Below are 54,546 nucleotides of genomic sequence, written 5' to 3'. Positions count from 1 at the left end.
GCCACGCCCTCGGCCGTGAGTGTCATGGCCTTTCTGTCGCGCTGGAACAGCGGCACGCCGATCTCGGCCTCGAGCTGCTGAATGCGCGTGGTGACATTCGAAGGCACCCGCCCGAGAAGATGAGCCGTGCGGGTGATGCTCCCTTCCCTGGCCACGGTGCGGAAGATGGCGAGCGATGCCAGATCCAAGAAAATTCTCCAATGCGAAATATAGTGGCCAGTTTGTTCATATATTAAGAATAAGAGTCAACGGCTTTTTCCGTCCGAAGAACATTTCCGGCCCGTGCCGGGTATGTGAGACGGTCTGCTAGGGTGTCAGGAAAGATAAGGACGCCGCAGGAACGGAATGGATCATCTCGACAGGATCAGCATGGCCGAGGCGCGCCGGATCGCGCTCGCGGCACAGGGATTTGGTGTCGCTCGTTCGGCCAATCCGACCTCTGCCAGTTTGCGTCGGGTCCTCGACCGGGTTCAGCTTCACCAGATCGACAGCGTCAACGTTCTGGCGCGGGCGCATTATCTTCCGGCCTTTTCCCGACTCGGCGCCTATGACCGCGAGCTTCTGGACAGGCTCGCCTGGGGAGCGAAGCGGCAGCGCAAATTGTTCGAATACTGGGCGCACGAAGCCTCGCTCGTGCCGTTCGAGGTGCAGCCTTTGCTGCGCTGGCGCATGGCGCTGGCCGATCGCGGCGAGGCGGGCTGGACCTCGATGCGCCGATTTGCGCGCGAGCATCGGGCGGAAGCGATGGCGGTGCTTCAGCGGATCCGCGAGGAGGGGCCGCTTTCCGTCTCCGATTTCGAGGCGCATAAGGGCCGTCCGGGCTGGTGGGAATGGAGCGGCACCAAGCGGGCGCTCGAATGGCTGTTCTGGGCAGGTCACCTGACGACGGCGACGCGGCGGGGAAATTTCCAGCGGGTCTACGACCTTCCCGAGCGCGTTTTACCCGCCTCTGTCCTCGATCAGCCGACGCCTTCGGAGGCGGATGCCCATCGCGCCTTGATCGAGCGTGCCGCACGGGCGCACGGCATCGCGACGGATCGCGAATTGCGGGATTATTTCCGGCAACCGCCGGGTCCGGCACAAGAGGCGATATCTGCGCTTGCCGAGGACGGGGTCCTGTTGCCCGTGAGCGTGCCGGGCTGGCGTCACGCCTGGCTCCATCGCGAGGCCCGCCGCCCGCGCCGGATCAACGCGACGGCGCTGCTTGCCCCGTTCGATCCGCTCGTTTGGGAAAGAGACCGCGCCGAGCGGCTCTTCGGCTTCCGCTACCGCATCGAGATCTATGTCCCGGCGGACAAGCGCCAGTACGGCTATTATGTGCTGCCGTTCCTGTTCGGCGACAATCTGGTGGCCCGCGTCGATCTCAAGGCGGACCGACCGAACGCACGGCTTCTCGTGCAGGCGGTGCATTTCGAGGAGGATGCGCCGGACGAAAGCCGTGACGCGCTCTCCGGCGAACTCGAAAAGATGGCGGCGTGGCTCGGGCTCGACGAGGTGTCTTTTGAGCCCGGAAGGGCGTGACGGCGTGGCGCCGGAGCGCGGCCCGGGACTGTCTGCGGCGTGTCAGAGCTCGGCCCTGCTCTCCCATTCCTTGCGCAGGATCGCGTATTGCATGGTGTTTTCGAAGATCGGATTGCCGGCCTCGTCCTTCATGAACGAGACGTATTCGATGAAGAGGCCTTCGCGGCGCATGCCGAGCCGTTCGCAGAGGTGCTGCGAGGGATAATTGGTGTCCTCGACATAGGCATAGAGACGGCGCGCGCCTTTTTTCGTGAAGAGATGCGCGAAGAGGGCGCGGGCGGCCTCCGTCGCATATCCCGCGCCGGAGAAAGCCTTGTTGAAGTTCCAGCCAAGCGCATAGGTGTCGTCGCCTTCCAAAACGGCGAAGAGATCGCCGATCATCTCGCCCGTGTCGCGCAGGCAGACGGCGACATTGCTGTCGCTTTCGGCGCGCTTTTTCACCTCGTCTTCCGCCGCGGCGAGATCGGCGAGCCGCATGGAGAAAAAGCAGCTGACCGCCGGCTCCTGCAAATAGGCGAAGAGGCCGGGTGCGTCGCGCTTCTCGAAACGCCTGAGGATCAGCCGGTCCGTCTCGATAGGCTGCATTTGTCCCTCTCTACGCGGTTGGCGCTGTGTCTCGATGAAAGCGAGGCCTGGCGCGCGATCGTGTCAGCGGTGCGGCAGCGCCTCAGATGCCGATGCGGGTCAGGTCCGTATCGAGGGCGAGGATTTCGCCGACGGGGCGGCCGGGCTCGAGGGTCGGAGGGACGAGCCGCATCGCCGCGTTCGGGATGTCGGTCGCCATGGCGACGGCCTCTTCGAGGGGGAGGCCGACATGGAAGACGGCGTTCCTGAGGCAGGTGAGAAGGTCGACATGGGCGCCGGCAAGAGCGCCCGCCGCATTGACGAGGGCCCCGTCGCGGACGCGAATTTCCTCGCCATAGAGCTCGAAATGGTCGGGCCCGCCGACCGTCGCCATGGCGTCGGAGACGAGGAAGGTGCGGTTTCTGAGCGGGCGGGCGCGGCAGGCGATCGCGACCATCGGCCAGGAGACATGATGGCCGTCGACGATGATGCCGGCATAGGCGTCGCTCGCGAGCGCCGTGCCGAGGATTCCGGGCGCGCGCGAGGTCATGGGCGGCATGGCGTTGTAGAGATGCGTGAAGCAGGCAATGCCCGCGGCAAGGCCAGCCTCCGTCTCCGCGGCATCGGCGGCGCTGTGGCCGGCGGAGACGACGACGCCCATCGCCGCGATTTCACGGATGAGGTCCGGGGGGACGGTTTCCGGCGCGAGCGTCAGCATGACCGGGATATCCGCGGCGCGAAGACGTTCCAAGATCGCCAAGGTGGCGCGATCCATCGGCCGCATATGGGTGGCGTCGTGGGTGCCCTTGCGCTCCGGGTTGAGGTGCGGGCCTTCCAGATGCAGGCCGAGGAGACCCGGCATGCCCCAGGCCTCGATCACCGCCTCGGCGGTCGCGCGCATGCGTTCGGCCGTCGTGGTGATGAGGGTCGGCATCAGGAAGCCAGTGCCGAGGCGGCGCTGGGCGGCGATGATCGTCTCGATCGCGGCGGGGCTCGCATCGGAATTGAGCATGACGCCGCCGCTGCCGTTGACCTGAAGGTCGGTGAGGGCGGGGATGAGGAGATGCGGGGTGAGATCGGGCGTCTCACGCGGGCCAAGCGGCCGGATGCGGTCGATCGCGCCCGCCTCGATCTCCACGGCAAGGCCGGTCTCAAAGCGGCCATCCTTCCAAAGACGGGTCGGAGCGATAAGGCGGGTCACGAGACGAGATCCTCTGAAAGGCCGGGGCGAAGCCGATGTGCAGCCGGCGCGGAGGCTGCGAAATGCCGAGGGTTCGGGCGCTCTGTCCGGCCGGCGCGCGAATGGACCGGAGATACGCGCGCCGGCGGGTGCCGGCAAGAGAAGCGGCGGCTTCAAATGCCTCGCTCATGCAAGCTTCGGCGGCAGGGAATGCGATTGCGGTTGCCAATTGCCGCAAGGCGTGGTTCAAGGGCGTGATGACCCCGCGCGTAGAGGCGTTCGTCGCCGTCGGTGGTCACAAGCAACTTTCCGTATCGATCGTTGCCCCGAAGGCGCCCGTTGAGGCGTAAGCTCCCGGCAGCTGATCTACGCAGGCTTCCAAAACCAAGTGACACAGCTCGCGCCGGCCGTCTCAGGCTGGCCGCGACGAGAAAGCTCATATTGACACTTTTCAATGAACTCGGCCTCGCCGAGCCGATCCTTCGTGCCGTTGCCGCCGAAGGCTATACCAATCCGACTCCGATTCAGGAGCAGGTCATCCCGACCATGCTTGCCGGCCGCGATCTTCTCGGCACGGCGCAGACGGGAACCGGCAAGACGGCGTCCTTCGTGCTGCCGCTGCTCGACAAGCTCAGCCGCACCATGGTGCCGGCCGCACCGCGCACATGCCATGCCCTCATCGTCGTGCCGACGCGCGAGCTTGCCCAGCAGGTCGCCGACAGCGTGCGCAATTATGGGCGCTTCGTGAACATGTCGTCGGCGGTCGTCATCGGCGGCGCCCGGCCCGGGCCGCAGGTGAAGGCGCTGTCGCGCGGTGTCGATTTCATCATCGCGACGCCTGGCCGTCTTCTCGACCATATGCAGACTGGCGCCGTCCGTCTCGACCAGACCAACGTCGTCGTGCTCGACGAGGCCGATCAGATGCTCGACCTCGGCTTCATGCCGGCGATCCGCAAGATCCTGGCGAAGATGCCGCGGGAGCGCCAGACGGTTCTCCTCTCGGCGACGATGCCGCCGGCGATCCGCAAGCTCGCGGGTGATTTTCTCCACCAGCCGGCGGAAATCTCCGTCGCCCCGGTGTCGCGCCCGATCGAGCAGATTGCACAAAGCGTCATCAACGTTGCGAGTGCCGGCAAGCGCGACATGCTCGTCGATCTCCTCGGCGCTGCCGATATGGAGCGGGCGATCGTCTTCACGCGCACCAAGCGCGGTGCCGACAAGGTGAGCCAGCATCTCGACAAGGCTGGGCTGCGCTCAGCGGCGATCCACGGCAATAAGAGCCAGAATCAGCGTGAAAAGGCGCTCGGTGCCTTCCGCAACGGCCGTGTCGCCGTTCTGGTCGCGACCGATATCGCAGCGCGCGGCATCGACATCGACGACGTTTCGCATGTCGTCAATTTCGAGCTGCCGAACGTGCCGGAGGCCTATGTGCACCGCATCGGGCGGACCGCGCGCGCCGGCAAGAGCGGCATCGCGATCTCGCTGTGCGATCATTCCGAGCGGGGTCTTCTGCGCGACATCGAAAAGCTGATCGGCAAGAGGATCGATGCGCATGGGGCCGCACCTCGGCGCGAGGCGTTTGCGGACCAGGGCGGGGCCGAGGTGGTCGATGAAACAGATGAGGCGCCGTCTGCAGACGTGCGCCAGCAGGCGGGCGAGCGGCGCGACGAAAGATCACGCCAGCCTGGCAAGCGCAATTCTCCCTCACGCAACCGCCGGCGTTCGGGCAACAAACCCGCGGCCTTCGAAGCTCGCTCCGAGGGGCGCAACGAAGGGCGGAGCGACGGGCGGAATGAAGGCCGCAACGGCGACGCCCCGAAAGGCGGCCGCAACCGCAGGCCGGAAGGTGCCGAAGGAGGCCGTTCGGCCAAGCGGGCCGAGGGCGGCGCGCCCAAGAGCCGCAAAGGTGGCTCGGATGGCCGGCGTGACGGGGCCCGCCGCGACGGCGGCCGCGGCAACGAGGGCGCCCAGGCCGGTCTGGAACGGATGCTGCGCAAGAGCAGCAAGCCAAAAACCGGGGCGGGCGACAAGCAGGTCGCCGCGCGCTGAAGACAGCGACGCCACGCAAGTTTGAGAGGGCCGGCCGCCATGTGCGGTCGGCCTTTTTTGTGCCCTCGGGCACCCTTCGGCGTGGTCCGTTGCCGGCAAAGGAAAGCCGTGCCGGGCATGGCTGCTCAACGTGCACGGCATTGACAATTATGGCCATTCGCCGGCAGATGGGGGTGTCAACGGTTTCCGGACGCAAAGCGACCGGATTAAAAGGGAACACGGTGAGGCGTACCCAGCAGGGACCAAAACCGTGGCTGCCCCCGCAACTGTGAGCGGCGAGCAGGGCTTCAACATGTCACTGGCGCATTGGCGCTGGGAAGACGAAGCCATGCTGTGACCCGCAAGCCAGGAGACCTGCCGCTGACGCGCGACGCCGGGCGACCGGTGCCGCACCGCAACGGACGCCGGGGTGAGCGTCTGGCGGTGGAACGGCGCCAGGAATCCGATTTGCGCCCAATCCTCGCCAAAACCCCGATCGTCCTTTCCGCATCACTGTCGCGGTTCGTCCGCTGCAGTCATTGGAGAGACGATACGAATGAACCTTCGTAAGTTTGCCTGTGCCGCCCTCACATCGGCGGCGTTTCTTCTTCCCGCCGCAGCCGAAGCGCATTTTCAGCTGATCTATACGCCCGAGGTGAATCTCGCCGAGCCGGGCGACGTGCCGCTGAAGCTCATCTTCTGGCATCCCTTCGAGAACGGCCATGTCATGGATATGGGCGCGCCGGAAGAGTTCTACGCCGTCTTCCGCGGCAAGAAGATCGATCTCAAGGACAGCCTGAAGCCGATCTCCTTCGAGGGGCTGGAAAACAGCGCGCAAGCCTTCGATGCCACGCTGCCGGCGAAGCGCGCCGGCGATTACACGCTCGTCGTCGTGCCTCAGCCCTATTACGAGGAGAGCGAGGACATCTACATCCAGCAGATCGCCAAGGCCTATCTGAACCGGGCGCAATTGCCGACCGATTGGGCCGAGCCCAAAGGGCTTGCGACGGAAATCGTGCCGCTCGATCGCCCGACCAACATTCTGGCCGGCTCCACCTTCACGGGCCGTGTCCTGTCGGAAGGCAAGCCGGTCGCGGGTGCCGAGATCGAAGTCGAATACATGGCGGCCGAGCCCTCCATGGACGAGAACAAGCCCACCGAACCCAAAGCCTCGCCGATGCCGGGCGGTGCCGTCATCGCGATGAGCGACGAGAACGGCTACTTCACCTTCGGCGTCCCCAAGGCCGGGTTCTGGGGCTTTGCCGCGCTCGGTACGGGTCCGAAGACGGAGTTCGAGGGCAAAGAGCTCTCGCAGGACGCCGTCATCTGGGTGCGCGCCTACGACGTCGAATGACGGCAGGAGGGATCGATGCATATTGTCGACGGAGCTCTCGCCAATGACGTCGTCATCGGGGGAGCGGTGTTGGCGGCCGGGGGCATTGCGCTCGGCCTCAAATCGCTGACGGCGGAAAAGATGCCGGCCGCCGGGGTGTTGAGCGCGACGTTCTTCGTCGCCTCGCTCATCCATGTTCCGATCGGTCCCTCCAGCGTGCATCTCATCATGAACGGTCTGGCCGGGCTGGTGCTCGGCTGGGCCGCCTTTCCGGCGCTGTTCGTCGGGCTTCTTCTGCAAGCGGTGTTCTTCGGCTTCGGAGGGCTCACCGTGCTCGGGGTGAATACGCTCAACATCGCGCTGCCGGCAGTGATCGTCTATTATCTGTGCCGACGCGGGATCGCCTCCAATTCGCTGACGGTCGCCGCGATTTCAGGCGCCATCGGCGGGGGGCTCGCGATCGCGCTGACGACGGCGTTCGTCGCGATCGCTCTGGCGCTGTCCGGCGACGAATTCATCCCGGCCGCCAAGCTCGTCTTCTTCGCCCATATCCCGATCATGATCATCGAAGCTCTGGTGACGGGGGCGGCCGTGGTTCTGGCCCGCCGCGTCAAGCCGGAGCTCTTCGCCACTTTCAATCGATCCGCTGCCGAGGAGGTCGCGCTATGAGAAAGCTCTGCGCAGCCCTCGTTTTCCTGGCTCTTCTGCCCGCATCGCAGGCTCTCGCCCACAAGGTCATCGCGTCCGTCTATGCGTCCGGCGACGTCGTGGAAGGCGAGGTCGGCTTTTCCAACGGCGATATGGCGAAAGATGCGACGGTCGAGGTGTTCGACGACAACGGCAACAAGCTCGGCGAGGCGGTAACCGACGAGACCGGCGCCTTCACCTACAAGCCCGAAAAGGCGGTGCCGCTCGTCTTCAAGGCCAATCTCGGCGCGGGCCATGTGGCGCAGGTGCGGATGTCGGCCGAGGAGTTGCCGGAGATCGGCGGTGCGGAGGCCTCATCGCCGGCGCTGGTCGCTGCCGAAGCTGCGGCCGGTGCCGAGCCGGCGTCTTCCGGGACTATGGGGGCGACCGCCCAAAGCTCCGGCGTCGACCTCGCCGCGCTTCTTGAAGCACAGCACGAGATGATCACCGAAGCGGTGCAGAAGCAGGTGATCCCGCTCCGGCGCGATATCGACGCCTATAAGGAGAAGCACGACATGCAGAGCATCCTCGGTGGGATCGGCTATATCTTCGGCATCTTCGGCGTCGCGTTCTATATCGCGGCCCGGCGCAAGATGACGGCGGCCTGACGATGAGCCACGTTCTCTCAGCCGGACGGCGCGCGCTCACCGATACGGGCGAAGCCAAGGGCACGCTGATCGATGGCATCGACGTGCGCACCCGCATCGTCGTTGCTGTCGCCTTCGCCATCGTGATGGTGAGCCTGCAGGATCTCGCCGTTTTGGCGACCGGGCTTCTGGCGGCGTTCTTCCTGATGCTGTCGGCGCGGCTGCCGGTCGGTCGGACGCTCAAGCGCATGGCGATGATGGACAGCTTCATCATCTTCCTGATCGCCATGCTGCCCTTCACCGTGCCGGGCGATGCGATGTTCACCGTCTTCGGGTTTGCGGCGAGCTGGCAGGGGCTGCGGCAGGCGGCGGAGATCGCGCTGACGGCGAATGCCGTGATCCTCGCCTTGATGGCGCTCGTCGGCTCCACCGAGCCGGTGACGCTCGGCCATGCGTTGCGGCGTTTGATGGTGCCGGAAAAGCTCATCTACCTGCTGATGTTCACCGTGCGCTATGTCGACGTCCTGCAGCAGGAATATCAGCGTCTGCGCATGGCGATGAAGGCACGCGGATTTCGCCCCTCGAACAACCGGCACACCTATCGCTCCGTCGGCTATCTCGTCGGGATGATGCTGGTGCGGGCGATCGAGCGCTCGGAGCGCATTCTCGGCGCGATGAAATGCCGGGGCTTTACCGGCCGGATGCCGCTTTTCGACACGCTCGCCTTCACCTATCGCGATGCGGTGTTTGCAGCGGGGGTGACGCTTTTCCTCGCCTCGCTCATCGGCGCGCAGGCGATCCGCTGAGGCCATGACGCATGTCTGAACTCATCGCCCTTTCAGATATCCATTTCGCCTATCCTTCGGGGCCGCCGGTCCTCAAGGGCGTCGATATGTGTCTGATGCCGGGCGAGAGGCTGTGCATCGGCGGCCATAACGGTGCGGGCAAGTCGACGCTTCTGCACATCATCGTCGGGCTGTTGCGGCCGTCGCGTGGCCGCATCACCGCCTTCGGAGCTCCGCGGCGCGAGGAGAAGGATTTTCACGAGGTGCGCTGCCGGGCGGGCTTCGTCTTTCAGGATCCCGACGATCAGCTCTTCTGCCCGACGGTCGCGGAAGACATCGCCTTCGGGCCGCTCAATCTCGGCAAGAGCCGCGACGAGGCGATGGCGATCGTCGATGAGGTTCTGGAGCGGCTCGACCTCGTCAGTTTCCGCGACCGCATCACCCACAAGCTCTCGGGCGGCGAGAAGCGGCTCGTCACGCTCGCCGCCGTTCTGGCGATGGAGCCGGAGGTTCTGCTTCTCGATGAGCCGACCAACGCGCTCGACGTCGACAACAAGGCGCGGCTGAAAGAGATTCTCCTGTCGTTGCCGCAAGCGATGATCCTCGTCTCGCACGACCACCGTTTCCGCGGCGATGTCTCGACCCGCACCGTCGTCATGTCGCATGGCCGGCTGGTGGAGCGGGACATGCATTGCACGGCAACGGACGAGGCCGGGTAGGCTTCAGGATCGGATGGCCGGACCGTGCGTTGGCCGGCGTCCAAAACTCCTCACGCTTTCAGCCGTTTCGGCGGCAATTACAGGCCATTTATCGGCTCATGAGCGCGGCGAACGTCAGTGAGCTATTTTGATTGTCGTATCCCCTCCCGGGGGATAGGATCATTTGCATGCAGCACGGTTCACACGGCGACGTCGTCAAGCGGCTGAAACGGGCCGAGGGACATCTCAGGCATACGATCGAGATGATCGAGGAGGGGCGTCCCTGCCCGGACGTCGCGCAGCAGCTCCACGCCGTCTCCAAGGCGATCGAGCAGGCGAAGCGCCTCTATATCCACGACCACATCGACCACTGCCTCGACGGCAGCATCGAAGACGGGGCGGACCGCGCGAGCCTGGTCGAAGAGTTCAAGGAAATCTCGAAGTACCTGTGAGGGGATCGCCATGGATATGAGCGGGATGATCGCCGCGGGCGGCAGCAATCCGGTCCTGCTTGCGGCCATGGCGCTCGTTCTCGGCGCGCTGCACGGGCTGGAGCCCGGGCATTCGAAGACGATGATCGCCGCTTATATCGTCGCGATCCGCGGCACGGTGGGGCAGGCGGCCCTTCTCGGGGTTGCGGCGGCGCTGTCGCATTCGCTCATCGTCTGGGTTCTGGCGATCCTCGGCATGCGCTTCGGGTCCGAGTTGATCGGCGAGAAGACAGAACCCTTCTTCGTGATGATTTCGGGCGCGATCATTCTGGCGATCGCGATGTGGATGCTGTGGCAGACGCAACGATCTGCCGGGACGGGAAGAACACATCCGCATGGGGCGCATGATCACGGGCATGACCACGTGCATGGACACGACCACAATCATGGGCACGATCACGGGCATGAACATGGGCACGATCACCCGCATCCGCACGATCACTCGCACGCTCATCATCACCCGCATCCGCACGACCACCTGCACGCTCATGATCACCCGCATGAGCACGATCATGGGGGGCTCGATGCGCATGCCGCCGCGCATGCGCGCGATCTCGAAGTGCGGATCGGGGCGGGTAAGACCTCGACCTGGCAGACGATCCTGTTCGGGCTTTCCGGCGGGCTCATTCCCTGCGCCGCGGCGATCACCGTGCTGCTTTTGTGCCTCCAGATCGGAAAATTCTGGCTCGGCATCACGCTGGTGGCCGCTTTCAGCACCGGTCTCGCCTTGATGCTCGTCGCCGTCGGGGCCGTCGCCGCGCTCGGCATCGGCTTCATCTCCGCGCGCTCGTCGCGCTTCGACGCGGTGATGGCGAAGGCGCCTTATCTCTCTGCGATGCTGGTGGCGGCGATCGGCCTCTTCATGATCGTCTCCGGTTGGAGCCATGCCGACATGCACCTCCTTTGAGGGTGTCTCCGGCGCTGGCAAGCCTCGCTTGCGACGATTTCTCCGAGAAAATTTTCCGTCTTCGTCATCCGCGATCTCAATCGCGCACGATCTTGTGCTACGCGGCTGGCGTGGGAGGGCGCCTTCGGATCAATCCGCCTCGTGGCGGACACAGGAGACGAAATGACGGACAGAAACGATCCGGTCGTGATGCGCCACAGAAATTTGGAAAAGATCGCCATGACGGCGTTGGCTGTCGGGCGGACGCTCGTCGAAACCGGGGCGAAGACCGATGTCGTGCGCCAGGGGATGACGATGGTTGCCGAAGGGCTCGGCGCGGATCAGATCCACGCCCGCATCGGCTTTGCCTCGCTGTCGCTGACGGTGACGAGCGGCGACAACACCATCACCCGCATGCGCACGGTCGGGGCCCATGGCGTCAATCTGCGCCTGAACCACGGTGTGCGCCGGTTGTGTACGCGGGTGAAGCATCATGACATGACGGTCGCCTCGACCATCGAGGCGCTGACGCATCTCATCACCAAGACGCCCCGCCATCCCTGGTATCTGGTGGCGCTCGCCGTCGGGCTCGCCTGCGCTTCCTTCGGCCGGCTTTTGGGCATCGACTGGTCGGCCTTCATGCCGGTCCTCATCGGCGGCGCGCTGGGCCAGGCGGTGCGGCACTTCCTGCTCAAGGCGCACACCAACCCCTTCGTGGTGGCGGCGATCGTCGCCTGCGTCGCGGCCACCACCGCCGGCTTCGGCTCTGAGCTTGCGGCAAGCCCGATGCTGCAGACGGCGATGTTTTCCTCGGTGCTTCTCCTCGTGCCGGGCGTGCCCGTGCTCAACGCGCAGACGGACATCATGGAGGGCTATCCGACGATGGGCAGTGCCCGCGCCATGACGGTTCTGATGATCCTCGTCTTCATCACCGTCGGCGTGTGGGCCGCGCAGATGGCGCTCGGCGTCGGCGGACCCAAGGCGGCGCCGATCGTGCACGGGGTTCTGCATCAGGCCTTTTTCGGAGCGACGGCCGCCTTCGGCTTCGGCATTCTCTTCAATTTCGGCTGGCGCACCCTGTTCTGGGCGGCGCTTGCTGGCGGGCTGGCGCTCAGCGTGCGCACGGTCGGCCTCGAACTCGGCTGGAGCCTTGCCGCCGCCTCGTTCATGGCGGCGGCCGCCGTCGGCGTCGCCGTGCGCCTCCTCAACCTTCTGCCGGATCGCTTCGGGCCTGCGGGAAACGTTCTGGCCGTCGCCGGCTGCATCCCGATGGTGCCGGGAAGTGCCGCATCGCAGGGGATCATGGGGCTGATGGAATTGACCGCGCAGGCGCCGATCGACGCCCATGCGACGCTGCTTTTCACCGTGGAATACACCTTGCGCGCCATCTTCACGATGGGCGCGATCGGCGCCGGGCTCACGATCGTGACCTCGGTGCTGCGACGGCCGGATTTTCCGGCCTGGAGCGAGAAAGTCGGCCTCCGCGCGCAGCGGGAGGAATGAAACAAGGCGGCGCCGGGGGTGGCCGGGGGTTGGCTGCGGAGGAAATTGGTTTAGGTCGTTGAGTGGCGGTGGCCGGAAGCGGTCGCCGCCCGCTTAGCCTCATACCCTTCTCCTGGTATTTCCCGGTGCCCCGGGCCGCCCTCTCTTTCCGGACCTCATGCTTTCCAGACATCTGCAATTGTTTCGCGCCGAGCCGCGCATCCTCGCTTTCGGGGCCTCCTCGGCCTTTCTGTCGAGCCCTGGGCAGACCTTCTTTATCGCGCTCTTCGTGGCACCGATCGCGGCGAGCCTCGGCTATTCGAGCGCCGAAATGGGCGGCATCTATCTCGCTGCGACGCTGACCTCTGCGAGCCTGTTGCCGGCGGTCGGGCATTGGATCGACCGGGTCGATCTCCGGCTTTACGTGACGATCGTGCTCGCCGGTCTCGCCGCCGCCTGCCTGTCCGCGTCGATGGTCGAAAACGGCCTCATGCTCTTCGGCTCGTTCCTGTTTTTGCGGATGTGCGGGCAGGGGCTGATGACGCATATCCAGGCGACCTCGGTGGCGCGCTATTTCGTCAATCGCCGCGGATTGGCGCTGTCGATCACGGCGATGGGCCTGCCGCTCGCGATCGCCGTCACGCCCAATCTCGCCGCCTTCCTGATCGGCGAGATCGGCTGGCGCGCCGCCTATGCGAGCGTCGGCGTCTTCCTGATCGCCGTCGCCCTGCCATGGCTTTTGTGGCTGACGCGCCAGCAATCGCGCTTCACGACGCCGCTCGCGCGTGCGGCGGGCGCGCCGGCGCCGCGGGTTCTCGACGGGCTCAAGATCGTCGCCACGACGCGCTATTTCTGGCTGGCGCTGCCGATCCTCGTCTACATGCCGTTCACGGCGACGGCGCTCACCTTCCACATCGTGCCGATCGGCGAGGCGCAGGGATGGCCGGGCGGATTGATCGCAACCGGTTTCACGCTGATGGCCGTGGGCGATCTCTGCGGGCTCATCGTCTCCGGTTTCATCGTCGACCGGCTGACGGCGCGGCGCATGGTGCCGCTGATGAATCTGCCGCTGTTCGTCGGGATCGCGGTGATGGGATCGTCGTCGAGCACGCTTGCGCTCATCACCTTCTTTGTCTGTCTCGGCTTGTCGTCAGGCCTCGTGCAGACGACCTTCGGCTCCGTCTGGGCGGAGGTCTATGGCATTGCCCGGCTCGGGACGGTGCGGAGTTTTGCGGCCATGCTGATGGTGGCGGGGACGGCCGCGGGGCCCGCCGTGCTCGGCCTTGCGCTCGACAGCGGCCTGTCGATTGCGACGATCGCGACGGGCTTCGTCGCACTCGGCCTTGCCGCGGCCGTGCTGGCGGCTTTCGGTGTGTCGCAGAAAGTGGCGCTGCCGGCCGAAGACATCGTCTGAGGCGGGGTCGCAACACACGATCCAAAAACCGGGGGGAAACATGGACGATTTCGATCCCACACAGATCGCCGAATTGCGTCGGCGCATCGAAGACGAACTCGCCGAGCTTGAGGCGCTGTCGGAGGCGGGGTCGGAGGGAAGCCGGCCTGTCGAACTCGACCAGCAGAGCGTCGGACGGATTTCGCGCATGGATGCGATGCAGGTGCAGGCGATGGCGCTCGCCTCCCAGAAACGCAGGACGGCCCGCATCGACGGGCTGAAGGCGGCGCTCAGGCGGCTGTCTGACGGGGAATACGGCTATTGCGCGAGCTGCGAGGAGCCGATCGCCTTCGGCCGTCTGAAGGCCGATCCGATGGCGCGGCTCTGTCTTGCCTGTGCGCGGCTTGGCGAAACCTGAACACGGCGAGAGACATGAAAACGGCGCCCCGGCGAGGCCGGGGCGCCGCAACGCTCGTCAAGCGATGTCGGCGGGGCGGGGGGCACGTTTGCTGCCGCCGGTCATAGCTTTGACGAGGTTCTCCTTGTGGCGGTAGCTCTCGAAGAGCACGCCGACGACATGTGCGAGCACCATGACGAGCATGATGTTGGCGAGGGCTTCATGGGTCTCTTCCACCCAGTCCACGCCCCAATAGGCATCGAGCGTCATCATCCAGCCGGTGACGGCCGTCGCGGCCATGGCGAGGATGAGAGCGAGGACCATCAAGGCGCCGAGCGGGTTGTGGCCGATGTAGCGGGGCTCATCGCCTCGCACCGCCGCCTTGATGTAGCGGGTGACATCGCCGGGCGAGCGGACGAACTGGCCGAAGCGGGCATATCTGGGGCCGACGAGACCCCAAAGGACGCGGAAGGCGACGAGGGCGCCGGCCGCATATCCCGCCCATTCATGCACCGACATCACTTCGTCGCCGGTGAGCCAGGCGACGGTGAAGCTCGCCACCAGGCTCCAGTGAAAGAGCCTGACGAGGGGGTCCCAGACCTTGATCGTCGGTGCGTCCATCTCAGTCGCGGTCCCCGCGGCCCTGGCGCACCATCTCGAGGGTCTTCGGGTCGAAATAGGCTTCGACGCGCTTGCCCTGATCGTCGATCGCATAGGCTTCGTAGCAGCCGTCTTCGGTCTTGATCTGGCGGACTTCCCAGCCCTTGCTCTCAAGCTGCTGCTGCAACGCTTCGCGCGGCTGCCACTCGGCCATCGGGGCGTTGCAGCGCGCGTCGTCGCTTGCGAAAGCGGTGCCGGCGGTCATTGCGCCGAGCGTCAGAACGGTTGCGGTGATAAGCTTCTTCATCTTGCTCTCCAGTCGGATCGGCCTTTGCGCATCGGCCATGGGAGCAAGATGGGAGTGGTGCCTGAAGCCAGCCTGAAGCACGATTTTGCGGGCTTCAGGCTGGCTTCAGGTTCCCCCCGTATCGGGGGAAGTTTCGCGCATAAAGTTCGGGGGCGACGATGCGGGTTCTGCTCGTGGAAGACGATCGGCTTCTCGGCGATGCCGTGCATGAACACATCGCCGATGAGGGACATGCGATCGACTGGGTGGAGACAATTGCCGATGCGGAAGCGGCGATCCATTCCACGCCTTACGATCTCTTGCTTCTCGACTTGATGCTGCCGGACGGGCCGGGGCTCGGCCTGCTGCGCCGGCTGCGCAGCGGCGGAGACGTGACGCCCGTCATCATCCTGACGGCGCGCGACCAGATCTCCGACCGGATCGCCGGGCTCAATTCCGGAGCCGACGATTATCTCGTCAAACCGTTCAATCTGTCGGAGCTGTCGGCGCGGCTTGCTGCCGTGTCACGACGCTATGCCGGTAATCCCAATCCGCTCGTCACGCTCGGCGACATCGAATTCGATCTCGCCGGCCGCTCCGTCTATCGCAGCGGGCGTCCGGTGGAGGTGACGGCGCGCGAATGGGCGCTGCTCGAAGGCCTTCTCCAGCATCCCGGGACGCTCCTGTCGAAGACGCAGCTCGAAGAGCGGCTTTATCCCTTCGGGGCGGAGGTGGAGAGCAACACGATCGAGGTGCATATCAGCCGCCTGCGCAAAAAGCTCGGGCATGAGGCGATCGAGACCGTGCGCGGCATGGGCTACCGGCTGAAACGATGATGTGGCGGATCTGGACGGGTGCGCCGAGCCTGCAGCGCCGCCTGAGCCTCGGGCTGGCGGTCGGGGTCACGGCGATGTGGCTGGCGGCAGCGGTCGCGGCCGGCCTCGTGATCCGCGAAGAGCTGGACGAGGCCTATGACAGCGCGCTGCAGGAGACCGCGCAACGTCTGTTGCCTCTCGCCGTCCTCGATATCGTGGAAAGGAGCGCGGGGGCGGGCGGCCGCCGGGTCACGCCGATCGGCGAGCACAAAGAGTTTCTGACCTATCTCGTGCGCGATTCGAAGGGCCGGATTCTGATGCAATCGCACGATGCCGTCCCGGCGGACTTCCCCGACACGCCGGCGCACGGTTTCCGCACGACGAAGACGCATCGCATCTATGGCGAGAAGGCGGTGAGCGGCACGATCATCATGGAGGTCGCCGAAACGCTCGCCCATCGCCGCGAGGCGGCGATCGAGGCCGCGGGAACGCTGTTTCTGCCGCTCCTCGGGCTCGTCCCGGCAAGCCTCTTCGGCGTGTGGTGGTTCGTGCGGGTCAGCATTCGGCCGATCCGGTCTTTCCGCGGTGCCATCGAAGCGCGCGGCGAGGGCGATCTGTCGCCGATCGCGGACGGTGGACTGCCGGCGGAGATCGAACCGATCGCCGATGCCGTCAACCGGCTGATGGAGCGGCTGCGGCGGGCGCTCGAAGCGGAGCGGAGTTTCACGGCGAACAGCGCCCATGAGCTGCGCACCCCGATCGCGGCGGCACTCGCCCACACGCAGCGGCTCATCGCCGTCAGCAAGGACGAGGCGGTGCGCGAGCGTGGGCGCCACATCGAGGCGGGGCTGACGCGGCTGTCGTCGCTGTCGGAAAAGCTGATGCAGCTCGCACGCGCCGAAGGCGCCGGGCTGATCGCCGAGGCCGAGCAGGATCTGACGACGGTTCTTGAGCATCTCGTCGAAGAATTCCGCCGCGCCGAACCGGAAAACGCGCGTCTTCGGCTCGTCACAAACGGCCGCCTCGTCTCGCATATGGATGCCGACGCGTTTGCGATCCTTCTGCGCAATCTCATCGAGAACGCGCTGAAGCACGGCGAGCCGAAGGGGATGATCGAGATCGAGGTGCCGAGCGACAATGTCGTGCGGGTCGTCAATGGTGGGGTCGTCGTCGGGCCGGACGAGCTGAAACGCCTGCGCGGGCGCTTTGAACGCGGGGCGACGCGCGCCAAGGGCGCCGGGCTCGGTCTCGCCATCGCGCAGGCGATCGCGGCGGGCTCGGGCGCGGAGCTCACGCTGGCCTCGCCGGCCGCGGGGCGCGAAGACGGGTTCGAGGCCGTGCTCCGGCTGCCGGAGTAGAGAGCCGCTTCGCTCTCAGCCGGTCTTGCGCAGGGAGCGGATCTGATCGAGCCCCGAGAGGCCGAGTTTCGGCCACATCTCATCGACGCGGGCCTTCACCTCCGGCGACATGTCGAGAACCGTGCCCCATTCGCGGTGCGTCTCCGCGCCGATCTTGTTGGTCGCATCGATGCCGAGCTTGCCGCCGAGGCCGAATTCCGGCGAGGCGAAGTCGAGATAGTCGATGGGGGTCGATTCCAGCTGCACGAGATCGCGCGAAGGGTCCATGCGCGTCGACAGGGCCCAGAGGACGTCGGCGCCGTTGTGGACGTCGATGTCGTCGTCGACGACGACGATGCCCTTGGTGTAGCTGAACTGCGGCAGCATCCCCCACATGCCCATCATGACGCGGCGCGCCTGGCCCGGATAGCGCTTCTTGATGGAGACGATGGCGAGCCGGTAGGAGCAGGCGTCCGGCGGCAGCCAGACATCGGAGATTTCCGGCATCTGCTGAATGATGAGCGGCTTGGCGAGATAGTTGAGCGCCTCGCCCATGACGGAAGGCTCGTCCGGCGGGCGGCCGGTGAAGGTCGAAAGATACAAGGGATCGCGGCGATGGGTGATCGCCGTCACGCGCATCACCGGGAAGGGCTCGACGGCGTTGTAATAGCCGGTGTGGTCGCCGTAAGGCCCTTCGGGCGCCGTCTCTTCCGCAGAGACATAGCCTTCGATGACGATCTCCGCTTCCGACGGCACGGGGAGGGGAACGGTCAGCCCCTGCACCACCTTCGGTCGTTCGCCGCGGATGAGACCGGCGAAATCGAGCTCCGACAGGGTTTCGGGGATCGGCATCACGGCCGACAGGATGGTGGCGGGATCGGCGCCGATAACGATCGCCACCGGCATGTCCTTGCCCTGTTTCGCCCAGGCGCGGTGATGGGCGGCGGCACCGCGATGCGCGAGCCAGCGGGTGATGAGATGCGTATCGTCGAGGACCTGCAATCGGTAGACGCCGACATTGAGCGAGCCGTTGTCCGGCGGTCGGGTGACGACGAGCGGCCATGAAATGAGCGGTGCCGGTTCGCCGGGCCAGCAGGTCTGGATCGGCAGGCGGGAGAGTTTTGCGTCCGCCCCGCGCAGCACCTCCGCCTGGCAGGGGGCGTTGCGCACGCTGTCGGGTCGCGTGTTGAGCGCCGCCTTCAGCATGGGCAGATGCGCGATCGCATCGCGCAGGCCGCTCGGCGGCTGCGGCGAGCGCAGCGAGGCCATCATCTCGCCGAGCTCTCCGAGGCGCTCCTTCTTCACGCCGAAGCCGGCGGCGACGCGCTCGACCGTGCCGAAGAGATTGACGACGACCGGCATTTCCGCCGGCTTGCCGGCGGCGTCGAGGGGATGGTCGAGCTGCAGCGCCGGTCCGCCCGCCTTTAAGACGCGGCGGTGGATCTCCGTGACTTCGTGCACCATGGAAACCGGCGCCGAAATGTGCCGGAAGTCCCCCGCACCTTCGAGATGCCTCAGGAAGTCACGCAGATTGCGGAAATGTGGCAGGTCTCGAAAGGTCACCGGCGCCTCCTCTGTGGCTCGATGCGGCAGGGGCAGGGCGGCTGCTTTGAGCTAGATCAAGGACGTTCCCGTTTGTTTGTCGCTGGATTGGACGGTGATGCAAACTTCCCCCAATATCGTCGCAGTGCCGGCGCCCGTGCGCCTGCTCATGCGTCCTTTGCCGCTTCTGCCGTTGCGGCTCATGCTGGAGAGGCTGGTTTCCGGGCTGATTCGCCGTCGCCCGGGGCTGTTTCTGCGGCTCGATCATCATGCCGAGAAGGTGTTTTTGATCGATCCGACGGATCTGCCTTTCGTCTTTCGTCTGAAGCCCGATCCGGAGCATCCGACCGTGGAGCCGCTGCGGCGTGAGCGGGCAGGCGCGTGGGACGGCCGAATCGCCGGTCCGCTCGGCGCGCTGATGGGCATGATCCACGGCACCTTCGACGGCGATGCGCTGTTCTTCTCGCGCGATATCATCATCGAGGGCGACACGGAGGCGGTGCTGGCGCTGCGCAACGCGCTCGACGACGCCGAGATCGATTTGATGGAGGAGGCGGCGATCGCCTTCGGGCCGTTCCGGCCGGCGATCGAGCCGTTTCTGCGCAACGTCACACCCGTTGCCGCCCGCATCACCGGACTTCCCCTTTCCCGCAGCGATGAGACCGAGGTCTTTCCGTGAAACCGCTCGAACTCGTCTGCCCGGCCGGTACCCCGGCCGCGCTTCGCGCCGCCGTCGAGGCGGGCGCCGATACCGTCTATTGCGGCTTCCGCGACGAAACCAATGCGCGCAACTTTCCCGGCCTGAATTTCTCGCGGGCCGAGATGGAAGAATCGATCGACTACGCGCATCGGCGCGGCTCGAAGGTTCTCGTCGCCATCAACACCTTTCCCCGCGCCGGCGCGCCCGAACTCTGGCGGGCGGCCGTTGACGATGCGGCCCGGTTCGGCGCCGACGCGGTGATCCTTGCCGATGTCGGGCTGCTCGATTACGCGGCCAACCATCAGCCGGGGCTGCGCCGGCATCTTTCGGTGCAGGCGGCCGCCGCCAATCCCGACGCGATCAATTTCTATGCCGAGACTTTCGGCGTGCGGCGCGTGGTGCTGCCGCGCGTTTTGACCGTGCAGGAGATCGCCGCGATCAACCGCGAGATCGAATGCGAGACGGAGGTGTTCGTCTTCGGCGGGCTGTGCGTGATGGCGGAGGGGCGCTGCGCGCTTTCCGCTTACGCGACCGGGCGCTCGCCCAACATGAACGGCGCCTGTTCGCCGGCAAGCCACGTGCACTACAAGGAAGAGGGCAGCGAGCTCGTCTGCGGGCTTGGCGATTTCACCATCAACCGGGTGAAGAAGGACGCGCCGGCGCCTTATCCGACATTGTGCAAGGGCTGCTTCCAGGCCGGCGATTATCAGGGGCATGTGTTTGAGGATCCGGCAAGCCTCGATGCGGCGACGCTGATCACCGAATTCGCCTCCGCCGGCGTGACGGCGCTCAAGATCGAGGGCCGGCAGCGCAGCCGCTCCTATACGAAGACCGTGGTGCACACCTTCCGCAAAGCGGTGGAAGCGCAGGCCAAGGGCCTGCCGATCATGGCGAACGAACTCCAGCGGCTGACGGAGGGACAGACGACGACCTCCGGCGCTTACAGCAAGACCTGGCGCTGAGCGCCGGTCTCACAAAACGATAAGAGGTGTAACTGTGGCCGGACAAGCATTGCTCACGCTCGGACCCGTCCTGTTCAACTGGCCGGTGGAGAAATGGGCGGATTTTTACGCCCGCATCGCCGACGAGGCGCCGGTCGACCGCGTCTGTCTCGGCGAAGTCGTCTGCTCCAAACGGCTGCCGTTCTACAACGACGTCATCAGCGAAGCGGTGGAGCGGCTGGAGGCGGCCGGCAAGGAGGTCGTGCTGTCGTCGCTGGCGCTCATCACGCTGCCGCGCGAGCGCAAGGCGGGCGCCGGGCTCGCCAAAGACGAGGAGCATGTGATCGAGGTCAACGACCTCACCATGCTGCGCTATCTGGAACCGGGGCGGAAGATCGCCGTCGGTCCGCTGGTCAACGTCTACAATGAGGGCACCCTGTCCTGGCTCGCCGGGCGCGGCGCCAAGCATGTCTGCCTGCCGCCGGAGCTGCCGATCGCCTCGGTGGAGAGCCTGGCAAAGGCGGGTTCTGCCCTCGATCTAGATACGGAAGTGTGGGCTTTCGGGCGCGTGCCGCTCGCCATTTCCGGGCGCTGCTATCACGCGCGCATCCACAAAGTCTCGAAGGATTCCTGCCAGTTCGTCTGTGGCCTCGATGCCGACGGGTTGCCGGTGAAGACGCTCGACGGCGGGGATTTTCTGGCCATCAACGGCGTGCAGACGCTGTCGTTCGCTTATGGCAGCGCCCTCGGCGAGCTCGACATCCTGATGCAGGCCGGCGTCAATTCCTTCCGCCTGTCGCCGCATGATTGCGACATGGTCGCGGTGGCGGAGCTCTATCGCCAGCGCCTCGACCGCAAGATCTCGGGAGACGAGGCGCAGGCGAAGCTCGCCGCGCTGTTGCCGGAAGCGGAATTCGCCAACGGCTTCCTCTTCGGCGATTACGGCGCGGAAATGGTGAAAAAGGCCGAGCGTCAGGTCGCCTGACGCATCAAAGAGCTTTTTCGGTCGGCTGCCTTTTATGCACAGGCGGCCGATTTCACGCGGCGTCTCTCGCGCTCGCGCCAGAGATCGTAGACCATCTGGGCGCGCAGCCAGAACTCCGGCTCATTCTTTGCCGCTTCCGCAAGCCCGAGCGCCGTGCGCGCCGTGATCGGCGCGTCGCCGCGCAGAATCCGGTGCAGCATCTCGCGGGAGATGCCGGCAAGACGGGCAACGTCGACGACCTTAAGATTGCGCCGCTCCATCACCCAAATGCGGTAAAGTTCGCCCGGATGCATCGGGGTGACGTCGTCTGCCGAGCGGTAATCGGCAAGAATGTCCTCGACGTCCTGCGCCGAGATCTCTTTCAGATCGGCCTCTCGGGCAGGGCTGATGTCTGCCTCGGCCTTCATTTGATGGACACCTCCCGCAGTTGAATATTTGAGTTTACTGCGGGAGGGCGCGGTTCGGCAAACGATATTGCCTACCAGGCGGCAGTGGCCTGCATGGTGGGGGCGCCGTCTGCGGCGACCCAGAGGGAAAGGCCGTCGTCCTTCTCCGTGGCGTTGAGCGTGGCCGGAGCGCCGTCGAAGAACGGTTTGACGCCGCGGAAATCGAAGGTTTTCGGAAGCTCTCCTTTGAGCTCGGCGGCGTAATGCAGAAGCCAGGTCGCCTGCATGGGGCCGTGCACGACGAGGCCCGGATAGCCTTCCTCTTCGATGCAATAGCGGCGATCGTAATGGATGCGGTGGCCGTTGAAGGTGAGCGCCGAATAGCGGAAGAGACGCACCGCATCGGCGGTGACTGGCTTTTGCTGTTCCGCCTGCGGAGCCTCCGGCGACGGTTTTGCCGCGGCCTGCTGAGAGCGCGGTGACGCGGCCGGGCTTGTCGGGGCTGCCTCGCGATAAACGAGATCCTGGCGCTCGCGGATGGCGAGGCCGCGGCTCGTGGAGATCTCGTGGTCGACGGTCACGAAGCAGAGCTCGCCAGTGCGGCCTTCCTTGCGCACGACGTCGCGCACCACCGAGCGGCGCTCGACCTCGTCTCCGACGAGGATCGGACCTTCCAATTCGAGGCGACCACCGGCCCACATGCGGCGCGGCAGCGGCACGGGCGGCAGAAAGCCTCCGCGGCTTGGATGTCCGTCCGGACCAAGTCCGGACATCGGCACGGTGGCCGGCGCAAGGCACCAGTGAATTGCAGCGGGGGCCTCCTCGCCCGGTTTCGGCGTGCCGGGCTCCACATCCATCGTGGCGCGGAAGGCGGCGACGAGATGGGGTGTGACGACGTCGCGCACCGTCTCGCTGCGGCCAATCCATTCGCGAAGGTGCTCAAGATCGAGCGTTCCTGCGGCAGTCGATGGGGGCATGAGAGGACCTTTCGGGCGTTTCCTTTTTATGATGAGCGCTGTCTAGCCGAAAGGGGAGGCCAGATGAACGGCCTTGGCGAGTTATTCTGCGTGTGCCTGTCAGCTTAAGATTCAATCCGCCAATGGTCGCAGGCGGCAATCACTCAAGAATATTGATCCAGTCATTCAGCGGCAGTAAAAGGCTTATTGCGGCGGGACATAGAAATACAAAACGCTCCAGGGGGATATGACCTTCCTTCCAAAGAGCCGGCGCGCGTCAGCGGCTCCCGCATTCTATGGCGCGGGGCGCGTGCAGGCCTGCTTCACCGCGACATTTCATCACCTCGGACGGTGCAAGGTTTTTCCTGCCGGAGTTGTCTCAAAGCCAGCTGAAGAGTCAGTTGCACGACCGTGGCGGCATTTCCGTCGTGGCGGGGGGGCTGCGCCATGCTGACGAAGATCGTCTCGGACGTGGCGTCTGCGACGCCGTTGCGCGCGCGGCTGACGGAGCGGTTGCGCGAGGCCATTGCCTCGGGCGAGCTCCCGCCGGGAACGCCTTTGCGCGAGCGCCATCTCTGCCAGGCTCTCGGGATCAGCCGGACTTCGCTGCGCGAGGCGCTGCGCGCGCTCGAGAGCGAGGGGCTTGCCGTCTCCGTGCCGCACAAGGGCGCGATCGTGGCGCCCTGCGGTAAAAAGGAAGCTGACGACATCTACGCCACCCGGGCGGTCCTCGAAGGGCTGGTCGCCGCGCAATTCGCCGACAAGGCGAGCAAAAAGAGCCGCGCCGAGCTCCGCCACATCGCCGACGAGCTCGCCGAGATCGAGCCGCCGCTCGACGGGCCCGGCTTCTTCGAAATCGCCGGCCGTTTCAGTGCGACCATCATGGAGGGGGCGGGCAACCGGCTTGCCGCCAGCGCGCTGAGTTCAATCTATCTGCGGCAGCGGCAATTGCGCGCCGCCGGCGTCGGCGGCGAACGCTATATGGAAGAATGTCTGAGGGGGATGCGGGAAATCGCGTCCGCGATCGACCGGCACGATGCGATTGCCACGGAGGCCGCCTGCCACCGCCATTGCGCCAATCTTCTGAAGATTGCTCTTTCCTGCCTTGACGAGAAGAGCGGTGGCCGCTCCGCCACGCCCCACAAGGCACGGAGGCTTTCCTCAGGGGCGCGCGACGACGCGCCAGACAGCGCCGATGCGCGCAGGGAAAAGCTGCCTGCCGATCATTCCGATATTGATGAAGTCGCCTGAGCTCTGATCACGCAGGCGGGGAAAGGTCCCCGCGGCTCAGGTGGAGCTGGTGCGGTGCATGCCTTCTTTGGCCGGCTGATAGCGCGGGTTGAGGGTCGAGGCGCGGGCGAAGGAGTTGAACGCCTTCTTGCGGTCGCCGAGGGCTTCCAAAGCCAGACCCTGATTCGTCCAGGCGATGTAGGAATTGCGATCGCGCTTCACGGCTTCATCGAAATCGTCGAGTGCCGTCTTGAAATCACCGATGGCCATGTAGCTCTGGCCGCGGCCATTGAAGGGCTCGGAGGCCAGCGGCGAGAGGCCGATCGCCTTGGTGAAGGATTCGATCGCGGCCGTATGGTTGCCCGAAGCCTGGTAGGCGAGGCCCTGATTGTGGAAGGCCTGCGGGTCCGTGGGATCGAGGCGCACGGCGGAGCTGTAATCCGACAGAGCTTCGTTGAGGCGGCCCTGCTGGCGATAGATCGTCCCGCGCCCGACATAGGCCGTGGCGTAGTTCGGGTCAGCCTGGATCGCCCGGCTGTAATCGTTGAACGCCTCCTGGGTATCCCCGCGCAGGCGGTGGATGAGGCCCCGATTGGCATAGGCCGGCGCAAAATTCGGGTCGAGCTGCAAAGCGGTGTTGAAGTCATCCAACGCCCGCTTGTATTCGCCCGCCTTGCCGTACGCTGCGCCGCGCACATTGTAAGCCGCCGGATCGCGCGGATTGCGCTCGATGACCGAAGTCAGCGATCCGATATTGGCTTCCGACCCCGTATCGGGATCGACCGAGATGTTCGACAGCCCGTTATTGCCGAGCGACTGACAGCCGGCCACGGCCAGTGCAAGAGCACCGGCGGCCAGCCAAGAACGCAAAGAGGATGCTTTCGCCATAGAAGCGGTGTTCCTCAAGTCGCGAGCCCAATGCGAATAAGGGCGGATGTGTCGAGGGAAGCTTACCGGCCGCGCCGCTTGCCAGGGATGAGGCCTTCGCGCTGCGCCCGCTTGCGGGCCAGTTTGCGCGCCCGGCGGATCGCCTCGGCCTTCTCGCGCGCCTTCTTCTCAGACGGCTTTTCGTAGAAGTTACGCAGCTTCATTTCACGGAAGATGCCTTCACGCTGCATCTTCTTCTTCAGCGCTTTCAGCGCCTGATCGACATTGTTGTCTCTGACGACGACTTGCACGTTGATCCCGTTCCTTTCGTCTCTTTCACTTGCCACAGAAACCCGCGGCGGAAGTATCGGGCAGGTGGCAGACCGCGTCCGCCGCCGCATACGCCCAAAGAATAACAGTTGGAGTGCCCGCTGCCGCCGTACGACCGGGCGGAGGCGATATAGCCCTATTCGCCTGGCTTGTCCACAGCAGCTCCTGTTTCCCCAGGAGACTGCGTCACTTTCGGCGAAGGCCCCGTCGGCAGCCGGTCGGGCTCTTTGGGCCGAGGCCCATCACTCCCATCCGCAGAACCGGCGGCGGCTGCCTCGGGTTCCATTTTTCTTTGCGGATCTGGGTCTTGAGGGGCTCGGGCGCCCTGGCGGCCTGTGGCGCCGGGTCCTGAGCTGGCGGCGGGTTGCGGCGTCGGCACGCCCGGCCATGAGGCGACCCTGGCGTCGGCTTCCTTGCGGATACCGGAGGGAAGACCCATCAGCCAGCCTTCCATGAACGGCTCCTTGAGGCCGTGGGAGCGGGCGATGAGATACCAGCGCGCGGCTTCGACCTCGTCCTTGTCGACGCCGAGCCCGTCCTTCAGGAGCTTGGCGTAGCGCAATTCGCCCACCGGATTGTCGGCAAGAGCGGCCTGGCGAAACCATTGCGCGGCCGTCTTTTCGTCTTTTCTCAGACCTTCGCCGTTGAACAGCATGATGGCGTATTCGATCTGCGAGGCGATATGGCCGTTGCGGGCCGCCGTCGCATACCAGCGGGCGGCTTCGGCGGGATTGGCAACGACGCCGACGCCCTCGCGGTAAAGGCCGGCCAAGGCGTATTGCGCATCGCTGTCGCCGGCGCGCGCGGCATTGCGCAAATGCGCTGCGGCCAGCATGGCGTTCTTCTCGACGCCCTTGCCCTGCAAGAGGAGATAGGCGAGTTCGCGCTCGGCGACCGGCTGTCCGAGATCGGCCGCACGCTGAAAATAGGTGGCCGCCTTGGCGTCGTCCTGCTCGACGCCACGGCCGTCGAGATAGAGCCGGCCGAGCGCGTAGAGCGCTTCGCGGTCGCCGGCCTTGGCCGCAAGTTCGTACCAGCCCGCCGCTTCCTTGTAGTCCGTCTTGACGCCGAGACCGCGAGACAGGAGTTCGCCGAGAAGGGTCTGGGCCGCCGTTCTGCCGGCTTCCGCCTGCTGCAGGGCGATCGCGAAGGCGGTCAGAAAATGCCCGCGCTGGAACGCGCCATAGGCCCGGTCGACATTGCTGTCCGGGACGAGGCCGGCATCCTTCAGAGACTGGTCGATGCGGTTTTCGAGCTGCCGGCTGTCGATCTCTTCCGACGGAATCGACGCGCCGAGGCCATCGACCGTCGGGGTTCCGGGCGCTTTCGGGGGAATGGGCGAGGGCAGAGTTGCTTTGGGGCTTCCAGGGGCCTGCCCGCCGGCCGCATCGGGCGGTGTCAGAGGCGTTCCGCTTTGGGCGAACGCAGACGACGCAAAGCCCGTCGAGACGAGCGTCGCGGCAACGACAAGGGCAGGGGCGGAGAGAGGCTTCATGCCGCCACCGGCCGCTGCAGGATAATCTCGGAGACACGCCGCATGGCTTCCGCCGGGCCGTCCGGCGCTTCCCAGACAGCGCGGCGGAGGGCCACGAATTCGGCCCCCGTCGCCACGGCCTGAGGCAGCGTCTCAAGGCTCGCGCCGGCCATGATGACGGCCGGAACCTCCATCATGCTCGCCCACCATTCGGCAAGAGCGAGTGCCTTCGGATGCGGCTCGTCGTGGCTGTCGCCGTCGGGCTCGCCGAAGAAGAGATAATCGATGTCGAGTTCGCCGGCGAGCATGGCGATGTCGCGCGTCTTGAGCTTGCCCGCGCCGACGATGCGCTGCGGGCGAAAGCTCTCCGCGGCGATGACGAGGTTCTGGTGACCGTTGGCGATATGCACACCGTCGGCGCCGACATGGCCTGCGGCACGGGTGAAATTCTCAAGGAGCGCTGCAGCGCCGGCCGCCTGGATCACGGGGACGAGGCGGCGGGCGTGCGCCTCCGTCTCGGTCTCGCTCGGCGAGGCGGTGATGAGGACGGCCGCCACGGGCGCGGCGGCAAGGGCGGTTTCGAGCGCCTCGACGTCCTTCGTCTCGTCCCCGGAGGATGGTGCGATCAAAAAGATCTGCGGGGGGAGGGCTTCGTCTTCCGCCGGCCGGGGCGTCATCTGATCGGCATCGGTTTTCTGGGTCATCGTCCTGGCACATAAACGAAAGGAGGCGTCTCCGCCTCCTCAACGTCGCAAATTCGGCGATTGTTTGAGAGAGGCCTCAGGCGGCCTTCTTCTCCTCCGTTTCGCTCCACCGGCCCGTCGCCGCAAGCGAATTCATGCGCGCACGGTGGTTGAAGGCGCGCTGACCGGCGGCCTCGTTCTCCATCTTGCCGCCCCAGGCGTTGAGAGCTGCCGTCTGCAGGGCGCGGCCATAGGAGTAGGTGAGCTTCCAGGGAAGCTGGCCCATGGCGTTCATGGCGGAGAGATGTGCCGTCGCCTGTTCGTCCGACTGACCGCCGGAGAGGAAGGCGATGCCCGGAACGGCCGGCGGCACGCAGGATTTGAGGCAACGCAGCGTCTTCTCCGCGACCTCTTCGACGCTTGCCTTCTGGCCGGAATGGTCGCCCGGCACGATCATGTTCGGCTTCAAGATCATGCCTTCCAGCATGACATTGGCGTCGTAGAGCTCGGTGAAGACCGTCTTCAAGGTCCACTCCGTGACCTCGTAGCAGCGGTCGATGTCGTGCTTGGCGCGCTCGCCATCCATCAGCACTTCCGGCTCGACGATCGGGACGATGCCGTTTTCCTGGCAGAGCGCCGCATAGCGGGCGAGCGCATGGGCGTTCGCCTTGACGCAGTTCCAGGACGGCAGCGGGCCGTCGATGGTGATGACGGCGCGCCATTTGGCGAAACGCGCGCCGAGTTCGTAATATTCCTTGAGGCGGCCGCGCAGACCCGTGAGGCCTTCCGTGACCTTTTCACCCGGCGAGAGCGCCATGTCCTTGGCGCCCTGATCGACCTTGATGCCGGGCACCGCGCCCGCATCCTGAATGATCTTGGAAAACGGCGTGCCGTCGCGCGCCGCCTGACGGAGGGTTTCGTCGAAGAGGATGACGCCGGAAATGTAGTCCTTCATCGCGTCGGCGCGGAACAGCATTTCGCGGTAGTCGCGGCGCGATTCCTCCGTCGAGGTGAGGCTGATCGTATCGAAGCGCTTCTTGATGGTGCCGGTGCTTTCGTCGGCCGCAAGGATGCCCTTGCCTTCCGCCACCATCTTGTTGGCGATGTCTTCGAGGCGTTCCGTCATTCAATCCTCCGTTCCAAGTGCCCGCAGGATGCAGGCCGGTGTGGCCAATGTTGGGCCGATCAGGCCTTCTTCAAGGCCGTGACGCCCGGCAGTTCCTTGCCTTCCATCCATTCCAGGAAGGCCCCGCCGGCGGTCGAAACGTAGGAAAAATCGTCCGCGACGCCTGCCTGATGCAGGGCGGAGACGGTGTCGCCGCCGCCGGCGACCGAGATGAGAGAACCGGCCCTGGCGGCCTCCGCCGCATGGCGGGCGCAGGCGACCGTCGCCTTGTCGAAGGGCTTCGTCTCGAAAGCGCCGAGCGGGCCGTTCCAGACGAGGGTTTCGGCCTTGTCGATCCATTCGTTGACGGCGGCGATGCTCTCAGGCCCGACGTCGAGGATCATGCCGTCGTCGGGCACCTTGTCGAGGGGAAGCGTTTCGCAAGCCGCGTTCTCCTTGAATTCCTTGGCGACCACGACGTCCTGCGGCAGCACGATGGCACAGGCGGAGGAGGCCGCCTCCGTCATGATGCGGCGGGCGGTTTCGGCAAGATCCGCCTCGCACAGCGACTTGCCGATGGCGACGCCCTTGGCATGCAGAAACGTATTCGCCATGCCGCCGCCGATGACGAGGGCGTCCACCTTCTTCACGAGATTGGCGAGAAGGTCGATCTTGGTCGACACCTTGGCGCCGCCGACGATGGCGAGGACGGGACGCTTCGGGCGGCCGAGCGCCTTCTCAAGAGCCTCCAGCTCCTCCTGCATGGCACGGCCCGCATAGGCCGGCATGTGGTGGGCGAGGCCCTCGGTGGAGGCGTGGGCGCGGTGCGCGGCCGAAAAGGCGTCGTTGACGTAGATGTCGCCGTTCTTGGCGAGCTCGGCGGTGAAGTCGGCGTCGTTCTTTTCCTCGCCCGCATAGAAGCGGGTGTTCTCCAGAAGAACGATGCCGCCATTGCCGAGGCTGTCGATGGCGTGGGCCGCCTTGTCGCCGATGCAATCTTCGCAGAATTCCACGGGCTTGCCGATCACCTCGGCCACATCGCCGGCGATCTGGCCGAGCGACATCTCCGGCACGGGCTTGCCTTTCGGGCGGCCGAAATGGGCGAGGAGGGCAACGCGCGCGCCCTTGTCGGAGAGCTCGCGAATGGTGCCTGCCACCCGCTCGATGCGGGTGCGGTCGGTGACGCGCCCGTCATGGACCGGTACGTTGAGATCGACACGCAGCAGAACGCGCTTGCCGGTGATGTCACCCGCATCGTCAAGTGTGCGGAAACTGGCCATGAGTTTTCCCCCATCGTATGAATATTCGCCCGGGAACATACAGGCAGAACGGGCGAAGGCAAGCGGCGCTCAAGCTTCCTCGGCGGGGGCTGCGCGCGCCCCTCCCACATCCTCTGGCAGGCCGTCCAGGAGGACTTTCTTGCGCTTCTCCCTGGTGGGCTTGCGGCGCCGGAAGGGGGTGGTGAGCCAGTGCCAGATCCCGCCCACGCTCAACATCGTCACGATGCTTTCTGAGGGTTTCGGCGGGTCGAGGGATACGCCGACAGAAGCGATGCGGCCCTCCGGATCGGCGTCGCGGACGATGAGTTCGATATCTCCCAGAGCGACGCGGTCGCCATATTCCGGGGTGCCGCCGACGCGCGCTGCGATGAGTTCTGCGATCGTCCAATCGGTCTCTTCAGCGGCAAGCTCCAACTCATAGGCCTCCGCCAATTCGCGCGCCGGACGCTGCGGATCGACGGTGAAATCGCCGAAGAATTCGACATCCTGCGGGTCGAGCTCGGCGCGGCTTGCGAAAAGCCGGTCGAGAAGATGCGGAAAGGCGCCGGGAATGACGATGTAGACGTAATCGCCCGGTTGGAGGCGTCCCGCATCCTGGAAGGAGAGGGAGCTGCCGTTGCGCAGCACGAGCGAGGGCCGCGCCCAGCGCGGAATGCGCTCGCCGCGCGCCACCGGACTGTCGGCGATGACGCGGTAGGTCAGGAGTTCGTGATGGCGTGTGCCGGGAAGGTCGAGCGTGACCTTCTCCAGCGGTCCGAGCCGCGGCGGCAGAACGAGACCGAGGCGGCGCGCGACCGTGCCGACCGTCCAGCCCTGCACGATGAGCGAGACGAGCACGATGATGAAGGCGAAGTTGAAGAGGGCGCGGCCGTTCGGGATCTCCGAGATGAGGGGCGTGATGGCGAGCAGGATGGAAACGGCGCCGCGCAGGCCGACCCAGGAGACGAACGCCGTCTCTGCACGCGGAAAGCGAAAGGGAATGAGACAAAGTGAGACGGCGAGGGGACGGCCGATGAAGATCAGGAAGAGCCCGATGGCGATCGCGTCGCCGACGATGATCGGAAATTGCGACGGCGTGGCGAAGAGCCCGAGGACCAGGAACATGATGATCTGGGCAAGCCAGGTCATGCCATCCTGGAAGCGCAGGAGGCTTGCGGCGGCACGCAGCCGCGCGTTGCCGGCGATCAGCCCGGCGATATAGACGGCGAGGAAGCCGGAGCCGCCGATCGCGCCGGCGGCCGCGAAGACCATCAGAGACAGCGCCAGAACGAAGATCGGCATGAGGCCGCGGTCGAGTTCGAGCTTTTCGACGAGCCACAGGATGAGCCGCCCGCCGACGAGGCCGCCGGCGACTCCGAGCCCCATCTGTACGAGAAAGCCGGTGAGGACGTCGCCCGCGAGCTGTTGCGGCTTGATCGCCTCGCCGGTGGCGAGAACCGAGACGAGCGTCAGCGTGAGGAAGATGGCGATCGGATCGTTGGAGCCGGATTCGACTTCGAGCGCGGAGCGCACGCGGTCGCGGATCGAGATGTTGCCGACGCGCAGCAAAAAGAAGACGGCCGCCGCATCTGTGGAGGCGACGATGGAGCCGAGTAGGAAGGATTCGAGCCAGGAAAAGTCGGTCAGGTAATGCGTGCACAGCCCGACGAGGCCTGCCGTCAGCACGACGCCGAGAGTGGCGAGCGACAAGGCGGGCAGTGCCGCCTGTTTGAAGGCGGCGACGGGCGTGCGGAAACCTGAATCGAACAAGACGACGGCAAGCGCCAGCGAGCCGACGAAATAGGCGACGGGTGCATTGTCGAAATCGAGGCCGAGCCCGTCCGTGCCGGCGGCGAGGCCGATCAGGAGAAAGATGAGCAGGAGAGGGGCGCCGAAGCGGAAGGCGATGAGGCTCGAAAAAGCCGCGACCAGCACGAGCGCCGTGCCGATCAGGATGACGAGATAAATGCCCTGCTCGTAGATGCCGCCCTCCCTGCCATTGCGCGCCGTGAACCGATACGGCGATGCACCCTATCCCTTGTTGCGGGAGGGTGTGGCAAAGGCAAGGCCTTGTGGTGTTCACACTTTACGGAATGTCGACAGGAATTCGTCGGAACAAGGTCGGGTAGTCGCGCACGAGGCCGTCCTCATCGACGGGAAGTTCGGCCGTGAAGGAGCGATCTGCGGCTTCGTAGCGATAGAGCGATCCCCGCTCGAGGCAGGTGTAGATCTGATGGTCGCGGACGGGCTTGAACGTGTCGAAGGGCACGTAGGCCATGGTGAGCACGCCAGAGCATTCGTCTTCGGCGAGCTTCAGACGGCGGATCGGCAGAGTGTTGGTGAAGGCGGAGCCGGCGAGATCGATGTCGATGGCACCGTCGAGATTGTCGAGCGGGCGTCCGTCGGCTTCGTGCCAATGGCCTTGGCCATCGGAATGGATGTCGATGCTGCGTCCGGACGTGGCCTTAAGGATCAGCGATCGCGTGCGCCAGGCCTCATCGCAGCTGAGGCGGTAGAAAACGCCGTAAGGAATTCCGCCGCGCTCGCCGATGACGGTGCCGCGGATGAGGAATCCGGTCGGGCCCGGCCCCAGGCTGACATGCTCGAGGCCGATCCCTTCTTCGGGTTGCCAGCGCGCGGCGCGCGCCGGCAGAGAGCGGAAGCCGCCCATCGCAGGTTTGGCTTAGATGGTCTTCGCCATGGCAACCGCCGTGTCGTTCATGCGGTTGGAGAAGCCCCATTCGTTGTCGTACCAGGACATGACACGGCACAGCGAGCCTTCCATGACCTTGGTCTGATCCATGTGGAAGACGGAGGAATGGCTGTCATGGTTGAAGTCGGAGGAGACGAGCTTCTCGTCCGTGTAGCCGAGGATGCCCTTGAGGTCGCCATTGGCGGCGGTGCGGATCGCTTCCTGGATCTCTTCGACCGAAGTGGAGCGCGACGGCACGAACTTGAAGTCGACGACCGAGACGTTCGGGGTCGGCACGCGGATCGCGACGCCGTCGAGCTTGCCGTTGAGCTCCGGCAGGACGAGGCCGACGGCCTTCGCTGCGCCCGTCGAGGTCGGGATCATGGACAGCGCTGCGGCGCGAGCCCGGTAGAGATCCTTGTGCAGCGTGTCGAGCGTCGGCTGATCACCCGTGTAGGAGTGGATCGTTGTCATGAAGCCCTTGTCGATGCCGATGGCGTTGTTGAGCACATAGGCGACCGGGGCGAGGCAGTTCGTCGTGCACGAGGCGTTGGAGACGACGACGTGGTCGGAGGTGAGCTTGTCGTCGTTGACGCCGTAGACCACGGTCAGATCGGCTCCCGCGGACGGCGCGGAGACGAGGACGCGCTTGGCGCCGCCCTCAAGATGCAGCGCCGCCTTGTCGCGGGCGGTGAAGATGCCGGTGCATTCCATGACGATGTCGACGCCGAGCTCGCCATGCGGGAGCTTCGTCGGATCGCGCTCGGCCGTCACTTTGATCGGGCCGCGGCCGACATCGATCGTGTCGCCGGAGACCTTCACTTCGCCCGGGAAGCGGCCATGGACGCTGTCGTAGCGCATCAAATGGGCGTTGGTTTCGACCGGGCCAAGGTCGTTGATGGCCACGACCTCGATGTCGGTGCGGCCAGATTCGATGATGGAGCGCAGAACATTGCGCCCGATGCGGCCAAATCCGTTGATGGCAACCTTAACCATTTGCGTCTCCTAGTCCGTGTCTTTTGGTTCAAGCCGGGCAATTGCCTTCTCGCAGATCGCCTCAGCGGTCATCCCGAAATGCCGATATAGCTCCTCGTAGGGTCCGCTCGCGCCGAAGCCCGTCATGCCGACGAAAAGGCCATGTTCCCCGATGATCGCGTCCCATCCCTGGCGAATGGCGGCCTCGACGCCGATGCGCAAGGGGGCGGTCCCGATTATTTCCTGACGATAGACATCGCTTTGCTGCGCGAAGACATCGAAGGAGGGGATCGAGACGACGCGGGCGGGGTGGCCCCGCTCGTCAAGCAGATCCTTGGCCGCGACGGTGATTGCCACTTCCGAACCTGTGGCGAAAAGGCTCACCTCGGCGTCACCGCTGCAATCTGCGATGACATAGGCGCCGCGCCGGCAGAGATTGTCTTCCTCATACTCACCGCGCAAGGGCGTAAGATCCTGTCGCGTCAAAACGATGACGCTCGGCCCGGTCGAGGTGGTGAGCGCAAGCTGCCAGCATTCGGCCGTCTCAACGGCATCGGCCGGACGCCAAACGGAAAGGTTCGGGATCGCCCGGAGCGCCGCCAAGTGTTCGACCGGCTGATGGGTGGGGCCATCTTCGCCGAGGCCGATGGAATCGTGCGTCATGACGAAGATGACGCGCTGGCGCATCAAGGCGGCGAGGCGGATGGCCGGCCGGCAGTAATCGGAGAAGGTCAGGAAGGTCCCGGAGAAGGGGATCAGCCCCTTGTGCAGCGCCATGCCGTTCATGGCCGCCGCCATGCCGTGCTCACGGATACCCCAATGAATGAAGCGGCCGGAGTACTCGCCGGGCGCCACCGCCTTCATCTCGCTGGTGCGGGTGTTGTTGGAGCCGGTCAGATCGCCCGAACCGCCGATCATTTCGGGAACGACGGGGGCGATGCATTCCAGCACGGCTTGCGAGGCCTTGCGGCTTGCGAGCGTCGGCGGCTCGGCGGAATATTCCCGCTTCAGCTCGGCAATGGCACGATCGAGGCGCGGCGGAAGGTCGCCGGCCATGGTGCGGGCGAACTCTCCGCGCAATTCCGCGTCGAGCCCTTCAAAGCGCTCCTGCCAGGCCTTGCGGCGCGGGCGCGCCCTGAGGCCGGCGATGCGCCAGGCGTCGAGGATGTCGGCGGGGATGTGGAAGGGCTCATAGGGCCAGTCGAGGCGCTCGCGCGCTTCCTGCACTTCCTTCTCGCCGAGCGGGCTGCCATGGGCCGACGATTTGCCGGCCTTGTTGGGGGCGCCGAAGCCGATGGTCGTGCGTGCCGCAATCAGGGTCGGGCGATCCGATTGCCGCGCATCCGTCAACGCCCGGTCGATCTGCTCGGGGTCGTGGCCGTCGATGCGCACCGCATTCCAGCCGGAAGCCTCCACACGCGCCACCTGATCGGTGGAATCCGACAGCGAGATGTCGCCGTCGATGGTGATGTGGTTGTCGTCGAAGATGACGATCAGGCGGCTGAGCTTCAGATGGCCGGCGAGTGCGATGGCCTCCTGGCTGATGCCTTCCATGAGGTCGCCATCGGAGCACAGGACGTAGGTGTAGTGATCGACGACGCCGTCGCCGAAGCGGGCATTCAGCATGCGCTCGGCGAGGGCCATGCCGACGGCATTGGCGATGCCCTGACCGAGCGGGCCGGTGGTCGTCTCGATGCCCGGCGCTTCGCCGACTTCCGGATGCCCGGCCGTTTTGGAGCCGAGCTGGCGGAAGTTCTTCAGCTCCTCGATCGTCATCTCGTCGTAGCCGAGAAGATAGAGGAGCGAATAAAGCAGCATCGATCCGTGCCCGGCCGACAACACGAAACGGTCGCGGTCTGGCCAGTTCGGATCGGTGGGATCGAACTTCAAATGTCGGGTAAACAGGACGGTGGCAATGTCGGCCGCGCCCATTGGCAGGCCGGGATGCCCCGATTTTGCAGCCTCCACCGCGTCCATGGCGAGCGCCCGGATCGCATTGGCCATGGATGCGTGCTTTTCGGCCTCTGGCATGGAAAACTTCCGAGATGGTGCCGGACATCAGGCCGTTCAGGCGCTGACCCGCGCTTCTTATCGTCCGGCGGGCGCCGCGAGACATACACGGCTCTCAATGCGAGTCAACGTCACAGCCATGAAGCAGCTGCGTAGCAAGCATCTTGGGCAGTTGACTGCTCTTTCAAGCGCTGCATAACCTCTTCGCCCCAATCCGTTGATTTTTGACGGCTCGGGGGTGAACCTTTGGCTCAAAGACGTGCATAGTGTGCTGCCATGGATCCTGCTTCCCCAGCCAATTCGACGCCCGGCCATGCGCCGAGCCGTTTCGCGCAAGCGACAGAGCTTTTCGAGAAAGCTCTGAGCGAGCTCGAGCTTGCGGTGGAACGCAGCGAATCGCGCGGCGGCCATCACGAAACACTCGTGCAGCAGCTTCACGATTCCGAACAGGACAGGGCGCGACTTGCCGAGGCGCTGGATGCGGCCGGCGACCGCTCGTCCAAGCTGGAACGGGCCAACCACGAAGTGGGCCAGCGTCTCGACCGCGCCATCGCTCAGCTGAAATCGGCTCTCGGAGAGGATTTCTGACATCATGGCGACCGTAACGGTCAGCATCGGCGGGCGACGTTTCCGGCTCGCATGCGAGGACGGCGAAGAAGAGCACGTCATGGAGCTCGGCGAGCGGTTGGATCAGACCGTCACCGAGTTGCGCGCCAATGTCGGCGAGATCGGCGATCAGCGCCTGACCGTCATGGCGGCGATGCTGATGACCGACCGTCTGAGCGAGGCGGAAGGCCGCATCGCCGGGCTTGAAGGCGAAATCTCCGAACTGCGCGAAAGCCGCAACGAAGCCCTCGATCGCTTCGAAGCCCTGGAGAGCCAGGCAAGCGACGCGATGGAGCGGGCTGGCCGCCGCATTGCGCGGCTTGCACGGGCGCTGCGCGGCGGCTCGGCGAGCAACGGCTCATCCGGCTCTGAAGAGGAGTGACGTGGCGCAGGCGAGCCTGATGCTGCGCGTTCCTGCGTGATCGAAGATCCGTTCTTTTATCTGGTGGCGGTCCCGGCCGTCATCATGATCGGGCTTTCCAAGGGCGGGATCGGCGGTGCCGGGGCGATGCTTGGTGTGCCGCTCGTCACGCTTGCCATCGATCCGGTGCGAGCGGCGGCGATCCTCTTGCCGATCCTCGTCGCCATGGATCTCGTCAGTCTCTACGCCTGGCGCGGGGTCTATCAGACGAAGAGCCTCGCCATTCTGCTGCCGGGCGCCGCCCTTGGTGTCGGCATCGGCTGGGTGCTCGCCGGCTCGATCGGCGAAGAGGAGATCCGCCTCATCGTCGGTGGGATCGGGCTCGTTTTCTCTCTCGATCATTATCTCGGGCACTATTTCGGCGGCGATGCTAAGCGGGCGCCGCGGTCGCATCAGCCGGCGAAGGGGATGATCTGGGGCTCTGTGGCGGGCTTCACGAGCTTCGTCGCGCATGCCGGCGGGCCGCCATTTCAGATGTATATGCTGCCGCTGCGGCTGCCGCCGCCGGTCTATGCGGGCACGTCCGTGATCTTCTTTGCGGTCGTCAACGCGCTCAAGCTGTTGCCGTATTTCATGCTCGGGCAGTTCTCGGCGGCGAACCTCGAAACCTCCCTCGTTTTGATGCCGCTGGTGCCGGTTGCGACCTTGACCGGGGTCTGGCTGGTCAAGACGGTGTCGCCGAAGTTCTTCTATGCGCTGAGTTATGCGCTCGTGCTTCTGGTCTCCCTCAAGCTCATCTTCGATGCCGGCATGGCGCTGATGGTCTGAGAGGGCGTCCCGGAAGGGCGATCTCAGAACAGTGCGTCGGCGAAGAGTTTCACTGTGATGATGGTGAGGATCGCCAGGATGAGGCGGTCGAAGCTGCCGGGTTTCATGTCTCGGCCGAGCCATTGGCCGAGACGCATGCCGAGAAACACCGGCACGAGGGCTGCGATGCTGAGCATGAGGCGCTGCCAGGTGAGAATGCCGGCGAGGGCGAGCGATGGCAGCTGGGCGACGGCAAAGCTCGTGAAAAGAACGGAGACGGCGAAGACGAATTTCGGACGCTCCAGACGCAGGGCGTTCATGAAGGTGACGCTGACCGGGGCGGAGATGCCGGTCGCGCCTTGCAGGGTTCCGGCGAGGAAGCCGATGGCCGGGGCGATCTGTGTGGCGCGGGCCATTGCGAGCTTCACCTGGGGGTGCAGGAGGCGGAGCGCGATATAGGCGAGCATGACGAGCGCGAGCCCGAGCGAGAGGAAGCGGGCGGGCAGGCTCGTCAGGAGAAAGGTGCCCGCGGCAATGCCGATCAGGCTCATCACCACGAGCCGCGGGAGAAAGGGGAGGTCGGCGCTATGGGCGCGGAACCTCCAGACCTGCGAAAGGTTGGCTGTCAGGATCGGGATGGTCAGGATGGCGATCGCGTAAGGAACGTCGAGAAAAGCCGCAATGCCCGGTATCGCCACGAGCGGCAGTCCCATGCCGGCGACGCCTTTGATGGTGCCGCCCGCAGCGAGACAAAAGAAGATGACAAGAAGTTCGTTCAACGTGGATCGCCCTTGGTGAGTTGTCTCTGGCCTGTCGAATAGGCCGAAGGCGTTGGCGCTGTCGTCCCACTTGTCTCACGGGCTGCCGGCATGGCGGAAAATCTTGGAAGTGTTGCCGACCGGGATATGGTCTGACAAAATGGAGCGAGCTTAGCGGTTTTTTCATCCTCCCGTCCGATCGTCAGCATGAGAGCGTCCGACAGCCAGGATGATGGAGCACGGTTCACACATATATATCGACCGCCGGGCCGAGCCGGATATCTATGTCTCGCTGGTCAATTCCCTCTACAGCTCGATGCGATCGCTGGTCGCAGGAGCGATCGGCGGAACGGCGGCCGTCCTTGTCACGGCGATCCAGATCGGTGGGTTGCCTCTCTATGTGTGTGCCGCAATCATTGCCGTCGTCGGCTTCCTCCGCGTGGCGGTGGCCTATGCCTTTCGCCAGCGCGGCGGCGAGACGCTGCCGGTGGAGCGGCCGGTTTTGTGGGACGTCCTCTATGGCATCGGGGCGTGCGCGTTCTCCTTTCTCCTCGGCGTCTGGTGCTACATCTGTCTGGCGTATTATGACGATGTGACCGCACAACTCGTCGCCGTGTCGGTGACGATCGGCTATTCCGCTGGCATCGCCGGGCGCAATGCGGGCCGCCCGCAGCTCGTTTCTCTGCAAATCCTTTTCGCCTGTCTGCCGCTCGTCACCGGTTTCGTGGTGGAGGGCGAGCCGCCTTATCTGGCGCTCGGCGTGCTTCTCGCCTTCTTCTTCTGGAGCATGCGAGGCGTTTCGATCTCCATCAGCGAGACGCTGCTTGCGGCCCTGCGTGCGGAAAAAGTGATGACGCTGCTTGCGGGGCGCCTCGAAGCTGCCCTCTCAAGCATGTCGCATGGTGTGCTGATGATCGATGCCGACCAAAAGCTGCGGGTTCACAATCAAAGGGCGCTCAGTCTTCTCGGTCTTTCACCTGAATCGATCCGGCATGGCATGCCGATCGGCGAGCTCGTCCAGGCCTGCGTGCGCGAGGGCGTCTTTTCGCGCTCGGAGCTGAAGCGTTTGCAGGAGCAGTTCACGGTCGGACGAACGCTGCAGATCGTCACCAACGACCGGCGCACGATTTCACTCACCAGCGAGCCGGCGAAGGACGGCGGTTTCGTCATCGTCGCGGAGGATGTGACGGAGCGCAAACGCACCGAAGCGCGCATCTCCTATATGGCCCATCACGACGAGGTCACGGGGCTGCCCAATCGCGTGCGCCTGAAAGAGGAGCTGGAGCAGTTCCTGCGCAAGAGCGCCGAGGAAAACTCCGCCTTTGCCGTCTTCTGCGTCGATCTCGATCACTTCAAGAGCGTCAACGACACGCTCGGTCATCCGGTCGGCGACAGCCTTCTGCGGGCGACGGCGCGGCGGCTCGCCTCCATGACCCGCAAGAGCGATCTTCTCGCCCGTTTCGGCGGTGACGAATTCGTGCTTCTCGCCTCCGGCGTCACCGACGCCGAACAGGCGGAGCAATTCGCGACGCGGGTCATCACGGCCTTGTCGCGTCCTTACGCGCTCAACGGCCACAGCATCGTCGCGGGTGCGAGTGTCGGGGTGGCCTTTGCGCCCAAGGACGGCTCGAATGCGGATGCACTCATCAAGAATGCCGACATGGCGCTCTACCGGGCCAAGGCGAACGGGCGCGGGACGTTCTGCGTCTTCCAGCCGGAAATGGATGTGCGCGCGCAGGAGCGCCGCTCGCTCGAGATGGAACTGCGCAGCGCCTTCGCCAATGAAGAGCTGGAGCTCTACTACCAGCCGCTCCTCAACGTGCGCAGCCGCACGATTTCCACCTGCGAGGCGCTGTTGCGCTGGCCGCGGGCGGGGCGGGGAATCGTGTCGCCCGGCGAGTTCATTCCGCTCGCCGAGGAGATGGGGCTGATCGTGGAGATCGGCGATTGGACGCTGGTGCAGGCCTGCCGTCAGGCCGTGCAATGGCCGGAGGAGATCCGCGTCGCCGTCAACGTCTCGCCCATGCATTTTCGCCGCGGCGACATCGTCCGCTCCGTCGAGGCGGCGCTCAAGGATTCCGGGCTGCCGGCCGACCGGCTGGAGATCGAGGTCACCGAATCGGTGCTGCTCGAACAGACCGAGCGCACGCGTCAGGCCCTCGGGGAGCTCGCCGAGATGGGGATCCGCATCTCGCTCGACGATTTCGGCACCGGCTATTCGAGCCTCGCCTATCTGCAGAACTACCCGTTCCACAAGGTCAAGATCGACCGCTCCTTCCTCTCCGGCCTCGATGCCGATCCGCAACGTCTCATCATGCTGCGCGGCGTGGCGCGACTTTCCGCCGAGCTCGGGCTTTCCGTGACGCTCGAAGGCGTCGAGCGTGACGATCAGCTCGCCATCGTCATGGCGGACGGCTACGTCGACGAGGTGCAGGGCTTCCTGATCAGCTGCCCGGTGCCGGCGGAGAAGCTTGGCAGGCTTTTTGCATCGCGGAAAGAAAAGCAGGCGGCTGCCTAGGGCGGGCCGCTCGCGCTAGGGAATCTCAGCCAAATCACGATTTTGCGGTGCAGCGCGGGTTTTCATTTCACAGGTTAAATGTTAACCTTAACAAATCGTTACAGGCTTGCCGGTACCCTAAAGTTTATATTAACGTCATGAAGTGTTTTGTAATAAGTGTCAGTGTTCCTCTGCGGCGGGGGGTGGAATATGGCCAGACTTGAAGCAGCGGCGTTGGAAGTGCGCGGCGAAGATATTGTCGGCGGTGAGGAGGCGGCGCGTATATCTGGTGCGATCGGTGCCGGGATGCCGCCGAAAGGTTCGGTAGAAAGTGTTCGAGCCGCGGTTTCCGAAATTGCGGAGGACGTGCAGGAAGTCGTTCTTTCTTTCGAGCCTGAGAGCGCGACTTTGTGGTCGACCATGGTGCCGCCGGGCCGTCCCTGCTTTACGCGGCGGCTGGTGAGCGAATACATTCACCTGTTCCAGTCTTTGAACGCGCGCTTCGCAGATGCCGAATCGCTCGCTCTCAAATACATCGTCTATCAATCCGGAACGCCGTCAATCTTCAGCCTCGGCGGCGATCTCGACCTCTTCTCGCGGTTGATCCGGGCGCGGGACGAGGAGGGGTTGCGCGATTATGCGCATGCCTGCGCCAAGATGACCTACCTGAATTCCATCAGTGCCGATCTGCCGATCGTAACGATCGCGCTGGTGCAGGGGCAGGCGCTCGGGGGCGGGCTGGAATCGGCGCTGTCCTGCAATCTCATCGTTGCGGAAAAAAGCGCGACCTTCGGGCTGCCCGAGGTCCTCTTCAATCTCTTCCCCGGCATGGGCGCCTATTCCTATCTGAGCCGCAAAGTGTCGAGCCGGATCGCGGAGAAGCTGATGCTGTCCGGGCGTACCTATTCGGCGGACGAGATGCTGGACGCCGGCGTCATCGACGAGGTGGTGGCGGACGGCACCGGTGAAGAGGCCGTGCGCGACCTGATCGAGCGCTCGCAACGGCGCCACAACGCGCAGGTCGGTGTCTATCGCACGCGCCGCCGCGTCATGCCGCTCAGCTACGAGGAATTGCGCGACGTCACCGATATCTGGGTCGAATGCGCGCTCGGCATTACCGATCTCGATCTGCGCAAGATGGAGAAGCTGGTGAAAGCCCAGGACCGGCTCAAAGGCGCCGTGGCCATGCCGGCCGCCGCGCATTCATGAGGATGATCCATGCCTCTTGCTGAACTGAGACTGACGCGCGGGGCGCTGTCGGACGCGAAGCTCGATATTCTGGCGCGCGATCTGACGGCGATTCTTCTGGAGCATCAGGGGGCGCGGCCGGGCAGTGCCGTGGCGCGTTCGATCACCCGCCTCGAAGTGACGGAGTTCGAGCCGCGGCGCACCTATGTCGGCGGCAATCTCTCCAATGCGCCCTGTTACCGGCTCTCCTATACGGTGCCGCTCGGCGCCCTGAACGAGGAGAAGAAGCGCTCGCTCGTGGAAAAATCGACGAACGCGATCCTGGCCGCGGAAGGCACGCCTTTCACCGAGGACGACGCCTACCGGGTCTGGTGTCTGATCGACGAGGTGCCCGACGGGAACTGGGCGAGCGCCGGCAAGATCTGGCGCTGGCGCGACATCATGCGGTGGGTCGCCCGGCGCGAGATCGCGGCGCGGCGACAGGAGCGCGATGCGGGCGACGGCCAGCTTCCGGAGCGGGAGCGCAAGACGGGCAGAGCCGGGATCGCGGCCTGAATCTCCAGCAAGCTCGAATCTGCTGAAGTCCGGCCGGCGCGCACGAAAGATGTGACGAGGCCCAAGACGCTCAGCCTGCGTCGCCTGACGGCGATACAGATCGAAACGAATGCCACGGTGCTCATGCGCCGCTTCGGGTGGAATGGCGTGGTGAGGCCGCGGGCGGTGTAGGCGGCTGTGCATTGCCCCGTTTGACTGCTGTCGTGGTCGAGACGACTGGTCGTGCTGCGAGATCGCCCCGCTGTCAGATGGATAGCGAAGCGTGACCGGTCAGAGAACGAAAAAGGGATGCGGGCGGGCCGAAGAGGTTTGCAGCGTCGCGGCAGGAAGGGCGCTGGAGGGACCGGCACGGCCCTGCGCCCCGCCGGCCGTTTTCTGTCCTTCCGGCTGGCCCTCAGACCGAGAGCCGGAAGGACCGGATGAGCGTTCGAAAAGGCTCTAGAGAGCGCCTTCCTGCTGGCCTTTCAGGCGCGAAATCTCGTCCTTGAGTTGCAGCTTGCGCCGCTTCAGCTCCGCGACTTCAAGATCGTCGCTGGCCGGGTGGGCCATGGCTTCCTCGATCTCTTTTTCGAGTGCCTCATGGCGCCGCTCAAGCTCGGCAAGGCGCGCTTCAAGGGGCATTTGCGTCTCCATCTATGGTGGGGGAGTTAAAGTGTGACATAGCTTCACCGCTCTGTCTAACGGAGCGGCAGGGTCCGTTAATATCTGCTGATCATTTGATCACGCATTTTTTTCGCTTCTCGCTGCGGCTTTTCGAACCGTACGCTGGCATCCGCGGCCGATACGCTGCATGAGACAATTCCTCGTGATAGATTGCCGCCCCTGGAGGTGATGATGGATGGTAGCGACAACGTCGTGGAGCTGACGCAGAAGGAGATCAGAGCGGAGCTTGCTCTCTTGCGTCAGGAACACCGCGATCTCGATCATGCCATCGAAGCCCTTCATACGGCCTCGCCGCAGCCCGATTACCTGCAATTGCAGCGCCTGAAGCGCAAAAAGCTCTCCTTGAAGGACCGTATCCTGGCGCTCGAAGACAGGCTTCTGCCGGATATCATCGCGTAAGGCGTGCTGGGCGTAAGACCTGGCTGAGGGCGCGGTGTTTGAGGCGGGTACATCCGCAGGACGCGCTCACGCTTTGCCTGATATTTGGGCCGATCCGTCGTCTTGCGAGAGGCTTCCGCATTCGTTAATCCGGCGTCTTTCCGGTTTTCTTTCCCTGACAACGCGGACATTGTCGCCTTGACCGCATCATCTTCCGTTCCTGTCGCGCTCGTCATGGGCAGTCGCTCCGACTGGGCCACCATGCAGCGCGCGGCCGAAAAGCTCGACGAGCTGGCCATCGGCTACGAGGCGCGCATCGTCTCAGCGCACCGCACCCCGGAGCGGCTCTACGACTTCGCCAAAGGGGCCGAAATGAACGGCTTCAAGGTGATCATCGCAGGGGCCGGCGGGGCGGCGCATCTGCCCGGCATGGTCGCTTCCCTGACGCGCCTGCCGGTGCTCGGTGTGCCCGTGCAATCGCGCGCCTTGTCGGGGCAGGATTCGCTTTATTCGATCGTGCAGATGCCGGCCGGCATTCCGGTGGCGACGTTTGCAATCGGCGAAGCCGGCGCGGCCAATGCGGCGCTCTTCGCCGCCTCCATCCTGTCGCTCGGCGATGCGGCTCTGGCGGAGCGGCTCGCAACCTTCAGGCTGCGGCAGAGCGATGCCGTCGGCGAGGATCCGCGCGATGACAGCTGACCACACCGGGGCGCTCGCGCCGGGCGCCACCATCGGCATTCTGGGCGGGGGCCAGCTCGGACGGATGCTGGCGGTCGCCGCCGCACAGCTGGGCCTGTCCACGCATGTCTTCTGCCCGGATCCCGACAGTCCGGCCTTCGACGTTTCGGCGCATTACACGGTCGCGCCTTATGACGATCCGCGCGCTCTCGAAGCCTTTGCGGCCGACGTCGACGTCGTCACCTACGAGTTTGAGAACATCGCCGTCGATGCGGCGGAGCTGCTTGCGGGGACCTGCCCGGTGCGGCCCGGACCGCGCGCGCTCGAAGTGGCGCAGGACCGGTTCAACGAGAAGAGTTTTCTGACCGGTGCCGGCGTGCCGGTCGGCCCCTATGCGGCGATCGGCGATCTCGAGGGGCTCAAGGCCGCGCTTCAACACCTCAAGACGCCGGCGATCTTGAAGACGCGCCGCTTCGGCTATGACGGCAAGGGGCAGGTGCGCATCGACGACGCCAAAGATGCCGAGGCGGCCTATGAGGCAATCGCGCGCGCGCCGGCGGTTCTGGAAGCCTTCGTGCCGTTTTCGCGCGAAGTCTCCGTGATCGCAGTGCGCGGGGTGAACGGTGAGACGGCGGTTTACGACGTGCCGGAAAATGTCCACCGCAACCATATCCTCCATACCTCCACCGTGCCGGCCAATATCTCGCTCGCGACGCGGCAGAAGGCGGCGGAAATCGCCGCCACCATCGTGAGCGAACTCGATTATATCGGTGTCATTGGCGTCGAGCTCTTTGTCATCGAGGTGAAGGGCAGCGAGCTGCTCCTCGTCAACGAGATCGCGCCGCGGGTGCACAATTCCGGCCATTGGACGCGCGATGCCTGCGTCTGCTCGCAGTTTGAAAATCATATCCGGGCGATCGCCGGCTGGCCGCTCGGTTCCGTCTCCCGCCACAGCGACGCGGTGATGACCAATCTCATCGGCGAAGAGGCCGAGGATTGGCAGGCACTTGCGGGCGAGAACAATTGTTGCCTGACGCTCTACGGCAAGCGCGAAATCCGGCCGGGCCGTAAGATGGGGCATGTGACGCGGCTTCAGCCGCTTACCAAGGCGCCTTGCTAAGCCCCGCAAAGTGTGGTGCAAGGCCGCCGATCTCTCGACAGGATTAGCGATGAAAATCAGCGGTAACGACATCCGCCCGGGCAATGTCATCGAATATGACGGCACGCTCTGGGTGGCGGTGAAAACCAATAAGGTGAAACCTGGCAAGGGTCCGGCCTACAACCAGGTCGAACTCAAGAACCTGATCGACGGGCGCAAGCTCAACAATCGCTTCGGTTCCGACGAAAAGGTCGAGCGCGTCCGCATCGAAACCAAGGACTTCCAGTTTCTCTACAAGGATGGAGACGTGCTGGTGTTCATGGATTCCGAGAGCTACGAGCAGATCAATCTCGCCGAGGAATTCGTCGGCGAGCGCGCCGCCTTTCTGCAGGACGGTATGACCGTGACCCTCGAAATGCATGAGGAGAGGCCGATCGGCATTGCGCTTCCGGACCAGGTGGTGCTCGCCATCACCGAGACCGAGCCGACCATCAAAGGCCAGACGGCCGCGTCCTCCTACAAGCCGGCGATGCTGGAAAACGGCGTGCGCGTGATGGTGCCGCCTTTCATCACGGCCGGCGAGAGGATCGTCGTCGACACCAATGAGATCGCCTACGTCAAGCGGGCCGAGTAGGTACGGCTCACACGACATGGCAAGATCGGCAATTCTCAATGTGATGGTGCGCGCCGCCACCAAAGCGGGGCGCGTGCTCGCCCGCGACTTCGGCGAGGTCGAGCACCTTCAGGTGTCGCGCAAGGGGCCCGCGGATTTCGTCAGCGCCGCCGACCGGCGCGCGGAGGAAATTATCCGCGAGGAACTGGAGCGCGCGCGCCCCGGCTATTCCTTCCTGATGGAGGAATCCGGCGAGACGATCGGGGAGGATCCTCAGCACCGCTGGATCGTCGACCCGCTCGACGGCACCACGAACTTTCTGCACGGCATTCCGATGTTCGCCGTCTCGATCGCGCTCGAGCGCCAGGGGCGACTGACGGCGGGTGTCGTCTACAATCCTGTCACGGACGAGCTCTATACCGCGGAGCGTGGGTCAGGAGCCTTCTTCAACGATCGACGCCTGCGCGTCGCCCAGCGCCGCATCTTTGCGGAGACTGTCATCGCGACCGGAATCCCGCATTTCGGCCGCGGCGAGCATGGGCCGTATCTGCGCCAGATGGCGGCTGTCATGGCGGAGGCCGCGGGCATCCGGCGGTTCGGTGCCGCGGCGCTCGATCTCGCCTGGGTCGCCTCCGGCCGCTTCGATGGCTTCTGGGAGAGCCATCTGTCGGCCTGGGATATGGCGGCGGGTATTCTCCTCATCCGTGAGGCGGGCGGCTTCGTCACCGATATCAAGGGCGGTGACGCCATGCTCACCTCCGGCACCATCGTTGCCGGCAATGAGGCGGTGCACCAGCATCTCGCCGGATTGCTCAAGGGCGCTGGCGGATAAATCGCCGGAATCGGCCGCGACTGTTTCGTCCTTCCGACAAATCACGCTAGATTGGACCAAAGCGCGGCCGAACCCTGGATAATATGGCGAAAGAATACGATCCCTACCGGCTCTCTTCGCCCCGAATCTTTCTGGTTCGGATGCTCATCTTTCTGGTGATCGCGGCCTTCGTGCCGCTCATCCTGTATCGCCAGATCGCTGTCGGCTTCATGTCCAATCCGGGCCTCAACGGGCTCATCATCGGCGTGCTTCTGATCGGCGTGCTGCTCGCCTTCCGGAGCGTCATCATGCTGATGCCGGAAGTCAAATGGGTGAATTCCTTCCGCCGGCAGGAAGCCGGCTTTTCCGAGGATTCGCCCAGGCTTCTCGCGCCGATGGCGACGCTTCTGCGCGACCGGCGCGAGGCGATGCTGTCGACCTCCACCTGGCGTTCGATCCTCGATTCCATCGCCACGCGGCTTGATGAAAACCGCGAGATCCTGCGCTATCTGACGGGGCTCCTCGTCTTTCTCGGCCTCCTCGGCACGTTCTGGGGGCTGTTGCGCACGGTCGGCTCCGTCAGCGAGACGATCCAATCCTTGCGGGTCGATTCCGGCGAGGCGGGGGTCATCTTCGAGGATCTCAAGGCCGGGCTCGAAGCGCCGCTTTCCGGCATGGGCATCGCCTTTTCGTCCTCGCTCTTCGGCCTTGCCTCCTCGCTCGTCCTCGGTTTCCTCGATCTCCAGGCCGGGCAGGCGCAGAACCGCTTCTACACCGAGCTCGAAGATTGGCTGTCCACGATGACGGACCTCGAGGATTTCGACCTCGAGGATGCGGAGACGGGCAATACGGTGCAGGAGATCCGCCTCGCGGTCGAAAGACTGTCGCGCAATATGGAGGGCGGGGGACGGCCCTCGATTGCGGCGATGGCCAATCTCGCGGAAGGCATCCAGGGCCTCGTCCAGCATATGCGCAACGAGCAGCAGATGGTGCGCGACTGGATGGAGGGGCAGGCCGAGCAGCGCGAATATCTGCAGAATACGCTCGATGCCATCGCCGAGCGGCTCGGTCATGACGGGACCGAGGCCAAGACGCGGCGGATGCGCGAGGAAGACAAGCCCTATCCGCAGCGCATGCCGGGCCTGACGGAAACCGGCAGGGAGCGCTGATCCATGGCGCTCGCGCGCGCACGGCGCATGCAGCGCACGGATTACTGGCCGGGCTTCGTCGACGCCATGGCGACGCTCTTGCTCGTCTTCGTCTTCCTGCTCACCGTTTTCTTCATCGCGCAGTTCTTCCTCTCCCAGGAGATTTCCGGGCGCGACGAGGTGTTGAACCGCCTCAACGCGCAGATCGCCGAGCTGACCGAGCTTCTGGCGCTGGAGCGCACCGACAATCGCGACATGACGGAGACGATCGCCTCATTGCAGGCGAGCCTTTCGAACGCCGAAGGCGAGCGCGACCGGCTGCAGGGGCTGTTGTCGTCCTCGTCGGGGGCCGCCGGCGAGGCGGAGGAGCGTATCTCCGGGCTCACCAGCGATCTCGCCAACGAAAAGGAAGTGAGCCAGCGCGCCCTGGCGCAGGTGGAGCTCCTCAACCAGCAGCTTTCGGCACTTCGCCGGCAGATCGCGGCCCTGGAAGATGCGCTCGAAGCCTCCGAAACGCGCGACCGGCAGAGCCAGACAAAGATCGCCGATCTCGGCCGACGGCTCAACGTGGCGCTCGCCCAGCGGGTGCAGGAGCTGTCGCGCTACCGCTCCGACTTTTTCGGGCGTCTCAGAGAGATCCTCGCAGGGCGCTCCGACATCGAGGTGGTGGGCGACCGCTTCGTGCTGCCGGCCTCCGTGCTCTTTCCGACGGGGACGGACGAGATCACCGATTCCTTCAAGCCCGATCTCAACGAGCTTGCCGACGCCATCAAGGAGCTGGAAGCGGAGATTCCGAAGGAGATCAATTGGGTGATCCGCGTCGACGGCCACACCGACAAACGCCCGGTTTCCGGCTCGGGACGCTTCCAGTCGAACTGGGATCTGTCGGCGGCGCGCGCCATTTCGGTCGTGCGCTATCTGATCGACCAGGGGGTCTCGCCGCAGCATCTCGTCGCCGCCGGATTTGGCGAATACCAGCCGCTCGATGAAGGCGAGAGCGAAGAAGCCTATCGCAGGAACCGCCGCATCGAGCTGAAGCTGACGGAGCGGTGAGGGGCGAGGCGAGCACGCTTAACGCGTCAAGTGTCGCTTTACGCCTGACAGCCCTTGCGCTACTCTTCCGCGATGGAGATCGCATCCATCCGTCATAAGGCGCTGAGGCGCTTTGCGGAGACTGGCGAGGCGAGGGGTCTGCCCGGCGATCTCGTTGCACGTCTCCGCAGGATGCTTGCCTACCTGACGGCGATTGAAACGGCCGAAGAGCTGAAATTTCCGCCCAATTTCGGCGCGCACCTGTTGAGCGGCGAACGGGAAGGTGAATGGTCGCTCACGGTGACGAAGAACTGGCGTATGACGTTTTCCGTGAATGAGGCTGGGGCGATCGAGCGTCTCGACCTGGAGGATTATCACTGATGGCGATCAAGCTGCATCCAAGCTTCGCGCTGCATCCGGGCGAATGGCTCAAGACGGAGATCGTCGAACCGCATGGTCTGAGCGTCACAAGTGCTGCCGAAAAGCTCGGCGTTACCCGTCAGTCGATGAGCAGTCTCCTCAACGGGCACGCCGGCCTTTCCGCCGAGATGGCGATCCGTTTCGAAAAAGCGTTCGGCGTTAGGGCGGAGACGATGTTGCGGATGCAGGCGGCGCATGATCTTGCCAAGGCGCGGACGCATGAGGACGAGATCAAGGTCGAACGGATCACGCCGGCAGCCTAAGCCGGTTGCTCTACGACGTTGCGCTGACGCTTCTCGAACCCACCGCGCGCTCGAAGAGATGCCAGGTGGCGTGGCCGAGCACCGGCAGGACGATAAACAGGCCGACGAAGGTCGGCGCGAGCGCCAGGATGGTGAGTGCGCCAACGATCACGCCCCAGGCGAGCATCGGGCCTGGATTCTTGCGTACCGCCTTGAAGCTCACGATCATCGCCGAGACGAAGTCGAGCTCCCGGTCGAGGAGGAGCGGCATGGCGATCACCGTCGACGAGAAGAGGACGAGTGCCAGGAAGGCGCCGACCGCTGTGCCGACGAGGAGAAAGCCGAGGCCTTCCGGCGTCGTCGTGACGACGGCGAAAAAGTCGGCAAGGCTCGAAAAACTCTTGAAGCCAAGGAAGAGAGCCAAAAGCAGGCGCACCTGATAGATCCAGATCCAGAAGATGAAGAGGATGACGAAGGCCATCCAGCTCATCTGCCGCTGGCGCTGGCGGACGACGGTGGTGAGGACACGCCGCCATCCGGGTCGTTCGCCGCGGGTGCGGCAGCGGCTCACCTCGTAGAGCCCGGCGGCCACGAAAGGACCCAGCAAGGGAAAGCCGACGCCGAATGGCAGGATCATCCAGGGCATGTCGAGAGCGATGAGGAGGCCGAGGACGACGAAGCCGCCGGCCACGAAAATCGCCGCAAAGAACAAGCCGTAGAGAGGTTCGGCGAGAAAATCCGCGAACCCGTCTTTGAGCGCGGCCTTGAGATCGGCAAAGCCGATCTCGCGGACATCCGGCATGCGCGGCGCCTCGGCCGCGCGCGGCTCTCCCGTCATCGTCACAGCGTCCCTCCCAGGACCGTATGGACTTTTCTCAGCGGCCGTTCCGGCTCGTCTTGTTGAAAAATCTAGAGCGGTTCGCGTTTTGACGGAAGCTCTCGTGATTTGCAGTGGAGGGACTGATCGGAGGGGGAAGGCCCGACGTGAGGGCTGAAGAGAGCCAGCCGGGGCGCGCGAGCACACACGCCTTCGAAGGCCGCTGTTTCGAAATTTAATTATTGCATTTCAAAGTCGGATTTTTTAGCTGTGCCCGTGATCTTCCAAAGGACGGGTATGCTCGCTTCCTTCCTCATCATGCTGCGCGAGGGGCTCGAAGCCGCTCTGGTGACCGGCATCATCGCAACTTATCTGCGCCAGACTGGGCGTTCCGCATGGATGCCGCTCGTCTGGGTCGGGATTTTTCTCGCCGTCGCCCTGTCGCTCTTCGTCGGCGCCGCCCTGCAATGGGTGAGCGCGGAATTCCCGCAGAAATATCAGGAGCTGTTCGAGGCCTGCGTCGGTCTCGTCGCCGTCGTCATCCTGACCTCGATGGTCTTCTGGATGCGCAAGGCGGCGCGCTCCATCAAGGCGGAATTGCACGATTCCATCGATGCGGCGCTGTCCGCGCCCAAAGGTGCGGCCTGGGCGCTGATCGCCATGGTCTTCTTCGCGGTGGCGCGGGAAGGCCTTGAATCGATCTTCTTCCTGCTCGTCATTTTTCAGCAGAGTTCCGGTCCCGGCGTGCCGCTTGCAGCGCTTGCCGGCGTGCTTGTCTCCGTCGCGGCGGGCTTTGCGATCTATGTGGGCGGGCTCAGGCTCAATCTGCGCCGCTTCTTCCGCTGGACGGGCGTTTTCATCCTCTTCGTCGCCGCCGGCATCCTAGCGAGCGCGCTCGGCAATCTGCACGAGGCGGGACTGTGGAACGAGCTGCAGACGCCGGCCTACGACCTCAGCCGCGTTCTGCCGGTCTCCAGCGTCGTCGGCACCATCCTGTCGGGCATCCTCGGCTACCAGGAGAGCCCGAGCGTCGGCGAGATCCTTCTCTATGTCCTCTTCCTCGGCGTGAGCCTCTTCTTCTTCCTGAAGCCTGCACGGCCAGGGAAAGAGGCGAGCGTCTACGCGCCGAGCCCAACCGCGGAGCGTCCCAATGCCGGCGCCTGAGCCTCAGCCCAAAACGCCTCGTTCGGGGATCATGACCCTTGCCATCGCCGGTGCAGCGCTTCTCGCCATCGCCGGCGGCGCGGCGTTCTATTATGCGAGCCAGCATGCCGCGGGGCAGGCAGACACGGCCGATCAGTTCCGCGTCGCCGTCAGCGCCACGGCCTGCGAGCCGAACGAAATCACGGTGCCGGGCGGCAAGCGCTCGTTTGAGATCCTCAACACGTCGGAACGGCCGATCGAATGGGAAATCCTCGACGGCGTCATGGTCGTGGCGGAGCGCGAGAACATCGCGCCGGGCTTCAAACAGACGCTGACGGCGCAGCTTCGCCCGGGCGATTACGAGATCACCTGCGGCCTTCTCTCCAATCCGCGCGGCATCCTGCATGTGACGGAATCGGAAGAGGCGCGGACGGCCGCGAGCACCATCGGCCTCAGGAATTTTCTCGGGCCCTTGTCGGAATACAAGGTCTACCTCGTACAGCAGGGGATGGCCGCCGTGTCCGCCAGTGAAGCGCTCGCCGAGGCGATCAAGGCCGGCGATCTTCAAGAGGCGCAGGATCTGTGGGTGGAGGCGCGGCTTCCCTATAAGCGCGTGGAGCCGGTCGCCTATCGCCTGTCGGATCTCGAAAACGCCATCGATCCGGTCGCGGATTATCTGGAAAAGCGCGAGGCCGACCCGGCGTTCACCGGCTTCCATCGTCTCGAATACGGGCTCTTCTCCGAGGAGACGACGGAGGGGCTGGCGCCGGTCGCCGACGAACTCGTCGCGAATATGGGCGAACTCAAATCCCGCCTCGGCAAGCTCAAGCTCGACCCGGCGCTTTTGATGGCGATCCCGGGCGACATGGCGCGGCAGCTTTCGGACGGAAAGATCAAGGCCGGCGAGGACCATTACGCCCATACCGACCTTGCCGATTTCGCCGCGAATTTCGAGGGCATCGCCAAGATCACGGGGCTTCTGCAATCCGTTGTGGAGCCGGTCGATCCGGCTCTCGAGAAGGAGATCGACGCGAAGCTGAAGGCGGTGGAGACGAAGCTCTCGGAGCTATCCGGGCCGGATGGCTACCCGTCCTACGACAGCGTCGACGAGGCCGCGCGCGCCTCCCTTTCTGAGGCTTTCCAGGACCTCGCTGACGTTCTCGACCGGCTCGACCAGGTGATCGGAGTGAGCTGAGATGACAGAAAGAAGCAAAGACAACATGGCGCGTTCCGGCTTCGGCTGTCCATTCGCAAGCCGCCGTCAGGTGCTTTTCGGCCTCGGGGGTGCGGGCAGCGCGCTTGCCTTGGGAGCGGTCCCGGCACTGGCCGAAGAGGGCGACGGGCATCAGGTCACCGATGCGCCGACGGGTCTCAACAGCACGTCGGAACGGGTGCCGTTCTACGGCAAGCATCAGGCGGGGGTCGTCACGCCGCGACCGGCGACCGGCATCATGGCGGCTTTCGATGTCGTCGCACGCACGCCGGACGACCTGGAGACGATGCTGCGTAAGCTGACGGAGCGCATCGTCTTCCTGACCCAGGGCGGTGAGGTGCCGGAGCTCGATCCGAAGCTGCCGCCTCCGGATTCCGGAATTCTGGGGCCGGTGGTGGCCCCCGACAATCTGACCATCACCGTCGGTCTCGGCGCCTCTTTGTTCGAACGGCGGGAGTTCTTGACGCCCCTGAAGCCGCGGACGCTTCAGCGGATGACGCAATTCCCGAACGACGCGCTCGATGCGGAGCGCTGCCACGGGGATCTGTCGCTGCAGTTCTGCGCCAATCTGCAGGACACCAACATCCACGCGCTGCGCGATATCGTGAAGAACCTGCCTGAATATCTGGTGCTGCGCTGGATGCAGGAAGGCGATGTGCCGGTCATTCCGCCAAAGCCCGACGGGGAGACGGAAAGCGCACGCAATTTCCTCGGCTTTCGCGACGGCTCCGCCAATCCGGATTCCAACGATCGCGACCTCATGCAGAAGGTCGTGTGGGTCGGCGAGGGCGATGACGAGCCGCAATGGGCCCGTGGCGGCACCTATCAGGCGGTGCGCATCATCCGCAATTTCGTCGAGCGCTGGGACCGCACGCCGCTCAAGGAGCAGGAAGAGATATTCGGGCGCAAGAAGGACAGCGGTGCGCCCTTCGGCGGGACGCATGAAAGCGATGTGCCGGATTATACGCGCGATCCGCAGGGTGAGCTGACGCCGCTCGATGCCCATATCCGGCTCGCCAATCCGCGCACGCCGGAGGCCGACGACAATCTCATCCTGAGGCGGCCGTTCAATTACTCGAACGGCGTCACGAAGTCCGGCCAGCTCGACCAGGGGCTCCTGTTCATCGCCTATCAGGCGGATCTGGAGAAGGGCTTCATCGCCGTCCAGACGAAGCTCAATGGCGAGCCGCTGGAGGAATACATCAAGCCCGTCGGCGGCGGGTACTTCTTCGTCCTGCCCGGGGTCACAAGCCCTGATCGCTATCTCGGACAGGACCTCATCGAAGCGGCTTCGACCGCCGATAAGCCGATCTGAATTCACCCAGGGAAAGGAAAGATACCCTTATGAACTTCACCCGACATCTGCGCGCAGGCGCCCTGGCATTCGCCCTCAGCACCACGGCTCTCACCGGGGCCATGGCGCAAGACGCCTCCCTCGACCTCGTTGAGCCGCTCGCCCAATACAAGATCTACGTGGCCGAAAACACCGCAGAGCTGGTGAAGGACACGCAAGCTTTCGTCAAAGCGATCAAGGACGGCGACGTGGAGAAGGCGAAGGAGCTCTTCGCGCCGACGCGCACGAGCTACGAGGCCGTGGAGCCGATCGCCGAGCTCTTCTCCGATCTCGACGTCTCGATCGATGCCCGCGCCGACGATTACGAAAAGGGCGAAGAGGATCCGACCTTCACCGGCTTCCACCGCCTCGAATACGGGCTGTGGGAAGAGGGCTCGACGGAAGGGCTCGATGAATATGCCGACCAGCTTATGTCGGACGTGAAGGAGCTCAACAGCCGGATCAACGAACTCACCTTCCCGCCGGAAGTGGTCGTCGGCGGCGCGGCGGCGCTCATGGAAGAGGTTGCCGCGACAAAAATCTCGGGCGAGGAAGACCGCTACAGCCGCACCGATCTGTGGGACTTCAAGGCGAATTTCGACGGCGCCTACAAGATTTTCGATCTCTTGAAGCCGGTTCTGGAAGAGAAGGATTCCGAAGAGTTCCTCAAGACGGTGCAGGGCAATTTCGACGACGTCTATGAGGTGCTCGAAGAGTACGAGACCGACGAGGGTGGCTACGTCTCCTACACGAAGCTCAGCGACGAAGATCGCAATCTCCTCTCCACCAAGGTGAATACGCTGGCGGAAGATCTTTCCACGCTGCGCGGCAAGCTCGGCCTCGGCTGAGCCCTCTGCGGAGAGTGGGAAAGGCCGTCTTCTCCGACGGCAGCTCACAACACGCGTGAAACAGAAAGCCCCGCTGCGGTTGGTCCGCAGCGGGGCTTTTTCGATACGTGGCTCGGAAGCGGCGTGACGCG

At 64.7% G+C, this 54,546-nt stretch carries 58 protein-coding genes and 1 riboswitch (1 of these 59 cut by a window edge); of the genes, 37 read left to right on the top strand and 21 right to left on the bottom strand.

What is annotated here, in order from left to right:
• Positions 1-188 carry the start of a LysR family transcriptional regulator gene (locus tag NYQ83_RS12995; protein WP_261215122.1) on the bottom strand. It extends 712 nt beyond the left edge of the window, so 188 of the gene's 900 nt are visible here — the first part of the coding sequence; its start codon is at positions 186-188; its stop codon lies beyond the left edge, outside the window.
• A 157-nt stretch (positions 189-345) separates the two neighbouring features.
• Here NYQ83_RS12995 and NYQ83_RS12990 point away from each other — a divergent pair, with 157 nt between their 5' ends.
• Positions 346-1,521 (top strand): winged helix-turn-helix domain-containing protein, encoded by a 1,176-nt coding sequence (locus NYQ83_RS12990; protein ID WP_261215119.1) that lies wholly within the window; start codon positions 346-348, stop codon positions 1,519-1,521.
• Between the two features lie 42 nt (positions 1,522-1,563).
• Here NYQ83_RS12990 and NYQ83_RS12985 read toward each other — a convergent pair whose 3' ends face one another.
• A complete protein-coding gene (locus NYQ83_RS12985; RefSeq protein ID WP_261215118.1) occupies positions 1,564-2,106 on the bottom strand; it encodes a GNAT family N-acetyltransferase in 543 nt (180 codons plus the stop codon).
• 82 nt (positions 2,107-2,188) lie between these two features.
• Entirely contained in the window at positions 2,189-3,286 is a 1,098-nt protein-coding gene (locus NYQ83_RS12980) for an N-acetylglucosamine-6-phosphate deacetylase (protein WP_261215117.1), read from the bottom strand.
• Between the two features lie 420 nt (positions 3,287-3,706).
• Between NYQ83_RS12980 and NYQ83_RS12975 the strand changes: the two genes are divergently transcribed.
• The 11 genes from NYQ83_RS12975 (at position 3,707) to NYQ83_RS12925 (ending at position 14,053) form a co-directional block, all read left to right on the top strand.
• Entirely contained in the window at positions 3,707-5,314 is a 1,608-nt protein-coding gene (locus NYQ83_RS12975; RefSeq protein ID WP_261215115.1) for a DEAD/DEAH box helicase, read from the top strand.
• Between the two features lie 163 nt (positions 5,315-5,477).
• Positions 5,478-5,691, top strand: a riboswitch (cobalamin riboswitch).
• 158 nt (positions 5,692-5,849) lie between these two features.
• Positions 5,850-6,647: a DUF4198 domain-containing protein gene (locus NYQ83_RS12970; RefSeq protein WP_261215114.1), complete on the top strand. Its 798-nt coding sequence runs from the start codon at positions 5,850-5,852 to the stop codon at positions 6,645-6,647.
• Between the two features lie 15 nt (positions 6,648-6,662).
• A complete protein-coding gene (cbiM, locus tag NYQ83_RS12965) occupies positions 6,663-7,295 on the top strand; it encodes a cobalt transporter CbiM (protein ID WP_128290943.1) in 633 nt (210 codons plus the stop codon).
• Complete coding sequence (locus NYQ83_RS12960) at positions 7,292-7,921, top strand: cobalt ABC transporter permease (RefSeq protein ID WP_261215113.1); 630 nt, start codon at positions 7,292-7,294, stop codon at positions 7,919-7,921. Before cbiM ends, NYQ83_RS12960 begins: the two co-directional genes overlap by 4 nt.
• 2 nt (positions 7,922-7,923) lie before the next feature.
• Complete coding sequence (cbiQ, locus tag NYQ83_RS12955) at positions 7,924-8,706, top strand: cobalt ECF transporter T component CbiQ (protein WP_261215111.1); 783 nt, start codon at positions 7,924-7,926, stop codon at positions 8,704-8,706.
• A gap of 11 nt (positions 8,707-8,717) precedes the next feature.
• A complete protein-coding gene (locus NYQ83_RS12950) occupies positions 8,718-9,404 on the top strand; it encodes an energy-coupling factor ABC transporter ATP-binding protein (protein WP_128290946.1) in 687 nt (228 codons plus the stop codon).
• A gap of 167 nt (positions 9,405-9,571) precedes the next feature.
• Positions 9,572-9,835, top strand: a complete 264-nt coding sequence (locus NYQ83_RS12945) for a metal-sensing transcriptional repressor (protein ID WP_261215110.1) — start codon at positions 9,572-9,574, stop codon at positions 9,833-9,835.
• Positions 9,836-9,845: 10 nt separating this feature from the next.
• A complete protein-coding gene (locus NYQ83_RS12940) occupies positions 9,846-10,781 on the top strand; it encodes a nickel/cobalt efflux protein RcnA (RefSeq protein WP_261215109.1) in 936 nt (311 codons plus the stop codon).
• A gap of 162 nt (positions 10,782-10,943) precedes the next feature.
• Positions 10,944-12,263 (top strand): threonine/serine exporter family protein, encoded by a 1,320-nt coding sequence (locus NYQ83_RS12935; protein WP_261215108.1) that lies wholly within the window; start codon positions 10,944-10,946, stop codon positions 12,261-12,263.
• A gap of 157 nt (positions 12,264-12,420) precedes the next feature.
• Complete coding sequence (locus NYQ83_RS12930; RefSeq protein ID WP_261215107.1) at positions 12,421-13,656, top strand: MFS transporter; 1,236 nt, start codon at positions 12,421-12,423, stop codon at positions 13,654-13,656.
• A 40-nt stretch (positions 13,657-13,696) separates the two neighbouring features.
• On the top strand, positions 13,697-14,053 hold the full coding sequence (locus NYQ83_RS12925; RefSeq protein ID WP_128290949.1) for a TraR/DksA family transcriptional regulator: 357 nt from the start codon (positions 13,697-13,699) through the stop codon (positions 14,051-14,053).
• Between the two features lie 57 nt (positions 14,054-14,110).
• Here NYQ83_RS12925 and NYQ83_RS12920 read toward each other — a convergent pair whose 3' ends face one another.
• Positions 14,111-14,653: a cytochrome b/b6 domain-containing protein gene (locus NYQ83_RS12920; protein ID WP_261215106.1), complete on the bottom strand. Its 543-nt coding sequence runs from the start codon at positions 14,651-14,653 to the stop codon at positions 14,111-14,113.
• 1 nt (position 14,654) lies between these two features.
• Positions 14,655-14,939, bottom strand: a complete 285-nt coding sequence (locus NYQ83_RS12915) for a PepSY domain-containing protein (protein WP_128290951.1) — start codon at positions 14,937-14,939, stop codon at positions 14,655-14,657.
• 158 nt (positions 14,940-15,097) lie between these two features.
• Between NYQ83_RS12915 and NYQ83_RS12910 the strand changes: the two genes are divergently transcribed.
• Together NYQ83_RS12910 and NYQ83_RS12905 are read left to right on the top strand one after the other, a co-directional pair.
• Complete coding sequence (locus NYQ83_RS12910) at positions 15,098-15,754, top strand: response regulator transcription factor (RefSeq protein ID WP_261215105.1); 657 nt, start codon at positions 15,098-15,100, stop codon at positions 15,752-15,754.
• The gene (locus NYQ83_RS12905; RefSeq protein ID WP_261215103.1) at positions 15,751-17,091 is read left to right on the top strand and encodes an ATP-binding protein; all 1,341 of its coding nucleotides are present in this window, start codon (positions 15,751-15,753) and stop codon (positions 17,089-17,091) included. Before NYQ83_RS12910 ends, NYQ83_RS12905 begins: the two co-directional genes overlap by 4 nt.
• A 15-nt stretch (positions 17,092-17,106) precedes the next feature.
• Here NYQ83_RS12905 and NYQ83_RS12900 read toward each other — a convergent pair whose 3' ends face one another.
• Complete coding sequence (locus NYQ83_RS12900; protein WP_261215101.1) at positions 17,107-18,633, bottom strand: UbiD family decarboxylase; 1,527 nt, start codon at positions 18,631-18,633, stop codon at positions 17,107-17,109.
• 97 nt (positions 18,634-18,730) lie between these two features.
• Between NYQ83_RS12900 and NYQ83_RS12895 the strand changes: the two genes are divergently transcribed.
• From NYQ83_RS12895 to NYQ83_RS12885, 3 genes are read left to right on the top strand one after another with little or no spacing between them, the layout of a single operon-like run.
• Positions 18,731-19,291 carry an SCP2 domain-containing protein gene (locus NYQ83_RS12895; RefSeq protein ID WP_261215206.1) on the top strand — a complete coding sequence of 187 codons (561 nt, stop codon included), beginning with the start codon at positions 18,731-18,733 and terminating at the stop codon, positions 19,289-19,291.
• Complete coding sequence (locus NYQ83_RS12890) at positions 19,288-20,274, top strand: peptidase U32 family protein (protein ID WP_092816403.1); 987 nt, start codon at positions 19,288-19,290, stop codon at positions 20,272-20,274. Before NYQ83_RS12895 ends, NYQ83_RS12890 begins: the two co-directional genes overlap by 4 nt.
• 34 nt (positions 20,275-20,308) lie before the next feature.
• Positions 20,309-21,238, top strand: a complete 930-nt coding sequence (locus tag NYQ83_RS12885; RefSeq protein ID WP_234629087.1) for a U32 family peptidase — start codon at positions 20,309-20,311, stop codon at positions 21,236-21,238.
• A gap of 32 nt (positions 21,239-21,270) precedes the next feature.
• On the opposite strand, the gene NYQ83_RS12880 is transcribed toward NYQ83_RS12885, so the two are convergent.
• Positions 21,271-21,645, bottom strand: a complete 375-nt coding sequence (locus NYQ83_RS12880; protein WP_261215098.1) for a HigA family addiction module antitoxin — start codon at positions 21,643-21,645, stop codon at positions 21,271-21,273.
• A gap of 71 nt (positions 21,646-21,716) precedes the next feature.
• Positions 21,717-22,601, bottom strand: a complete 885-nt coding sequence (locus NYQ83_RS12875; protein ID WP_128290955.1) for a MaoC family dehydratase N-terminal domain-containing protein — start codon at positions 22,599-22,601, stop codon at positions 21,717-21,719.
• Positions 22,602-23,027: 426 nt separating this feature from the next.
• Here NYQ83_RS12875 and NYQ83_RS12870 point away from each other — a divergent pair, with 426 nt between their 5' ends.
• Entirely contained in the window at positions 23,028-23,831 is an 804-nt protein-coding gene (locus NYQ83_RS12870; protein ID WP_261215089.1) for a GntR family transcriptional regulator, read from the top strand.
• Positions 23,832-23,867: 36 nt separating this feature from the next.
• Here the strand turns inward: NYQ83_RS12870 and NYQ83_RS12865 are convergent, their stop codons facing one another.
• The 10 genes from NYQ83_RS12865 to tkt all read right to left on the bottom strand — a co-directional run bounded on the left by NYQ83_RS12865 (position 23,868) and on the right by tkt (position 35,226).
• Positions 23,868-24,698 carry a tetratricopeptide repeat protein gene (locus tag NYQ83_RS12865; RefSeq protein ID WP_128290957.1) on the bottom strand — a complete coding sequence of 277 codons (831 nt, stop codon included), beginning with the start codon at positions 24,696-24,698 and terminating at the stop codon, positions 23,868-23,870.
• Between the two features lie 62 nt (positions 24,699-24,760).
• Entirely contained in the window at positions 24,761-25,045 is a 285-nt protein-coding gene (gene rpsU, locus NYQ83_RS12860; protein WP_370642386.1) for a 30S ribosomal protein S21, read from the bottom strand.
• Between the two features lie 98 nt (positions 25,046-25,143).
• Positions 25,144-26,502 (bottom strand): tetratricopeptide repeat protein, encoded by a 1,359-nt coding sequence (locus tag NYQ83_RS12855; RefSeq protein ID WP_261215084.1) that lies wholly within the window; start codon positions 26,500-26,502, stop codon positions 25,144-25,146.
• The gene (locus NYQ83_RS12850) at positions 26,499-27,185 is read right to left on the bottom strand and encodes a thiamine phosphate synthase (RefSeq protein ID WP_261215083.1); all 687 of its coding nucleotides are present in this window, start codon (positions 27,183-27,185) and stop codon (positions 26,499-26,501) included. The genes NYQ83_RS12855 and NYQ83_RS12850 overlap by 4 nt, the downstream gene beginning before the upstream one ends.
• A gap of 76 nt (positions 27,186-27,261) precedes the next feature.
• Complete coding sequence (locus NYQ83_RS12845) at positions 27,262-28,290, bottom strand: class I fructose-bisphosphate aldolase (protein WP_261215082.1); 1,029 nt, start codon at positions 28,288-28,290, stop codon at positions 27,262-27,264.
• Between the two features lie 59 nt (positions 28,291-28,349).
• A complete protein-coding gene (locus NYQ83_RS12840) occupies positions 28,350-29,549 on the bottom strand; it encodes a phosphoglycerate kinase (RefSeq protein WP_261215081.1) in 1,200 nt (399 codons plus the stop codon).
• A gap of 69 nt (positions 29,550-29,618) precedes the next feature.
• Positions 29,619-31,463, bottom strand: a complete 1,845-nt coding sequence (locus NYQ83_RS12835) for a potassium/proton antiporter (protein WP_409976993.1) — start codon at positions 31,461-31,463, stop codon at positions 29,619-29,621.
• 151 nt (positions 31,464-31,614) lie between these two features.
• Complete coding sequence (locus tag NYQ83_RS12830) at positions 31,615-32,199, bottom strand: putative glycolipid-binding domain-containing protein (protein WP_261215080.1); 585 nt, start codon at positions 32,197-32,199, stop codon at positions 31,615-31,617.
• Between the two features lie 12 nt (positions 32,200-32,211).
• A complete protein-coding gene (gene gap, locus NYQ83_RS12825; RefSeq protein ID WP_128290963.1) occupies positions 32,212-33,216 on the bottom strand; it encodes a type I glyceraldehyde-3-phosphate dehydrogenase in 1,005 nt (334 codons plus the stop codon).
• Positions 33,217-33,225: 9 nt separating this feature from the next.
• Entirely contained in the window at positions 33,226-35,226 is a 2,001-nt protein-coding gene (tkt, locus tag NYQ83_RS12820; RefSeq protein WP_261215079.1) for a transketolase, read from the bottom strand.
• Positions 35,227-35,481: 255 nt separating this feature from the next.
• Between tkt and NYQ83_RS12815 the strand changes: the two genes are divergently transcribed.
• From NYQ83_RS12815 to NYQ83_RS12805, 3 genes are read left to right on the top strand one after another with little or no spacing between them, the layout of a single operon-like run.
• Complete coding sequence (locus NYQ83_RS12815) at positions 35,482-35,793, top strand: DUF4164 domain-containing protein (RefSeq protein WP_261215078.1); 312 nt, start codon at positions 35,482-35,484, stop codon at positions 35,791-35,793.
• Between the two features lie 4 nt (positions 35,794-35,797).
• Positions 35,798-36,193: a cell division protein ZapA gene (locus NYQ83_RS12810; protein ID WP_261215077.1), complete on the top strand. Its 396-nt coding sequence runs from the start codon at positions 35,798-35,800 to the stop codon at positions 36,191-36,193.
• A gap of 36 nt (positions 36,194-36,229) precedes the next feature.
• Entirely contained in the window at positions 36,230-37,000 is a 771-nt protein-coding gene (locus tag NYQ83_RS12805) for a sulfite exporter TauE/SafE family protein (protein ID WP_261215075.1), read from the top strand.
• 23 nt (positions 37,001-37,023) lie between these two features.
• Here NYQ83_RS12805 and NYQ83_RS12800 read toward each other — a convergent pair whose 3' ends face one another.
• Positions 37,024-37,758, bottom strand: a complete 735-nt coding sequence (locus NYQ83_RS12800; RefSeq protein ID WP_128290967.1) for a sulfite exporter TauE/SafE family protein — start codon at positions 37,756-37,758, stop codon at positions 37,024-37,026.
• Between the two features lie 208 nt (positions 37,759-37,966).
• On the opposite strand from NYQ83_RS12800, the gene NYQ83_RS12795 reads away from it, so the two are divergent.
• The 3 genes from NYQ83_RS12795 (at position 37,967) to NYQ83_RS12785 (ending at position 41,977) form a co-directional block, all read left to right on the top strand.
• Complete coding sequence (locus NYQ83_RS12795; RefSeq protein WP_261215072.1) at positions 37,967-40,255, top strand: putative bifunctional diguanylate cyclase/phosphodiesterase; 2,289 nt, start codon at positions 37,967-37,969, stop codon at positions 40,253-40,255.
• Between the two features lie 189 nt (positions 40,256-40,444).
• Complete coding sequence (locus NYQ83_RS12790) at positions 40,445-41,443, top strand: crotonase/enoyl-CoA hydratase family protein (RefSeq protein ID WP_261215071.1); 999 nt, start codon at positions 40,445-40,447, stop codon at positions 41,441-41,443.
• 9 nt (positions 41,444-41,452) lie between these two features.
• On the top strand, positions 41,453-41,977 hold the full coding sequence (locus tag NYQ83_RS12785; protein WP_234629070.1) for a tautomerase family protein: 525 nt from the start codon (positions 41,453-41,455) through the stop codon (positions 41,975-41,977).
• A gap of 438 nt (positions 41,978-42,415) precedes the next feature.
• On the opposite strand, the gene NYQ83_RS12780 is transcribed toward NYQ83_RS12785, so the two are convergent.
• Positions 42,416-42,598: a YdcH family protein gene (locus NYQ83_RS12780; RefSeq protein WP_128290971.1), complete on the bottom strand. Its 183-nt coding sequence runs from the start codon at positions 42,596-42,598 to the stop codon at positions 42,416-42,418.
• 213 nt (positions 42,599-42,811) lie between these two features.
• Here NYQ83_RS12780 and NYQ83_RS12775 point away from each other — a divergent pair, with 213 nt between their 5' ends.
• From NYQ83_RS12775 to NYQ83_RS12735, 9 genes are all read left to right on the top strand, one after another.
• Complete coding sequence (locus tag NYQ83_RS12775; RefSeq protein ID WP_092816487.1) at positions 42,812-43,039, top strand: YdcH family protein; 228 nt, start codon at positions 42,812-42,814, stop codon at positions 43,037-43,039.
• A gap of 213 nt (positions 43,040-43,252) precedes the next feature.
• Positions 43,253-43,717 (top strand): 5-(carboxyamino)imidazole ribonucleotide mutase, encoded by a 465-nt coding sequence (gene purE, locus NYQ83_RS12770; RefSeq protein ID WP_092816491.1) that lies wholly within the window; start codon positions 43,253-43,255, stop codon positions 43,715-43,717.
• Positions 43,707-44,816: a 5-(carboxyamino)imidazole ribonucleotide synthase gene (locus NYQ83_RS12765; RefSeq protein ID WP_261215068.1), complete on the top strand. Its 1,110-nt coding sequence runs from the start codon at positions 43,707-43,709 to the stop codon at positions 44,814-44,816. Before purE ends, NYQ83_RS12765 begins: the two co-directional genes overlap by 11 nt.
• A 49-nt stretch (positions 44,817-44,865) precedes the next feature.
• Entirely contained in the window at positions 44,866-45,429 is a 564-nt protein-coding gene (efp, locus tag NYQ83_RS12760; protein ID WP_234629067.1) for an elongation factor P, read from the top strand.
• A gap of 16 nt (positions 45,430-45,445) precedes the next feature.
• Positions 45,446-46,240, top strand: coding sequence for an inositol monophosphatase family protein (locus tag NYQ83_RS12755; RefSeq protein WP_261215066.1), 795 nt, complete (start codon positions 45,446-45,448; stop codon positions 46,238-46,240).
• A gap of 83 nt (positions 46,241-46,323) precedes the next feature.
• Positions 46,324-47,388, top strand: a complete 1,065-nt coding sequence (locus NYQ83_RS12750; RefSeq protein ID WP_261215065.1) for a flagellar motor protein MotA — start codon at positions 46,324-46,326, stop codon at positions 47,386-47,388.
• Positions 47,389-47,391: 3 nt separating this feature from the next.
• Positions 47,392-48,420 carry a peptidoglycan -binding protein gene (locus NYQ83_RS12745; protein WP_261215064.1) on the top strand — a complete coding sequence of 343 codons (1,029 nt, stop codon included), beginning with the start codon at positions 47,392-47,394 and terminating at the stop codon, positions 48,418-48,420.
• 54 nt (positions 48,421-48,474) lie between these two features.
• Positions 48,475-48,780, top strand: coding sequence for a type II toxin-antitoxin system RelE/ParE family toxin (locus NYQ83_RS12740; protein ID WP_261215063.1), 306 nt, complete (start codon positions 48,475-48,477; stop codon positions 48,778-48,780).
• Positions 48,780-49,082 (top strand): HigA family addiction module antitoxin, encoded by a 303-nt coding sequence (locus tag NYQ83_RS12735; protein WP_261215061.1) that lies wholly within the window; start codon positions 48,780-48,782, stop codon positions 49,080-49,082. Before NYQ83_RS12740 ends, NYQ83_RS12735 begins: the two co-directional genes overlap by 1 nt.
• Before the next feature lie 10 nt (positions 49,083-49,092).
• Here NYQ83_RS12735 and NYQ83_RS12730 read toward each other — a convergent pair whose 3' ends face one another.
• Complete coding sequence (locus NYQ83_RS12730; RefSeq protein ID WP_261215203.1) at positions 49,093-49,899, bottom strand: DUF2189 domain-containing protein; 807 nt, start codon at positions 49,897-49,899, stop codon at positions 49,093-49,095.
• Positions 49,900-50,175: 276 nt separating this feature from the next.
• Between NYQ83_RS12730 and efeU the strand changes: the two genes are divergently transcribed.
• From efeU to efeO (NYQ83_RS12710), 4 genes are read left to right on the top strand one after another with little or no spacing between them, the layout of a single operon-like run.
• Entirely contained in the window at positions 50,176-51,042 is an 867-nt protein-coding gene (gene efeU, locus NYQ83_RS12725) for an iron uptake transporter permease EfeU (RefSeq protein WP_261215060.1), read from the top strand.
• Positions 51,043-51,073: 31 nt separating this feature from the next.
• A complete protein-coding gene (gene efeO, locus NYQ83_RS12720) occupies positions 51,074-52,216 on the top strand; it encodes an iron uptake system protein EfeO (RefSeq protein WP_261215059.1) in 1,143 nt (380 codons plus the stop codon).
• Position 52,217: 1 nt separating this feature from the next.
• Positions 52,218-53,549: an iron uptake transporter deferrochelatase/peroxidase subunit gene (efeB, locus tag NYQ83_RS12715; RefSeq protein WP_261215058.1), complete on the top strand. Its 1,332-nt coding sequence runs from the start codon at positions 52,218-52,220 to the stop codon at positions 53,547-53,549.
• A 29-nt stretch (positions 53,550-53,578) separates the two neighbouring features.
• Positions 53,579-54,415, top strand: a complete 837-nt coding sequence (gene efeO / locus NYQ83_RS12710) for an iron uptake system protein EfeO (protein WP_261215057.1) — start codon at positions 53,579-53,581, stop codon at positions 54,413-54,415.
• Positions 54,416-54,546: the final 131 nt, after the last annotated feature.

Origin of the sequence: Afifella sp. JA880 (assembly GCF_025379905.1) — a bacterium.
Classification (GTDB): Bacteria; Pseudomonadota; Alphaproteobacteria; order Rhizobiales; family Afifellaceae; genus Afifella; species Afifella aestuarii.
The sequence above is the reverse complement of the archived record's forward strand: the minus strand, read 5'-3'. Positions and strand labels throughout refer to the sequence as shown.

Excerpts from the sequence above, each read along its gene's own strand:
- NYQ83_RS12815 (WP_261215078.1), top strand. The coding sequence starts at position 35,482 with ATGGATCCTGCTTCCCCAGCCAATTCGACGCCCGGCCATGCGCCGAGC.
- efp (WP_234629067.1), top strand. The coding sequence starts at position 44,866 with ATGAAAATCAGCGGTAACGACATCCGCCCGGGCAATGTCATCGAATAT.
- NYQ83_RS12910 (WP_261215105.1), top strand. The coding sequence starts at position 15,098 with ATGCGGGTTCTGCTCGTGGAAGACGATCGGCTTCTCGGCGATGCCGTG.
- NYQ83_RS12865 (WP_128290957.1), bottom strand. The coding sequence starts at position 24,698 with ATGGCGAAAGCATCCTCTTTGCGTTCTTGGCTGGCCGCCGGTGCTCTT.
- NYQ83_RS12750 (WP_261215065.1), top strand. The coding sequence starts at position 46,324 with ATGGCGAAAGAATACGATCCCTACCGGCTCTCTTCGCCCCGAATCTTT.
- NYQ83_RS12870 (WP_261215089.1), top strand. The coding sequence starts at position 23,028 with ATGCTGACGAAGATCGTCTCGGACGTGGCGTCTGCGACGCCGTTGCGC.
- NYQ83_RS12780 (WP_128290971.1), bottom strand. The coding sequence starts at position 42,598 with ATGCCCCTTGAAGCGCGCCTTGCCGAGCTTGAGCGGCGCCATGAGGCA.
- NYQ83_RS12880 (WP_261215098.1), bottom strand. The coding sequence starts at position 21,645 with ATGAAGGCCGAGGCAGACATCAGCCCTGCCCGAGAGGCCGATCTGAAA.
- cbiQ (WP_261215111.1), top strand. The coding sequence starts at position 7,924 with ATGAGCCACGTTCTCTCAGCCGGACGGCGCGCGCTCACCGATACGGGC.
- NYQ83_RS12735 (WP_261215061.1), top strand. The coding sequence starts at position 48,780 with ATGGCGATCAAGCTGCATCCAAGCTTCGCGCTGCATCCGGGCGAATGG.
- gap (WP_128290963.1), bottom strand. The coding sequence starts at position 33,216 with ATGGTTAAGGTTGCCATCAACGGATTTGGCCGCATCGGGCGCAATGTT.
- NYQ83_RS12950 (WP_128290946.1), top strand. The coding sequence starts at position 8,718 with ATGTCTGAACTCATCGCCCTTTCAGATATCCATTTCGCCTATCCTTCG.
- NYQ83_RS12840 (WP_261215081.1), bottom strand. The coding sequence starts at position 29,549 with ATGGCCAGTTTCCGCACACTTGACGATGCGGGTGACATCACCGGCAAG.
- NYQ83_RS12810 (WP_261215077.1), top strand. The coding sequence starts at position 35,798 with ATGGCGACCGTAACGGTCAGCATCGGCGGGCGACGTTTCCGGCTCGCA.
- NYQ83_RS12945 (WP_261215110.1), top strand. The coding sequence starts at position 9,572 with ATGCAGCACGGTTCACACGGCGACGTCGTCAAGCGGCTGAAACGGGCC.
- NYQ83_RS12830 (WP_261215080.1), bottom strand. The coding sequence starts at position 32,199 with ATGGGCGGCTTCCGCTCTCTGCCGGCGCGCGCCGCGCGCTGGCAACCC.
- NYQ83_RS12795 (WP_261215072.1), top strand. The coding sequence starts at position 37,967 with ATGATGGAGCACGGTTCACACATATATATCGACCGCCGGGCCGAGCCG.
- NYQ83_RS12790 (WP_261215071.1), top strand. The coding sequence starts at position 40,445 with ATGGCCAGACTTGAAGCAGCGGCGTTGGAAGTGCGCGGCGAAGATATT.
- NYQ83_RS12960 (WP_261215113.1), top strand. The coding sequence starts at position 7,292 with ATGAGAAAGCTCTGCGCAGCCCTCGTTTTCCTGGCTCTTCTGCCCGCA.
- purE (WP_092816491.1), top strand. The coding sequence starts at position 43,253 with ATGGGCAGTCGCTCCGACTGGGCCACCATGCAGCGCGCGGCCGAAAAG.
- NYQ83_RS12940 (WP_261215109.1), top strand. The coding sequence starts at position 9,846 with ATGGATATGAGCGGGATGATCGCCGCGGGCGGCAGCAATCCGGTCCTG.
- tkt (WP_261215079.1), bottom strand. The coding sequence starts at position 35,226 with ATGCCAGAGGCCGAAAAGCACGCATCCATGGCCAATGCGATCCGGGCG.
- NYQ83_RS12745 (WP_261215064.1), top strand. The coding sequence starts at position 47,392 with ATGGCGCTCGCGCGCGCACGGCGCATGCAGCGCACGGATTACTGGCCG.
- NYQ83_RS12855 (WP_261215084.1), bottom strand. The coding sequence starts at position 26,502 with ATGAAGCCTCTCTCCGCCCCTGCCCTTGTCGTTGCCGCGACGCTCGTC.
- NYQ83_RS12930 (WP_261215107.1), top strand. The coding sequence starts at position 12,421 with ATGCTTTCCAGACATCTGCAATTGTTTCGCGCCGAGCCGCGCATCCTC.
- NYQ83_RS12985 (WP_261215118.1), bottom strand. The coding sequence starts at position 2,106 with ATGCAGCCTATCGAGACGGACCGGCTGATCCTCAGGCGTTTCGAGAAG.
- cbiM (WP_128290943.1), top strand. The coding sequence starts at position 6,663 with ATGCATATTGTCGACGGAGCTCTCGCCAATGACGTCGTCATCGGGGGA.
- NYQ83_RS12895 (WP_261215206.1), top strand. The coding sequence starts at position 18,731 with ATGCAAACTTCCCCCAATATCGTCGCAGTGCCGGCGCCCGTGCGCCTG.
- NYQ83_RS12755 (WP_261215066.1), top strand. The coding sequence starts at position 45,446 with ATGGCAAGATCGGCAATTCTCAATGTGATGGTGCGCGCCGCCACCAAA.
- efeU (WP_261215060.1), top strand. The coding sequence starts at position 50,176 with ATGCTCGCTTCCTTCCTCATCATGCTGCGCGAGGGGCTCGAAGCCGCT.
- efeB (WP_261215058.1), top strand. The coding sequence starts at position 52,218 with ATGACAGAAAGAAGCAAAGACAACATGGCGCGTTCCGGCTTCGGCTGT.
- NYQ83_RS12850 (WP_261215083.1), bottom strand. The coding sequence starts at position 27,185 with ATGACCCAGAAAACCGATGCCGATCAGATGACGCCCCGGCCGGCGGAA.
- NYQ83_RS12915 (WP_128290951.1), bottom strand. The coding sequence starts at position 14,939 with ATGAAGAAGCTTATCACCGCAACCGTTCTGACGCTCGGCGCAATGACC.
- NYQ83_RS12775 (WP_092816487.1), top strand. The coding sequence starts at position 42,812 with ATGGATGGTAGCGACAACGTCGTGGAGCTGACGCAGAAGGAGATCAGA.
- efeO (WP_261215059.1), top strand. The coding sequence starts at position 51,074 with ATGACCCTTGCCATCGCCGGTGCAGCGCTTCTCGCCATCGCCGGCGGC.
- NYQ83_RS12935 (WP_261215108.1), top strand. The coding sequence starts at position 10,944 with ATGACGGACAGAAACGATCCGGTCGTGATGCGCCACAGAAATTTGGAA.
- NYQ83_RS12905 (WP_261215103.1), top strand. The coding sequence starts at position 15,751 with ATGATGTGGCGGATCTGGACGGGTGCGCCGAGCCTGCAGCGCCGCCTG.
- NYQ83_RS12990 (WP_261215119.1), top strand. The coding sequence starts at position 346 with ATGGATCATCTCGACAGGATCAGCATGGCCGAGGCGCGCCGGATCGCG.
- NYQ83_RS12925 (WP_128290949.1), top strand. The coding sequence starts at position 13,697 with ATGGACGATTTCGATCCCACACAGATCGCCGAATTGCGTCGGCGCATC.
- NYQ83_RS12970 (WP_261215114.1), top strand. The coding sequence starts at position 5,850 with ATGAACCTTCGTAAGTTTGCCTGTGCCGCCCTCACATCGGCGGCGTTT.
- NYQ83_RS12785 (WP_234629070.1), top strand. The coding sequence starts at position 41,453 with ATGCCTCTTGCTGAACTGAGACTGACGCGCGGGGCGCTGTCGGACGCG.
- NYQ83_RS12845 (WP_261215082.1), bottom strand. The coding sequence starts at position 28,290 with ATGACGGAACGCCTCGAAGACATCGCCAACAAGATGGTGGCGGAAGGC.
- NYQ83_RS12920 (WP_261215106.1), bottom strand. The coding sequence starts at position 14,653 with ATGGACGCACCGACGATCAAGGTCTGGGACCCCCTCGTCAGGCTCTTT.
- NYQ83_RS12875 (WP_128290955.1), bottom strand. The coding sequence starts at position 22,601 with ATGCCCCCATCGACTGCCGCAGGAACGCTCGATCTTGAGCACCTTCGC.
- efeO (WP_261215057.1), top strand. The coding sequence starts at position 53,579 with ATGAACTTCACCCGACATCTGCGCGCAGGCGCCCTGGCATTCGCCCTC.
- NYQ83_RS12765 (WP_261215068.1), top strand. The coding sequence starts at position 43,707 with ATGACAGCTGACCACACCGGGGCGCTCGCGCCGGGCGCCACCATCGGC.
- NYQ83_RS12730 (WP_261215203.1), bottom strand. The coding sequence starts at position 49,899 with ATGACGGGAGAGCCGCGCGCGGCCGAGGCGCCGCGCATGCCGGATGTC.